This window comes from Oryzifoliimicrobium ureilyticum (genome assembly GCF_037199735.1).
GTDB classification, from domain to species: Bacteria; Pseudomonadota; Alphaproteobacteria; order Rhizobiales; family Rhizobiaceae; genus Rhizobium; species Rhizobium ureilyticus.
On sequence record NZ_JBBBVQ010000001.1, the window covers coordinates 625,208 to 676,771 of the forward strand.

The 51,564-nt window shown below is 55.4% G+C and carries 48 protein-coding genes and 1 tRNA gene (1 of these 49 running past the window's edge); 28 read left to right on the forward strand and 21 right to left on the reverse strand.

Going from position 1 to position 51,564, the window contains the following annotated elements:
* Positions 1-1,870, forward strand: the 3' portion of a protein-coding gene (locus VQ830_RS02985) for a sodium-translocating pyrophosphatase (RefSeq protein WP_337266553.1). It extends 266 nt beyond the left edge of the window; 1,870 of the gene's 2,136 nt are visible here — the last part of the coding sequence; its start codon lies beyond the left edge, outside the window; it ends in the stop codon at positions 1,868-1,870.
* A 143-nt stretch (positions 1,871-2,013) separates the two neighbouring features.
* Here VQ830_RS02985 and VQ830_RS02990 read toward each other — a convergent pair whose 3' ends face one another.
* Positions 2,014-2,544, reverse strand: coding sequence for an outer membrane protein assembly factor BamE (locus VQ830_RS02990; protein ID WP_337266554.1), 531 nt, complete (start codon positions 2,542-2,544; stop codon positions 2,014-2,016).
* Positions 2,545-2,791: 247 nt separating this feature from the next.
* On the opposite strand from VQ830_RS02990, the gene VQ830_RS02995 reads away from it, so the two are divergent.
* The 8 genes from VQ830_RS02995 (at position 2,792) to bcsA (ending at position 10,734) form a co-directional block, all read left to right on the forward strand.
* Positions 2,792-3,325: a ubiquinol-cytochrome C chaperone family protein gene (locus VQ830_RS02995; RefSeq protein ID WP_337266555.1), complete on the forward strand. Its 534-nt coding sequence runs from the start codon at positions 2,792-2,794 to the stop codon at positions 3,323-3,325.
* 10 nt (positions 3,326-3,335) lie between these two features.
* Positions 3,336-3,887 carry a YceD family protein gene (locus VQ830_RS03000; protein WP_337266556.1) on the forward strand — a complete coding sequence of 184 codons (552 nt, stop codon included), beginning with the start codon at positions 3,336-3,338 and terminating at the stop codon, positions 3,885-3,887.
* 203 nt (positions 3,888-4,090) lie between these two features.
* Positions 4,091-5,137, forward strand: a complete 1,047-nt coding sequence (plsX, locus tag VQ830_RS03005) for a phosphate acyltransferase PlsX (RefSeq protein ID WP_337266557.1) — start codon at positions 4,091-4,093, stop codon at positions 5,135-5,137.
* Positions 5,138-5,158: 21 nt separating this feature from the next.
* Positions 5,159-6,130: a beta-ketoacyl-ACP synthase III gene (locus VQ830_RS03010; protein WP_337266558.1), complete on the forward strand. Its 972-nt coding sequence runs from the start codon at positions 5,159-5,161 to the stop codon at positions 6,128-6,130.
* Between the two features lie 109 nt (positions 6,131-6,239).
* Positions 6,240-6,578: an integration host factor subunit alpha gene (locus VQ830_RS03015; RefSeq protein ID WP_337266559.1), complete on the forward strand. Its 339-nt coding sequence runs from the start codon at positions 6,240-6,242 to the stop codon at positions 6,576-6,578.
* A gap of 137 nt (positions 6,579-6,715) precedes the next feature.
* A complete protein-coding gene (locus VQ830_RS03020; protein ID WP_337266560.1) occupies positions 6,716-7,261 on the forward strand; it encodes a MerR family transcriptional regulator in 546 nt (181 codons plus the stop codon).
* 227 nt (positions 7,262-7,488) lie between these two features.
* The gene (gene bcsN / locus VQ830_RS03025) at positions 7,489-8,502 is read left to right on the forward strand and encodes a cellulose biosynthesis protein BcsN (protein ID WP_438617152.1); all 1,014 of its coding nucleotides are present in this window, start codon (positions 7,489-7,491) and stop codon (positions 8,500-8,502) included.
* Between the two features lie 45 nt (positions 8,503-8,547).
* Complete coding sequence (bcsA, locus tag VQ830_RS03030; protein ID WP_337266561.1) at positions 8,548-10,734, forward strand: UDP-forming cellulose synthase catalytic subunit; 2,187 nt, start codon at positions 8,548-8,550, stop codon at positions 10,732-10,734.
* Between the two features lie 114 nt (positions 10,735-10,848).
* Here bcsA and VQ830_RS03035 read toward each other — a convergent pair whose 3' ends face one another.
* Complete coding sequence (locus VQ830_RS03035; protein WP_337266639.1) at positions 10,849-11,025, reverse strand: hypothetical protein; 177 nt, start codon at positions 11,023-11,025, stop codon at positions 10,849-10,851.
* A gap of 20 nt (positions 11,026-11,045) precedes the next feature.
* Between VQ830_RS03035 and VQ830_RS03040 the strand changes: the two genes are divergently transcribed.
* The 3 genes from VQ830_RS03040 to VQ830_RS03050 are packed head-to-tail and all read left to right on the forward strand — an operon-like array spanning position 11,046 to position 16,695.
* Entirely contained in the window at positions 11,046-13,316 is a 2,271-nt protein-coding gene (locus VQ830_RS03040; RefSeq protein WP_337266634.1) for a cellulose biosynthesis cyclic di-GMP-binding regulatory protein BcsB, read from the forward strand.
* Positions 13,313-14,362, forward strand: coding sequence for a family 8 glycosyl hydrolase (locus tag VQ830_RS03045; RefSeq protein WP_337266562.1), 1,050 nt, complete (start codon positions 13,313-13,315; stop codon positions 14,360-14,362). Before VQ830_RS03040 ends, VQ830_RS03045 begins: the two co-directional genes overlap by 4 nt.
* The gene (locus tag VQ830_RS03050) at positions 14,359-16,695 is read left to right on the forward strand and encodes a tetratricopeptide repeat protein (RefSeq protein WP_337266635.1); all 2,337 of its coding nucleotides are present in this window, start codon (positions 14,359-14,361) and stop codon (positions 16,693-16,695) included. The genes VQ830_RS03045 and VQ830_RS03050 overlap by 4 nt, the downstream gene beginning before the upstream one ends.
* Positions 16,696-16,731: 36 nt before the next feature.
* Here VQ830_RS03050 and VQ830_RS03055 read toward each other — a convergent pair whose 3' ends face one another.
* Positions 16,732-18,768 (reverse strand): oxidoreductase, encoded by a 2,037-nt coding sequence (locus tag VQ830_RS03055; RefSeq protein ID WP_337266563.1) that lies wholly within the window; start codon positions 18,766-18,768, stop codon positions 16,732-16,734.
* A 142-nt stretch (positions 18,769-18,910) separates the two neighbouring features.
* Here VQ830_RS03055 and VQ830_RS03060 point away from each other — a divergent pair, with 142 nt between their 5' ends.
* From VQ830_RS03060 to VQ830_RS03080, 5 genes are all read left to right on the forward strand, one after another.
* Positions 18,911-19,540, forward strand: a complete 630-nt coding sequence (locus VQ830_RS03060; RefSeq protein WP_337266564.1) for a TetR/AcrR family transcriptional regulator — start codon at positions 18,911-18,913, stop codon at positions 19,538-19,540.
* 9 nt (positions 19,541-19,549) lie between these two features.
* Positions 19,550-20,347 carry a pyrroline-5-carboxylate reductase family protein gene (locus VQ830_RS03065; RefSeq protein WP_337266565.1) on the forward strand — a complete coding sequence of 266 codons (798 nt, stop codon included), beginning with the start codon at positions 19,550-19,552 and terminating at the stop codon, positions 20,345-20,347.
* Positions 20,348-20,415: 68 nt separating this feature from the next.
* On the forward strand, positions 20,416-21,417 hold the full coding sequence (locus VQ830_RS03070; protein ID WP_337266566.1) for an ABC transporter substrate-binding protein: 1,002 nt from the start codon (positions 20,416-20,418) through the stop codon (positions 21,415-21,417).
* A gap of 83 nt (positions 21,418-21,500) precedes the next feature.
* Positions 21,501-22,388, forward strand: a complete 888-nt coding sequence (locus tag VQ830_RS03075) for an ABC transporter permease (protein WP_337266567.1) — start codon at positions 21,501-21,503, stop codon at positions 22,386-22,388.
* Entirely contained in the window at positions 22,381-23,460 is a 1,080-nt protein-coding gene (locus VQ830_RS03080) for a quaternary amine ABC transporter ATP-binding protein (RefSeq protein WP_337266568.1), read from the forward strand. Before VQ830_RS03075 ends, VQ830_RS03080 begins: the two co-directional genes overlap by 8 nt.
* Positions 23,461-23,736: 276 nt before the next feature.
* On the opposite strand, the gene VQ830_RS03085 is transcribed toward VQ830_RS03080, so the two are convergent.
* A complete protein-coding gene (locus VQ830_RS03085) occupies positions 23,737-23,868 on the reverse strand; it encodes a hypothetical protein (RefSeq protein WP_337266569.1) in 132 nt (43 codons plus the stop codon).
* A 237-nt stretch (positions 23,869-24,105) separates the two neighbouring features.
* On the opposite strand from VQ830_RS03085, the gene VQ830_RS03090 reads away from it, so the two are divergent.
* A tRNA-Pro gene (locus VQ830_RS03090) sits at positions 24,106-24,182 on the forward strand.
* A gap of 315 nt (positions 24,183-24,497) precedes the next feature.
* On the forward strand, positions 24,498-24,725 hold the full coding sequence (locus VQ830_RS03095) for a hypothetical protein (protein ID WP_337266570.1): 228 nt from the start codon (positions 24,498-24,500) through the stop codon (positions 24,723-24,725).
* A 50-nt stretch (positions 24,726-24,775) separates the two neighbouring features.
* On the opposite strand, the gene VQ830_RS03100 is transcribed toward VQ830_RS03095, so the two are convergent.
* The 7 genes from VQ830_RS03100 to VQ830_RS03130 all read right to left on the reverse strand — a co-directional run bounded on the left by VQ830_RS03100 (position 24,776) and on the right by VQ830_RS03130 (position 30,443).
* The gene (locus VQ830_RS03100; protein WP_438617144.1) at positions 24,776-25,048 is read right to left on the reverse strand and encodes a DUF982 domain-containing protein; all 273 of its coding nucleotides are present in this window, start codon (positions 25,046-25,048) and stop codon (positions 24,776-24,778) included.
* 123 nt (positions 25,049-25,171) lie between these two features.
* Positions 25,172-25,318 carry a hypothetical protein gene (locus VQ830_RS03105; protein ID WP_337266572.1) on the reverse strand — a complete coding sequence of 49 codons (147 nt, stop codon included), beginning with the start codon at positions 25,316-25,318 and terminating at the stop codon, positions 25,172-25,174.
* Between the two features lie 215 nt (positions 25,319-25,533).
* The gene (locus VQ830_RS03110; RefSeq protein ID WP_337266573.1) at positions 25,534-25,830 is read right to left on the reverse strand and encodes a helix-turn-helix domain-containing protein; all 297 of its coding nucleotides are present in this window, start codon (positions 25,828-25,830) and stop codon (positions 25,534-25,536) included.
* A 40-nt stretch (positions 25,831-25,870) separates the two neighbouring features.
* A complete protein-coding gene (locus VQ830_RS03115) occupies positions 25,871-27,091 on the reverse strand; it encodes an O-antigen ligase family protein (protein WP_337266574.1) in 1,221 nt (406 codons plus the stop codon).
* Positions 27,088-28,644 (reverse strand): undecaprenyl-phosphate glucose phosphotransferase, encoded by a 1,557-nt coding sequence (locus VQ830_RS03120; RefSeq protein ID WP_337266575.1) that lies wholly within the window; start codon positions 28,642-28,644, stop codon positions 27,088-27,090. The genes VQ830_RS03115 and VQ830_RS03120 overlap by 4 nt, the downstream gene beginning before the upstream one ends.
* Before the next feature lie 53 nt (positions 28,645-28,697).
* Positions 28,698-29,861 (reverse strand): glycosyltransferase family 4 protein, encoded by a 1,164-nt coding sequence (locus VQ830_RS03125; protein WP_337266576.1) that lies wholly within the window; start codon positions 29,859-29,861, stop codon positions 28,698-28,700.
* A 6-nt stretch (positions 29,862-29,867) separates the two neighbouring features.
* Positions 29,868-30,443, reverse strand: coding sequence for a polysaccharide biosynthesis/export family protein (locus VQ830_RS03130; RefSeq protein ID WP_337266577.1), 576 nt, complete (start codon positions 30,441-30,443; stop codon positions 29,868-29,870).
* A 189-nt stretch (positions 30,444-30,632) separates the two neighbouring features.
* Between VQ830_RS03130 and VQ830_RS03135 the strand changes: the two genes are divergently transcribed.
* Positions 30,633-32,921: an exopolysaccharide transport family protein gene (locus VQ830_RS03135; RefSeq protein WP_337266578.1), complete on the forward strand. Its 2,289-nt coding sequence runs from the start codon at positions 30,633-30,635 to the stop codon at positions 32,919-32,921.
* Here VQ830_RS03135 and VQ830_RS03140 read toward each other — a convergent pair.
* Positions 32,918-34,066: a GNAT family N-acetyltransferase gene (locus VQ830_RS03140; protein ID WP_337266579.1), complete on the reverse strand. Its 1,149-nt coding sequence runs from the start codon at positions 34,064-34,066 to the stop codon at positions 32,918-32,920. The genes VQ830_RS03135 and VQ830_RS03140 overlap by 4 nt on opposite strands.
* Positions 34,067-34,227: 161 nt before the next feature.
* Positions 34,228-34,440: a DUF2842 domain-containing protein gene (locus tag VQ830_RS03145; RefSeq protein WP_337266580.1), complete on the reverse strand. Its 213-nt coding sequence runs from the start codon at positions 34,438-34,440 to the stop codon at positions 34,228-34,230.
* Positions 34,441-34,549: 109 nt separating this feature from the next.
* Between VQ830_RS03145 and VQ830_RS03150 the strand changes: the two genes are divergently transcribed.
* Positions 34,550-35,647 carry a COX15/CtaA family protein gene (locus VQ830_RS03150; RefSeq protein ID WP_337266581.1) on the forward strand — a complete coding sequence of 366 codons (1,098 nt, stop codon included), beginning with the start codon at positions 34,550-34,552 and terminating at the stop codon, positions 35,645-35,647.
* Positions 35,648-35,844: 197 nt separating this feature from the next.
* On the opposite strand, the gene argC is transcribed toward VQ830_RS03150, so the two are convergent.
* The 5 genes from argC to VQ830_RS03175 all read right to left on the reverse strand — a co-directional run bounded on the left by argC (position 35,845) and on the right by VQ830_RS03175 (position 39,647).
* Complete coding sequence (gene argC / locus VQ830_RS03155; protein ID WP_337266582.1) at positions 35,845-36,771, reverse strand: N-acetyl-gamma-glutamyl-phosphate reductase; 927 nt, start codon at positions 36,769-36,771, stop codon at positions 35,845-35,847.
* Between the two features lie 69 nt (positions 36,772-36,840).
* Positions 36,841-37,794, reverse strand: coding sequence for an agmatinase (speB, locus tag VQ830_RS03160; protein WP_337266583.1), 954 nt, complete (start codon positions 37,792-37,794; stop codon positions 36,841-36,843).
* A gap of 133 nt (positions 37,795-37,927) precedes the next feature.
* Positions 37,928-38,398 (reverse strand): 30S ribosomal protein S9, encoded by a 471-nt coding sequence (gene rpsI, locus VQ830_RS03165; RefSeq protein WP_337266584.1) that lies wholly within the window; start codon positions 38,396-38,398, stop codon positions 37,928-37,930.
* 2 nt (positions 38,399-38,400) lie between these two features.
* Positions 38,401-38,865, reverse strand: coding sequence for a 50S ribosomal protein L13 (gene rplM, locus VQ830_RS03170; protein ID WP_337266585.1), 465 nt, complete (start codon positions 38,863-38,865; stop codon positions 38,401-38,403).
* 455 nt (positions 38,866-39,320) lie between these two features.
* Complete coding sequence (locus VQ830_RS03175) at positions 39,321-39,647, reverse strand: hypothetical protein (protein ID WP_337266586.1); 327 nt, start codon at positions 39,645-39,647, stop codon at positions 39,321-39,323.
* Between the two features lie 208 nt (positions 39,648-39,855).
* On the opposite strand from VQ830_RS03175, the gene VQ830_RS03180 reads away from it, so the two are divergent.
* The 3 genes from VQ830_RS03180 (at position 39,856) to VQ830_RS03190 (ending at position 42,141) form a co-directional block, all read left to right on the forward strand.
* Positions 39,856-40,287 (forward strand): CoA-binding protein, encoded by a 432-nt coding sequence (locus tag VQ830_RS03180; RefSeq protein WP_337266587.1) that lies wholly within the window; start codon positions 39,856-39,858, stop codon positions 40,285-40,287.
* 156 nt (positions 40,288-40,443) lie between these two features.
* Positions 40,444-41,727, forward strand: coding sequence for an O-acetylhomoserine aminocarboxypropyltransferase (locus tag VQ830_RS03185; protein ID WP_337266588.1), 1,284 nt, complete (start codon positions 40,444-40,446; stop codon positions 41,725-41,727).
* A gap of 102 nt (positions 41,728-41,829) precedes the next feature.
* Positions 41,830-42,141 (forward strand): cupin domain-containing protein, encoded by a 312-nt coding sequence (locus tag VQ830_RS03190; protein WP_337266636.1) that lies wholly within the window; start codon positions 41,830-41,832, stop codon positions 42,139-42,141.
* Here the strand turns inward: VQ830_RS03190 and VQ830_RS03195 are convergent.
* Positions 42,136-43,395, reverse strand: coding sequence for a cytochrome P450 (locus tag VQ830_RS03195; RefSeq protein ID WP_337266589.1), 1,260 nt, complete (start codon positions 43,393-43,395; stop codon positions 42,136-42,138). The genes VQ830_RS03190 and VQ830_RS03195 overlap by 6 nt on opposite strands.
* Before the next feature lie 75 nt (positions 43,396-43,470).
* Positions 43,471-44,721, reverse strand: coding sequence for a GGDEF domain-containing protein (locus VQ830_RS03200; protein ID WP_337266590.1), 1,251 nt, complete (start codon positions 44,719-44,721; stop codon positions 43,471-43,473).
* 280 nt (positions 44,722-45,001) lie between these two features.
* On the opposite strand from VQ830_RS03200, the gene VQ830_RS03205 reads away from it, so the two are divergent.
* From VQ830_RS03205 to hupB, 4 genes are all read left to right on the forward strand, one after another.
* Positions 45,002-45,631, forward strand: a complete 630-nt coding sequence (locus tag VQ830_RS03205) for an ATP-dependent Clp protease proteolytic subunit (RefSeq protein WP_337266591.1) — start codon at positions 45,002-45,004, stop codon at positions 45,629-45,631.
* A gap of 283 nt (positions 45,632-45,914) precedes the next feature.
* Positions 45,915-47,192, forward strand: a complete 1,278-nt coding sequence (gene clpX / locus VQ830_RS03210) for an ATP-dependent Clp protease ATP-binding subunit ClpX (RefSeq protein ID WP_337266592.1) — start codon at positions 45,915-45,917, stop codon at positions 47,190-47,192.
* A gap of 426 nt (positions 47,193-47,618) precedes the next feature.
* On the forward strand, positions 47,619-50,036 hold the full coding sequence (gene lon / locus VQ830_RS03215; RefSeq protein WP_337266593.1) for an endopeptidase La: 2,418 nt from the start codon (positions 47,619-47,621) through the stop codon (positions 50,034-50,036).
* Positions 50,037-50,372: 336 nt separating this feature from the next.
* Complete coding sequence (gene hupB, locus VQ830_RS03220; protein WP_337266594.1) at positions 50,373-50,648, forward strand: DNA-binding protein HupB; 276 nt, start codon at positions 50,373-50,375, stop codon at positions 50,646-50,648.
* Positions 50,649-50,828: 180 nt separating this feature from the next.
* On the opposite strand, the gene VQ830_RS03225 is transcribed toward hupB, so the two are convergent.
* On the reverse strand, positions 50,829-51,434 hold the full coding sequence (locus VQ830_RS03225) for a class I SAM-dependent methyltransferase (RefSeq protein WP_337266595.1): 606 nt from the start codon (positions 51,432-51,434) through the stop codon (positions 50,829-50,831).
* Positions 51,435-51,564 lie beyond the last annotated feature (130 nt).

Genomic DNA, 51,564 nt, shown 5'->3' on the forward strand with positions numbered 1-51,564 from the left:
AGCCGGTTTTATCGGAATGCATGTTTCCGTGCGCGCCAATGTGCGCACTGCGCAAGCCGCTTCGCTCAGTTTGTCGGCGGGTCTGTCCATCGCCTTCCGTTCCGGCGCGATCACCGGCCTCCTTGTGGCCGGGCTCGCCCTCCTTGGGGTCTCGATCTATTACTACGTCCTGACAGCTGTTCTCGGCCATGACCCCGGGTCTCGAGAAGTCATCGATGCGCTCGTTTCGCTCGGATTTGGGGCATCTTTGATTTCGATTTTCGCGCGTCTTGGCGGCGGTATCTTCACCAAAGGTGCCGACGTTGGTGGCGATCTGGTCGGCAAGGTTGAAGCCGGCATACCCGAGGATGATCCGCGCAACCCAGCCACGATCGCTGACAACGTCGGAGACAATGTCGGCGATTGCGCCGGAATGGCTGCCGACCTGTTCGAGACCTATGCGGTTTCGGTGGTTGCGACGATGGTTCTTGCCGCAATCTTTTTTGCCGGCACGCCGCTTTTGGCTAGCGCAATGATTTATCCGCTCGCGATCTGCGGCGCCTGCATCATCACGTCGATTGTCGGCACCTTTTTCGTGAGACTTGCAACCAATGGCTCCATCATGGGAGCTCTTTACAAGGGCTTAATCGCCACAGGCGTTCTATCTGTTGGGGGACTTGCCATTGCCACGTCGGCGACGATCGGATGGGGAACACTTCAGGGGGCTGACGGCTTGTCAATGACAGGTAGCGGCCTTTTCGCTTGCGGCCTGGTCGGTCTTCTGGTCACGGCGCTGATCGTGGTCATCACCGAATACTACACAGGTACTAACAAGCGGCCGGTCAATTCCATTGCGCAGGCTTCAGTTACGGGACACGGCACCAACGTCATTCAGGGCCTTGCCATCTCGCTTGAATCGACAGCGCTGCCAGCCATCGTCATCGTTGCCGGCATCTTGGCCACGTATCAACTTGGAGGCCTGTTCGGTACCGGCATCGCTGTGACGGCAATGTTGGGTCTTGCCGGCATGATCGTGGCCCTCGATGCCTTTGGTCCGGTCACCGATAATGCCGGTGGTATCGCCGAAATGGCTGGCTTGCCGCCAGAAGTACGCCACTCGACAGATGCGCTTGATGCCGTTGGCAACACCACGAAGGCCGTAACGAAGGGCTATGCGATCGGTTCGGCTGGACTGGGCGCGCTGGTTCTTTTTGCTGCATATTCCAACGACCTTCGCTACTTCGCTGCACATGGTGATCTCTACCCGTATTTTGCCAATATAGGTACGATCTCCTTCGAACTCTCCAATCCCTATGTCGTCGCCGGACTGATTTTCGGGGGACTTATCCCTTATCTTTTCGGTGGGATAGCGATGACTGCTGTCGGTCGCGCGGCGAGTGCGATCGTGGAGGAAGTGCGTCGTCAGTTCCGCGAAAAACCTGGCATCATGCAAGGCCGTGATCGTCCGGACTACGGAAAGGCTGTTGATATCCTGACCAAGGCAGCCATTCGCGAGATGATCGTGCCGTCGCTTCTTCCCGTTCTGGCGCCGCTTGTCGTTTACTTTGGCACGCTCGTCATTTCCGGTTCGAAAGCTTCGGCCTTTGCCGCACTGGGAGCCTCACTCCTTGGCGTCATCATCAACGGCTTGTTCGTGGCGATTTCCATGACATCCGGTGGCGGCGCTTGGGACAATGCCAAGAAAAGCTTTGAAGACGGCTTTGTCGATAAGGATGGCGTCCGCCACGTCAAAGGATCTGATGCCCATAAGGCGTCCGTAACGGGCGATACGGTTGGCGATCCCTACAAGGACACCGCAGGCCCGGCGGTCAATCCTGCCATCAAGATCACGAATATTGTTGCGCTGCTGCTTCTGGCTGTCTTAGCTTGATGCCATCGTAAAAGACAAAACCCACCACTTTGGAAGCGGCGGGTTTGTTACAATCAGAAAAGGCGGCGCTTTCGAGCGCCGCCTTTTGAATTTGATGCGGGCCAATGCTTCGATTGGTCCTCTCGATTGCCGTGCGCTCCCGTTCAGCGCAAGCTGCCCGGGTTCTGTGGGGACGCCTGCGTACCGCCGCCGAACAGCCCCTTGGCGGCGTTCGCCGCGCTGCCACCAGACAACAACTGCTGCAGGAACGTAAGATCCTTACCGCCCGTCGGCGTGACGCGTGTAATCGTGTCGAAGACTTTGCCGTCTTTAAGCGTATAGTTTGCGCGCCGCTCGACAATGCCGTCCTTGTTGAAGTAGATCGCCAGGATGCTCTGATCGACCACCTTCAATTTCTGGAACGCATAGGAGCGTTCGCGGCGCTGCGAGATGTAATAGAAGACCTCGTTTTCGAATGTTGCCGTCGTGGATGGCGTGCCCAGCGAAAGCAGGACTTGTTCACGGCTCGAACCCTCAGGAACGAGGTTGAGGGATTGCTCGTCGACGACATAGCCGCCGTTCAAAACGGTGCCGGTCTGGCAGCCGGTCAAGCCGGCCGTGGCGATCATAACGGCGAGTGCTGCATTACCAAACAACTTCGCGTCAGACTTGAAATACCGTTTCGTCAACGACATCTTCTCCCTCGAGATATAAATTGCAGGCATCGGCCGCCCATGCTGATCGCTGATGCCGAAGGTTTGTGGCCTTTCCGGGGTCGTGGCCATGGGAACTGTGAGAAAAGTCTCCAGCTGGCCGTCGTCCCACGAAAGCAGCCACCTTCGGCATTGCAATTCGCGTCTGCTTCGGTAAACCAGCTTTTCGTGACATGCAACAAGGCCTCGGCCGCTTGGCGGCAAGAATAAAGGGTTTCCGGAATAAACCATGGTCTTTGGCCTTTTCCGTAAGAAAAACAGCAATGAGAGAATTGTCGAACAGCAATATGCGAAGCTGACCTCGACCGCTCGCACTCCGGTGTTCTACCTGGACATGAATGTTCCGGATACGGTAATGGGCCGGTTCGAAATGCTGTCGCTGGTTATGATTCTCTATTTCCGGCGGACCCGTTTTTCCGATGCGCGAGGCAAAGAGATTGCTCAGGCGATTGTCGATGCTTTTTTTCAGGACATCGACCATTCCATTCGAGAACTCGGCGTCGGCGATAGCAGCGTTCCAAAGCGGATGAAGAAACTCGCAAAGATGTTTTACGGCCGGCTTGAGTCTTATGCTCAAGCGATGGACGGGGCAGATGCCGTCGCGCTCGAGGCTGCCTTGCGACGCAACATTCATCCCACGGATCTTGCGTCGCATGAGATGACTGCTTTGGCTGCTTGGGCTTTAGAGGTTGATGGGGTACTTCGCACTGTGAGGGAAGATGATATTGTCGCCGGAACGATCGAACTTCCGGTGCGACACTAGGAATTGCAATATGAGCAAGCTTGATGAAATTCCCTTTTCCTACCCCGTAAAGGTCGGACACATTTCCGCCAATCCGGTTTCTGTTCGACTTGCCGCGGACGAAAACGAATTGAAGGCAATCGCGCAGGCTTGGGACGTTCTGGCCGTCCAGGCTCTGGAAGCTGATCTTGTCATCAATCGCTGGAAGCGCGACGGCGTGCGCGTCAAGGGGCGTGTTACGGCGCGTCTGACGCAGGCCTGCGTGGTGACGCTGGAGCCAGTCGATGAGGCCATCGACGAGCAATTCGAACAGATTTTCGTCCCCGATAATTCAAAGCTGGCGCGCCGTCCTGCCAATGATGACGGCGAATTGTTGCTCGATCCGGACGGCCCGGATCTTCCCGAGACCTTTTCCGGCGACACCATTGACGTTGGTGACGTGGTGACGGAATTTGCAGCCTTGGCAATCGACCCTTATCCGCGCAAGCAGGGGGTTGCCTTTGAGGACCATGTCGAGGATGACGGGAGCAACGATAAGCGCCCGTCGCCGTTCGCCACGCTTAAGGACTGGAAAAAAGACTAAGCTGTGCGATGAGGTATCAATATAAATAATGAGGTTGTGCCCCATCCGAAACACGCTATTTTGGCCGCCGATTTTGCCCGTCAAGAAACTACTAATTCTGCGCGCGCCAGACGAGGCGCAGGGGCCGCGCTGCAATTGACACAGACAGAGAATATACTTTTCTGCAGAAAAGCCGGTAAGGCGGAAAAAAGGACTAGGGACGCGTGATCAGAATTTCACTTGACCTGATGGGGGGCGACTTCGGCCCCGACGTTGTCGTGCCGGGGGCGGCAAAGGCGCTTGAAAGGCATCCTGATATTTCCTTCGTCTTTTACGGGCTGAAAGAGCAGTGCGAGCCGATCATAAGCCGCTTTCCGAAGCTTCAGGAAAAGTCGTCCTTCCGCGACTGCGAGCTTGCTGTCAGGATGGATGAGAAGCCAAGTCAGGCTTTGCGTCGCGGTCGTTATGTCTCGACCATGTGGCGCACGATCGAGGCGGTTAAGACGGGGGAAGCCGATGTTGCTGTCTCAGCGGGCAATACCGGTGCCCTGATGGCGATGGCAAAGTTCTGTTTGCGTACAATGGCGCATATCGAGCGCCCCGCGATCGCAGCGATCTGGCCGACCTTGAAGGGTGAGAGCATCGTTCTTGACGTTGGTGCGACGATTGGCGCTGATGCGCAGCAGTTGATGGACTTTGCATTGATGGGCGGCGCAATGGCGCGCGCTCTCTTCGCAGTAGAGCGTCCATCCATTGGTCTGCTCAATGTTGGCGTGGAAGAGGTCAAGGGGCAGGAAGAGGTTAAGGAAGCAGGGCGTCTTCTGCGGGAAGCCGATCTGGACTCACTGACCTACTTCGGTTTCGTCGAGGGTGACGATCTGGGCAAAGGCACCGTGGATGTCGTGGTGACGGAGGGCTTTTCCGGCAATATCGCGCTCAAGGCTGCCGAAGGAACGGCCAAGCAAATTGGGGAATATCTCCGTTCGGCCATGTCTCGAACCCTTTTAGCGAAGATCGGATATATCTTGGCCAAGAGCGCGTTCGACATGCTGAGGGAAAAGCTCGATCCGAGCAAAGTGAACGGCGGCGTGTTCCTCGGTCTGAATGGCATTGTGATCAAAAGTCATGGCGGTGCGAATGCGGAAGGTATCGCTGCTGCTATTGAAGTCGGTTACGACATGGCCAAGAATGGCCTCAATCAAAAGATAGACAGCGATTTAAAGAAGTATCATGCTAAGCGTCTGCCCCCGATCGGGCCTGAAGCAGCATGATTGTCGGTTAGGACCTGCATAATGATCCGATCAGTGGTTCGCGGCTTTGGCGCTGCATTACCCAAACGCGTCGTCACAAACCGCGAAATGGAAGACATCGTCGATACGTCTGACGACTGGATCGTGCAGCGGACGGGCATACGTCAGCGTTATATTGCCGGCGAGGGGGAAACAACGTCATCGCTGGGTGACGCCGCAGCCAGGGCAGCGCTAGACAATGCAGGTCTTACGGTAGCCGATATCGACTTGATTATCTGCGCGACTTCAACACCAGACAATACGTTTCCGGCCACCGCAGTTAAAATCCAGAACATGCTTGGCATGAGCCATGGCTTCGCTTTTGACGTGCAGGCTGTGTGCACTGGCTTTGTCTATGCTGTCACGACAGCGGATGCCTACATCCGAGGCGGCTTGGCAAAGCGGGTTCTCGTCATTGGCGCGGAAACTTTCTCGCGCATTCTCGACTGGAACGATCGGACGACGTGCGTACTCTTCGGTGATGGCGCAGGCGCTTTGATCTTGGAAGGTGTTGAAAGCAAGGGAACGACCGACGATCGTGGCATTCTGGCCGCCAGCTTGCGTTCGGACGGGGCGCATCGCGACAAGCTTTACGTAGACGGGGGGCCTTCATCAACCGGCACGGTTGGAAAGCTTCGGATGGAGGGGCGCGAGGTTTTCAAACATGCGGTTGGGATGATTACCGATGTTATTCAGGCGGTCTTCGATTCGACCGGCACGACTCCTGATCAACTCGACTGGCTCGTCCCTCATCAAGCGAATCGGCGGATAATCGATGCCTCGGCCAAGAAGCTCGACATACCACCTGAAAAAGTCGTCATCACTGTAGATCTTCACGGCAATACGTCAGCCGCTTCGATCCCGCTGGCGATCGCCACGGCAGCCTCTGACGGGCGGATCAAGGAGGGAGACCTCGTGATGCTCGAAGCCATGGGCGGCGGTTTTACATGGGGCGCCGTTTTGCTGCGCTGGTAGCTCGGCGAAAGCAAAAAAACACTCGCGAACAAGAGCTTGACCGTTGAAGCCAAGCGAAATAGTCTCAGCACGCTTTCAGACACACCTTGTAGAAAACGGGCGGAGCACGATGGCCGGAAAAACAGTGACGCGGGCGGATCTGGCTGAATCGGTTTTCCGAAAAGTTGGTCTTTCCCGCACGGAATCAGCTGAGCTTGTCGAAACAGTCATCGACGAGATTTGCAACGCTATCGTGCGTGGTGAAACCGTGAAGCTGTCTTCCTTTGCAACTTTCCAGGTACGTGACAAGAACGAGCGGATCGGACGCAACCCTAAGACGGGTGAGGAAGTACCGATCTCTCCGCGCCGCGTGATGACATTCAAAGCTTCGAATGTACTTAAAACGCGCATTTTGAAAGCACATAACACGCGTAAGGCGAAGCAGAAGCCAGCAAACCCGATGGCGTAGCTGCAGCACCTTTGCCTCGCATTGGTCTTGCCCATCATTTTGTGGGCCTTTCACACGAACCACTTGAATTCAGAAGCTTAAACCGTTGAGATAACAACGAGTCGGCTGCAGGCGATGCGGCCACACTGTGGAGTTGTGTGTTGGATAAGAGCCCGGACGCTTTTCGAACGATCAGTGAAGTTGCTGAAGACCTTGATCTCCCCCAGCACGTCCTTCGGTTCTGGGAGACGCGTTTTCCGCAGATCAAGCCGATGAAGCGTGGCGGCGGACGGCGGTATTATCGCCCCGACGATGTCGATCTTTTGAAAGGCATCCGCCATCTGCTCTATGACCATGGCTATACGATCCGTGGTGTGCAGAAGCTATTGAAGACCAATGGCAACAAGTTCGTGATTTCGATCGGCCAAGGCGATCTGGCAAGCGTTCAAGCGCTTGCGTCAAGCGGTTCCAAAGACAACGAGCCTGCAGGCGAGCCGCGTTTGGCTTTGTCTGAAGAAGATCAGGTTGTCGGGCGTGCTAAGCCGCCGATGACGCGGCGTTTTTTCAACTTTGTCAGCGGTGAAGACGATCAACTCGAGGTCTCAATCGGAAAGTCCAACGTCGGCAAGGAAGATCGCGCTCTGCTTCAAGAGGCACTTTATGATCTTCTTGAGTGCAAGAGGCTTCTCGACCAGGTCCGATAGACCATTCGAGTTCGGTTTCCTGAAGTCAAATACGAGCCATTTCTGACTGAATACACTTTTCGCGTGAATTTTTGGGAGCGACCACGGAATAATTGTTTCGTGTCTCATCTTCGCACGTTCCTTCTCTGAATCCGGCATGTTAAGGCCGATATGCAGCCGAGTGTTTGATTCGCTTGGCTGTGCGGAAGAGGGGACATCGAGGTCAGGGCGTGACTCGTATTTTTTCGATACAGACAATGTATCCGATCGTCTGCGTCGCGGTGGCGACGCTGCTTTGCGGGTGTACGTCAACGGGAGGTGTCAGTCAGCCTTCCGGGCCTGAGACCGTGGCGTCTGAAAGGGCTCTTGCCCTGCCGCCCCCAGGTGGACCGGCGATCGTGGGTGTTGTGGAAACAAAACACAGCAACGGCGTAGAGCAGAACATTTCGCTTTTCACCTCCTCGTCCGTGTCCGGACAGAATTTCCTGAAAATCCAGTTTTTTGGCGCGCCTGGAGGAAGTGCAGGGTCAGGCGCTGCGCAATATCGGCAAATCAACGAAGTAGGCGTGATACGCGAAGCCTTCCGCGCTGTGCCGGGCGTTCGAATGGCGCGGGTAGGAACTGTTTTGCAAAACAGCTACGGGCCTTTTGCTTATGCATCGGGACGCAGTGCAACGGGCGACACCTGTATTTACGCTTGGCAGCAGCTTCGAGGAAATCGTTCGGCTGAAACAACGGCACGATATCTCGGCATGATCCAGGTCCGTCTGCGGCTTTGCGATGCGCATGCATCGGAGCGGCAGCTTCTCGGTGTGTTTTATGGGTATACCATAACAGGAACCTTGGTCGGTGAGATCTGGAACCCGCTTGGTCCCGCGCCAGGCGCTGCCACCAGTCTCGGACAAAGTGGCGCTCCCATCTATCCGGACGAGGGTGGTTATCGAGCTTATAAGATGCCGATCGGCTATGAGCCGCCACCGGTGATGCGCAGCGCCCCGCCTTCTGGATCGGTGAGGCGTTCGCCTGTTCGCGCCGCTGCGCCACAGCCGGCTGCATTGCCTGCGCCAATCGGCCCGAGGGTTCCCTTGCCCAACCTTGATGCTGGCTCGAGCTCTGCAGCGCCCGCGCCTCAAGCCACTCCCGCGGTTCCTCCAGCGAAAAACATGCAAAGCGCAGCCCCAGCCCCAGCCCCAGCCCCCGTCACCGTTCCTTCGCCATTTTGCCAGGGGGGCGGTGCTCAAGGGACAGCTTGCGCAAAATAACCTATTGTCAGTTCAGGGCAGCGTTGAAGATACGAAGGAATGCCGATGAAGAGAATAAGAAGCGTCTTGATCTGGGCAATCGTCACGCTATGCATCATCGCGCTGATTACTCTTCCGGTTAATTTGCAAAGTCAGCTTGTGACCAGCGCCTCCGTCGTCGTTCTGATGGCGCTGATCAAGTTTTTCAAGCGCGAGGGAAGCTGGCGTTTGATCGCACTTGCATTCGGTACGTCGATCGTCCTGCGCTACGTCTACTGGCGAACCGCCAACACGCTTCCGCCGCTGAACCAACCCGAAAACTTCATTCCCGGCCTGCTTCTTTATCTCGCCGAAATGTACAACGTGGCGATGCTGGCGCTCAGCCTGTTCATCGTCGCTATGCCGTTGCCGCCGCGCCCCTCGCGCGCCACCCGGCTCGAGGTGTTCCCACATGTGGACGTTTTTGTTCCGTCCTATAATGAGGATGCCGAACTGCTCGCCAATACACTGGCGGCTGCCAAGGCCATGGACTATCCAGTCGACAAGTTGCATGTCTGGCTGCTCGATGATGGCGGTACCACCCAAAAGCGCAATTCAACAAAACTGCTTGAGGCGCAGACGGCGATCGCTCGGCACGCCGAACTCAAACGCCTGTGCGAAGAGCTCGACGTCAACTATCTGACGCGAGATCGCAACGAGCATGCGAAGGCAGGCAACCTCAACAATGGCATGCGACATTCGAGTGGCGAACTCATCGCGGTCTTCGATGCCGATCACGCGCCAGCGCGTGATTTTCTGCTCGAAACCGTCGGATACTTCGAGGACGATCCAAAGCTTTTCCTCGTTCAAACGCCTCACTTCTTCATCAATCCCGATCCCCTTGAGCGCAACCTTCAAACATTCGATCGCATGCCGAGCGAAAACGAAATGTTTTACGGGATTATCCAGCGCGGCCTGGATAAGTGGAATGCCTCGTTCTTCTGTGGTTCGGCCGCGGTTTTGAGCCGCAGAGCGCTTCAAAGCCAAAACGGATTTAGCGGCGTCAGCATCACCGAGGATTGCGAAACGGCGCTTGCTTTGCACAGTACCGGCTGGAACAGCATCTATGTCGACAAGCCACTGATCGCCGGCTTGCAGCCTGCTACCTTTGCAAGCTTTATCGGTCAGCGGAGCCGCTGGGCGCAAGGCATGATGCAGATCTTGCGTTTTCGCTTTCCGCTCTTCCGGCGTGGATTATCCATGCCTCAACGTCTTTGCTACATGTCATCGACGCTGTTCTGGCTGTTCCCGTTTCCTCGCGTCATTTTCCTTTTTGCGCCGCTCTTCTACCTGTTTTTCGATCTCGAAATCTTTACAGCGTCGGGCGGTGAGTTCCTCGCCTACACGTTGGCCTACATGATGGTCAATCTGATGATGCAGAACTACCTCTACGGGTCGTTCCGCTGGCCGTGGATTTCAGAGCTTTATGAATATGTACAAACCGTGCATCTGTTGCCGGCGGTGATTTCGGTCATTCTCAATCCGCGAAAGCCGACATTTAAAGTAACGGCAAAGGACGAGTCGATCGCAACAAGCCGTCTGTCTGAAATCAGTCGGCCATTCTTCGTGATCTTCGCGGTGCAGATCGCGGCGCTTATCGTCACGATTTATCGGATCTATGCCGAACCCTATAAAGCCGATGTAACGCTGGTGGTCGGCGCGTGGAACCTGATCAATCTCATTATGGCAGGCTGCGCTCTCGGCGTCGTATCGGAAAGAGGAGAGCGAGCTTCGTCTCGCCGCGTTCGCGTCAACAGGCGTTGCGAGTTTGGAATCAACGGCAGCTGGTATGCCGCTTCCATCGAAGACGTTTCGGTTCGCGGGGCGCGCCTGCATGTTTTCAGCAAAGGCATCGATCAGCTAGTAGCGGGAATGGAAGGCGAAATTCGCTTCAGGCCCTATAGCGGCGCGGAGCTGGAAAGCCTTCCGCTCACGGTGCGAAACGCCGAGATCGAAGGCGATCTGACGATGGTCGGATGCCAATATAGGCCCAAGAATGCGGCAGATCACCGCCTGATTGCAGATCTTATCTTCGCAAATTCGGCTCAGTGGACGCAGTTTCAAGAAGGGCGTCGGCGAAATCCGGGTATCATCAGAGGCACGATTTGGTTTATCGGCCTTTCTCTGTTTCAGACCAGCCGCGGCCTTGTTTATTTCTTCCGCGACATCAAGGGCGAGCCAGAAGGCGAGGCGTCCAAAGCGAGCAGAATATGAGACAAGTCTTTGCTTTTGCCTTTTTCTTGTTAGGTGCGCCAGTCTTCGCACAAAACATGCCTTTTGACATGTCGAACGAAAAGCCGGCGGATCAAACAGCACAACCTGGGCCAGTCATTCCACCTCTTGCTTTGCCGCAGGCCGCTCCTCAAGCGGCCGTGCCCACAGCGCCGCCGAAGCCAGTCGCGCCGGTCCAGCCACAATCGCCTGCCGCGCCTCCACCGACGCAAGCGCCTCAAAATGCGGCTCCGAAGACGGCGCAAGCGCCCAGCGCCCCGAAGGAAAATGCATCGGAGCCTGTAAAGAGATACATCGTGCCTTCAAGCAAACTGGAGCTTGCGGGCGAGTTCGATCGTCGACAATGGACCATTTATCTGACGCCGGAAGAGGCGCGTTCGCAAGCAGTCTTGAACTTCGCATATCAAAATGCCATCGTGGTTGCGCCAGAGGCCTCGCAGATTACCGTCTTCATCAACAACCGGCAGATCGCACAGCAGCGCGTATCATCGCCTGATGGCATAACGCCCGTTCATTTCGACCTGCCACGCGGGCTGCTGCAGTCGGGTGTCAATCTGATCGCTTTCGAGGTCAATCAGCGACATCGAACGGATTGCACGATCCAGTCGACCTATGATCTTTGGACGACCATCGATCCCTCCCAAACATTCCTCAGTTTCTCAAATGCCAATGCGGCGCGTTGGTCGAGCACGGACGCTATTAAGGCTATCGGTGTCGATACGACCGGTGCGACTGGCTTTTCCTTTCTGGTGCCGGCGCTTGAGCAGCCCGCGACCGTCAAACCCCTGCTGCGTCTAAGCCAGGGACTGTCGCTTCTCAGCGGAATGCCGAACGAAAACTTCTCGTTCGGCTCATCCTCCCTTCCATCCGCCGCTCCCGGCAGAATGGTCATTCTCGTGGGCACGGTGGACGAAGTGCAGCCTTTTCTGCCGAACATACCAGCAGGAGCGCGCAGCGGCAGCTTCGCTTCCTTTGTCAGTGACCCCAAGGGGAACGGGGCGATCCTTCTGATCAGTGGCCCGACATGGGACGCTGTCAGCGCCGCAATCGAAGGCATTGTCGGTCCGGCAGACCGGCCTTTGGATAACCGGCGAACAGTTCTTTCCACGCAGCGTTGGTCGGCGCCAGATGTACCGCTGATCTTCTCGGCAAACAGAGTGTCCTTAGCCGAGCTCGGCGTGACAACAAGAGAGTTTGCGGGTCGTCGCTTCCGCACGAACTTCAACATCGCCGTTCCCGCTGATTTTTATGCCAACAGCTATGGCGAGATGACCATCCTGCTGGACGCCGCCTATACTGAAAAGGTGCAGCCGGGCAGCCACATTGATGTTTATGTCAACGGCAACATCGCCTCCACGGTGCCTATCACCTCCAATGATGGCGGTATCCTTCGACATTTGCCAATTCGCGTCACGATGCGGCACATAAAGCCCGGCCTCAACGTGATGTCGATGGAAGCAGTGCTTCTCACCGCAGAAGACAAGGTTTGCGCTCCAGGCGCCACCGCTTTGCCGCAGCCGCGCTTTGTCTTGTTCGATACCACCGAATTGGCTGTTCCCGATTTTGCCCGGATAGCGCAGCGGCCTAACCTCGCTGCATTTGCGGGTACGGGTTATCCGTACGGACAAGCCAGGACGCCTGTGTCGATATACTTCGAGCGCGTCGATCCTGATGTTCTATCGGCGGCAGCGACGATGTTCGCAGAAATGGCATCTGCTTCCGGGCGCTTGGTTCCCGTGGATATCGTCAGTTCTCCGGCAGCCATCGGCGATCGCAACGCGATATTCCTGGGCTCGATTGCGCAAATACCGGCGACTGTTCTGTCTCAACTCAACATTTCACCAGCGGCTCAGGCGTCCTGGCGACCCGCAGCGGTCGCCGATGCACAATCGAATACGGCAGCGACCTTTGAAGAATGGCGCTCGAAAGTCAGCGCTGGAATCTGGCAAGGGCAAGTAACCGCCTTCGAAGACTGGTTACGAAGAAATTTCGATATCTCCTTGGGATCTCTGCATTTTCTTCCGTCGAAGGAGGAGGTTGTCANAGCGACCTTTGAAGAATGGCGCTCGAAAGTCAGCGCTGGAATCTGGCAAGGGCAAGTAACCGCCTTCGAAGACTGGTTACGAAGAAATTTCGATATCTCCTTGGGATCTCTGCATTTTCTTCCGTCGAAGGAGGAGGTTGTCACGCCTTCGAATGCGGCAAGTTTCATGTTGGCGCAGGGATCGAGCCCGGCTGGTACCGGCACCTGGACGCTCGTGACCGCGCCCGCTCTGCCAAGCCTTCGAGAAGGTGTACAAAGGCTCACTACGGAGCAAAATTGGAATGAGGTTGCCGGGCGTGTCGTAACCTACGCAGAAAAAACCGGAAAAATAGAGACCAGGCCGGTAGCAACATTCGATTTCGTTCCGACTGTTCCGTGGTCCATCACGAATTATCGGCTGATTTTGGCAAACTGGCTGTCCGCAAACATCCTGACCTATGCTCTTTTGTTCGTAATTTTCTCTGTTTTAACGGGAATTGCAGCTTCCATTATGCTCTCCAACCTTGGACGGCGTAAATGAGGATTTGGTCCTGTTTCGGCCTGCTGTTTGCGGCAATCACTCTGATATGCCTGCCTCAGACGGCGGGTGCTGCCGGCTCGGTCGATCCGCAATTTTGGGCGGCGTATAAAGAGAAATTTCTCGATCCGAGCGGGCGAATTATCGATAACGGCAACGGAAACATCAGCCACAGCGAAGGGCAGGGCTATGGCTTGTTGCTCGCTTATCTTGCCGATAGCCCGTCTGACTTCGAGCAAATCTGGTATTTCACCAGGACGGAATTGTTGTTGAGAGATGATGGTCTTGCGGTATGGAAGTGGGACCCGTCTGAAACACCCCATGTGAAAGACTCGAACAATGCCACCGATGGCGATCTCTTGATTGCCTATGCGCTCGCGCTCGCGGGTTCTAGCTGGAGCCGGAATGACTATCTGGCAGTCGCGCAGAAAATGGCGAAGTCGATCCTGTCAGAAACCGTTGTGACCGTCGGCGGGCGCACGCTGCTTCTTCCCGGCACACAGGGTTTTACATCCTCCGACCGGAAGGATGGACCCGTCGTGAACTTGTCTTATTGGATCTATGAGGCTCTTCCTGTCATGAAGGCGCTTGCGCCCTCTGACTCGTGGGACAAGCTGGCAGCCGATGGGTTGGATCTTACCGACGATGCCCAGTTCGGGCCACGCAAGCTCCCGCCGGAGTGGCTGAGCGTCGTGCGCGTACCGGCACCGGCAACGGGCTTCGACGTCGAGTTTGGCTACAACGCCATTCGCATCCCGCTTTACCTCATTCGGGGTGGCGTGACCGATGCTGCACTCCTTGAGCGCCTTAGGACTGCAATGATTGCCGGCGACGGCACACCGGCAATCTTCGATTTGATGAGTGGCAAAGTCAAAGAGCCATTGCCTGATCCAGGTTATCAGATCGTCGGCGATCTTCTCGCTTGTGTACTTCACAAGACGAAACTGTCAGATTCGGTACGCCGATTCGCGCCAGCATACTACTATCCGTCAACACTTCAGCTTTTGGGGCTGTCTTACGCAATGGAGAGACATCCAGAGTGTCTGTGAAGCCAACCCTTGTCGCGGTCGCCGCAGCCGCTGTTGTAGCCTTGCTCATCACCGGGCTTAAGGATCGGTCCGCCTTGCGATCGAGACTTGGCCTCGGAGAAGAGCCAGCCCAGGTCATGATGATGGGACGGCTGCAGGAGCCGAACGGCCAGTCCGTCTCATCGGGGGATCAGATGGACACTATGGCGGCGAAGGTGCGAGAGGCAACGCAGGCACCTGCGCCGACCGACGTGCAGGGGACCGAGGCACAAAAGACCGAGGCAACAAAAAGCGCGGCTCCCAAGAGCGAAACGCCGCCACCCGTCGAGCAGCAACAAAGCCAGCAGCAACAGGCTCAGGCAACGCAACAACCCGCTCAGCAGCCGGTTCCGTCAAGCCAACAAGAGGTCGATGAGAGCGCGCTCCGTTACTTTGCAAGTAAAGGCGACAAGGCACGCCTTCAGGCCGAAATCTCAAGGTTGCAAGCGCTTTATCCGAATTGGGTGCCGCCTGCCGATCCCCTTGCCGTACCACAAAACGGAGATCCGCAGCTGGAGGCGATGTGGCGCCTTTATGCAGACGGACGTTATGCCGAGCTTCGCAAGGCTATCGCAGACCGCCGAACGGCCGATCCTGCTTGGGCTCCACCTGCCGATCTTTTGGAACGTCTCGATATTGCCGAGGCGCGACAAAGGTTGGTCAATGCCTCCGATCTGAAGCAGTATGAGACGGTTATCGGCATCGGTGCCTCAGCGCCAAGCCTCCTTACTTGCGCGGATCTGGATGTCCTATGGCGCGTCGCCGAGGCGTTTGCCAAAACCGAACGCGAAGAGCGCGCTGCCGACGCCTATTCATACATCCTGAAAAATTGCTCCGACCCCCAACAAAGGTTGGCGACCATCCAGAAGGCTGCGGGGCTCACATCCTACTCGACGATGCAGCGTCTTCTTGCCTTCGAAAAGAAGGATGCCAATGGGAAAGGCGAGTTTGGGTCCCTTCGGGACGATCTCGCAAGACGTTTTGTCGCTGAAGCCAATGAGGATACAAAGCTTCAGATTTCACAAGATTACGTTCAGCGGCTCGAGACGGTTGCACGAGCGCAGGGCCAGGCTTCGGACGCGCTTCTTCTTGGCTGGTACAACTACCGTCGCCAAGACACCGCCGCAGCGGAAGAATGGTTCAGGGCGGCCCGTGCGAAGCAGGATTCTGCGTTCGCTTCTCAAGGCCTTTCGCTGGTCTTGATTGAAGAGAAGAAACCTCAGGAAGCCGAAGACGTCATGTATAAATGGCGGGAGGATTCCGACGAGGCAATGGCCACTTACCTTGCGGCCGTCGCAAATCTGCTTGCGCAGCAGCCCCCCGCCGACTTGAAAGAGGATGTACTGGCTCGGATGGCAGCCGAAACGGTTCGGCAGAAAAATGTGGCGGCTGCTCAGCAGTTCGGCTGGTATTCGCGCATCCTCAATCAGCCACAGACAGCCGCGCACTGGTTCGAAGCTGCGCTTTCCTGGAAGGCCGACGACGAGCCTTCTGCCTATGGTTTAGCCTTGACGCGCAGCCAGCTCAACGATCAACGCGGATTGGCAGAGCTGCAGCGCGCCTGGGCCGGGCGGTCGGCGAGAATAGAGACCTTGGGCGAGACCGTAAGACCAAATCCGAATGGTCAGCCACAGCCGAATCTTGCGCCATCAGCGGGGCTTCGAAATGTTGCGCCACAGGTAGCAGCTTCTACCTTAGAAGCTCCCCGCCAGCCGTCTGCGCAGCAGTCCAACGCAACGTATGCGAGCGAGATGCGGAGCATGGCAGTTCAAAGAGGCGGCAGACAGGACACTGCAGGATGCACTGCCACAGTGGACGTTTCGACACTGTCGCCATCGGCAGCGCTTTCGAGAGGTTGGTGCCTGATGAACCTCAACCGTCCTATGGAAGCCGTTGCCGCATTTGAAGCCGCGCTTTCAAGCCAGAGCAGGCAGGACCGTGAAGATGCTGCCTACGGGCAGAGCCTGGCGTATCTGCGGGCAGGTTTGTCGAATAACGCCGCCGTGGCAGCGACCAAAGCGCCACAGCGGCGTGAGCGTGCGATGGAGTTGCAGGTTGCGATCCTCTCGGACCGGGCGGTTACCGCGTTCCGGGCAAAACGCTATCGCGAAGCACTTGTTTATCTTGATCAGAGGGCTCAGCTGAAGCAGGAGACGACCGATCTCTTGGTGCTGCGTGGCTATTCCTATTATAATTTGAAGATGTATGACGACGCGTTGCGTGTTTTCGAAACGGCCGCTGCGACAGGAAACAAGGATGCCAATCGCGGCATAGCCGACATTCGGGCAGCTCTTTATCCGGACAAGACAAACTAGCCGATCTGGCTCGAAGCGAGCCAGATCGAAGAGCGTTCAAATATCCTTGGCAATACGAAGGCCGTCATAAATGGCGGCATGCGTGTTGCGGGCGGCGATGGCGTCGCCGATGCGAAACAGCTGAAATTGTCCCTGGGGGTTGCGCACGACGGTTTGAGGTTCGCCGGCCAAAAGCTGATCATAGGACGTTTCACCGAGATTTTTCGAGAGTGGCTTGAGCTCAAAGTAAAGTTCATCCAGCGGGATTGTCCCATGGTTCACGACGATCTGGTCGACGATCCGCTCCTTCTCGACAGCCCCGTAATCGCTGCCGACTTTTGCAACCAGCTGGTTACCGCGCCTTTCCGCAGATTGCAGCCGAAAGGTCACCGTGAACGTAACATCGAGCTTTTGCAATGAGCGCATATACGGCACGAGGTTCATTGCCATGACCTCCGGCGCAAATGACCGATCGGGCGTCATAATCTCAACCTTGGCGCCGGCTTTGGCCAGGACTTCTGCCGCCTGAAGGCCTGCATGATCGCCGGCGTCGTCGAAAACGAGCACGTTCGATCCCGGTTTGACATCGCCGGAAATGATGTCCCAGGAGGAAACCATCAGATCATTGCCTTGAGTGAGGACGTTAGTGTGTGGAAGGCCACCAGTCGCGATGATCACGACGTCCGGGTCTAATGCAATGATCGTTTCCTGCTCTGCCCAAGTGTTGAAATGGAACGTGACGCCGTTTTTCTCGCACTGGCTCATGCGCCAGTCTATGATGCTGATCATTTCGCGGCGCCTCTTGCTTTGCGCCGTCAGCCTGATCTGCCCGCCAGGATTGTTTGCAGCTTCGAACACAGTGACCTCGTGACCGCGCTCTGCACAAACCCGCGCTGCTTCAAGACCGGCTGGTCCGGCTCCCACGATAACGATTTTCTTCTTTTGAGGGGACTTCGCAATGACATGCGGCATCGTCTCCTCACGGCCTGTGGCTGCGTTATGGATACAGAAGGCCATGCCCCCTTGATAAATGCGGTCGAGGCAATAATTCGCGCCAACGCATGGCCTGATATCATCCTCGCGCTTTTCAATGATCTTCCGCACGATATGGGGGTCGGTCATGTGGGCACGGGTCATACCGACCATGTCGACTTTCCCGGATGCAATTGCGTAGCGTGCGGTTGCAACGTCGGGAATTTTCGCGGCATGGAAGGTCGGGAAGTTTGTCGCTGAGCGGATCTCGCCGGCAAAATCGAGATGCGGCGAGTTCGCCATTCCCTGGATTGGAATGACGTCGGTGAGACCTGGATCGGTGTCGATGTGCCCGCGGATGACGTTGAGGTAATCAATGAGGCCGCTGTTCTTGAGCCTCCTTGAGACCTCAAATCCTTCTTCGCGGTCGGTGCCGCCGGGCAGACATTCATCTGCAGTATAGCGGATGCCAACGATAAAGTCGTTTCCGACGCGTTCGCGAATGGCGGTGAGAACGTTGAAGCAAAAACGCATTCGGTTGTCGAGGGAGCCGCCGTAGGCGCCGTCGAGTTCGTTCGTAGCCGGCGATATGAACTGGTCAAGAAGATGCCCATAGGCTTCAAGCTCGATCCCATCCATGCCGCCGGCCTTCATGCGCTCCGCAGCGTCGGCAAAATCCTTGATGATCCGCTCGATATCCCAATCTTCGACTTTCTTGGGAAACGCTCGATGTGCCGCTTCGCGCTGATGCGAGGGTGAAACCACAGGAAGCCAGTCACCCTTATCCCATCGAGTACGTCGACCGAGGTGGGTCAGCTGTATCATGATCGCAGAACCATGCTCGTGCACGGCGTCGGTCATTTCCCGGATCCAAGGTACGATTTCATCCTTGTAGGCGAGCAGGTTATTGAAAACTGGCGGACTGTCCTTGGACACCGCCGCGGATCCGGCCGTCATCGTAAGGGCCACACCACCTTTCGCACGTTCCACCGTATAGGCACGATAACGTTGCTTGGGCATTCCATCTTCCGGGTAGGCTGGCTCATGCGACGTTACGATGATGCGATTGCGAAGGGTGAGATGCTTGAGTTGAAAGGGCTGAAGAAGAGGATCGTTCGACATGTGCCGGCTCCGAAACGAGAATTATCGGCACGGTAAAAGGAAATGTACATCTGTGTCAATCTAACAAACACAAACGTCATTTTATTTGACATGAATGTACATAATTATTGAACTGATGTTTCGCTTTTGCTAGCACTACCTCATGGATCAAACATTGCACGACAGCGGATGGCGCGGTTCGCAGGAGGGATGGCTGGAAGCAGCCTATGAATCCCTGCTTGAGTCCGGCGTGGACGCTGTGAAGATCTTGCCCCTTGCTAAGAAGCTCAATCTCTCCAGAACAAGTTTCTATTGGTTCTTTAAGGATCGTGAGGAGTTGCTTGCGGCGCTCCTATGTCGCTGGCGGGACAAAAATACCGGAGGGATAGTCAAACAGGCCACGGCTTACGCCGAAACGCTTGTCGAGGCGATGCTGAACGTCTTTGACTGCTGGCTGGACCAAAACCTTTTCGACAGCAAGTTCGAGTTCGCTGTCAGAAGTTGGGCGCTTCAGTCTGAAGAAATTCTGGAGGAGGTTCGTAAGGCTGATCAAACTCGCATGGACGCTATTGCTGCCATGTTTCGACGCTTCCAAGTCTGTGAAACCTCTGCAGATGTGAGAGCTCGAACCACCTACCTCGTGCAAATTGGTTATATATCGATGCAGTCCACCGAGACGCTCGATGTGCGTATGAAGCGCATACCCGACTACATCGCCATCTACACAGGTGAAACACCGCAGCAGCGTGAGTTGGATCGTTTTTTTGCCCGACATGGCTATAGGCCGGGCTAGGGGGAGTTGATGGTCGACGGCGTCTTGCGGATAGGCGTGATTGGTGGAGCCGGCTGGCTCGGTAAAGCTCTGACAAGCGCCGTGATTTCTGCAGGCGTAGTGTCACCGACCCATGTAAGCTTATCCTATCGTCGACAGAGAGCGGACGGCTTTGATGGTTGCTTTTGGACGCAGGATAATCAGGAGCTTGCAGACAGATCAGATGTCATACTCCTTTCGGTTCGTCCGCAGGATTGGCACGCGATCAAAGTGGATATGAAGGGGAAGCTTGTCATTTCGGTTATGGCGGGCATTTCGCTCGACACGCTCTCGAAGCAGCACAAAACGGATCGTGTCGTCCGTGCGCTCCCCAATGCGGCCGCGGAAATCGGCCTGTCTTACACGCCGTGGATTGCCTCGCACGCCGTGAATAAAGCCGATCGCTTCGTTGTTCGCTCCATTTTCAAAGCCTGCGGACACGAGGACGAAGTCGAAAGCGATCGGCAGATCGACTATCTGACCGGGCTCAGCGGCTCCGGTCCGGCCTTTCCAGCGCTTCTTGCATCGGCGATGATGCAGCATGCCAAAGCCTTCGGGCTAAGCGATGAGGTTGCGCGCCGCGCAGTCGTCAACCTACTCAAGGGAACGGGCCGGCTTTTCGAAAGGCATGATTATAGTCCTGACGAGGTCGTTAAAACCTTTGTCGATTATGACGGGACGACGGCCGCGGGCATCATTACAATGCGTGACGCATATTTTCACGATGCCGTCGCGAGCGGTCTCACTGCCGCATTCGAGAAATCGGTAAGAATGGGAGATGCTTCCTGACAACCGGGGAGGGCGGGCCTGCGGCATCCCGCTCGTTGATCGCAGCCGCTAAAAAGAGGGAAACGAAAATGAAAATGCTTCTTGCAACAACGTGTCTAGCTGCAGGACTAATGGGAGTGATGTCATCTGCGAACGCGGCATCTTGCGGTTCCGTCACCATCGCAAGCATGAACTGGCAAAGCGCTGAAGTTTTATCGAACCTCGACAAGATCATTCTCAACGAGGGCTATGGTTGCGACGCTGAAATCACCATTGGGGATACCGTCCCCACGATCACGTCCATGGCTGAAAAGGGCAAGCCGGATATCGCCCCAGAAGCCTGGATCGACCTTCTGCCAGACGTGGTGAAGAAGGGAACGGATGAGGGCCGCATCATAAAGGTCGGTTCGCCGCTGCCCGATGGCGGCGTTCAGGGCTGGTGGATCCCGAAATATGTCGCCGATGCTCACCCCGACATCAAGACGATCCCGGACATGTTCAAGCATCCTGAGCTGTTCCCGAACCCAGAGGATAGCTCGAAAGGGGCGGTCTATAACGGCCCACAAGGCTGGGGCGGTACTGTTGTAACCGCCCAACTTTTCAAAGCCTTTGGTGGTGAAAAAGCCGGATTTACTCTCGTCGACACGGGCTCATCGGCCGGCCTCGATGGGTCGATTGCCAAGGCGAACGAGCGCAAGGCGCCTTGGGTTGGATACTATTGGGCACCGACAGCGCTGCTTGGCAAATATCAGATGGTAAAACTGGATGAAGGCGTTGCGGCCAACCCGACTGAATGGAAGCGCTGCATTACGGTCGCCGACTGTTCCGATCCGAAGCCAGCTGCCTGGCCAAAGGATACGATCGTTACGCTCGTTGCTAAACCTTTCTCCGAAAAGGCCGGTCCCGAGGTAATGGCTTATCTTCAAAAACGCTCCTGGAGCAACGACACAGTCAACAAGCTGATGGCTTGGATGACAGACAACCAGGCCAGCGGCGAAGATGGAGCGAAGCACTTCCTAAAGGAAAATAAGGATCTGTGGTCCAAGTGGGTCTCTGAAGACGCTGCAAAGAAGATCGAAGCTTCGCTTTGATTGCTCAAGGCGACGCGTTGCTACGCGTCGCCCCTCATGAACAATAAAGGCTTGTGACGGCTCTTTCAGCGAAGGGGAACCGCATGGAGTGGTTTTATAAATTCCCGCATTTGAGTGACGACAATCTCAGAAACCTTAAGAAAGCGATCGATGACGGCTTTCGGGGTTTCACACGCGGATATGGAGACGCCATCGAGGGCCTGTTCTCTCCGCTACAGCAGTTTCTCATTGCCGTTGACCGGTTCATGACCCAGACGCCATGGCCTATCATCACGATCATTATCCTCGCGATCGCCTGGTTTGCCAGCCGGAGCATGAAGATCGTCCTCAGCTGCCTCGTGACGCTGCTCCTGATCGGGTTCTTCGATATGTGGACCGACACGATGAGCACCATTGCGATGATATTTGTGAGCACTGTTTTATCGATCGCGATCGGCCTGCCCACGGGAATTCTTATGGCGCGCTCGGACAGAGTTCAGCGCATCATTCATCCGATCCTCGACGTGATGCAGACGATGCCGAGCTTTGTCTATCTGATACCCGTTGTCATGCTGCTGGGCATCGGCCGGGTACCTGGCCTTATCGCAGTCGTCATCTATGCAATCCCGCCGATGATCCGATTGACCGATCTAGGCATACGCCTGGTGGATAAGGATGTTTTGGAGGCAGCCGATGCCTTCGGTGTTTCCAGATCGCAAAAGCTCTTCAAGGTTCAGTTGCCGCTCGCCTTGCCGACGATCATGGCCGGGATAAATCAGACGATCATGATGGCGCTGGCAATGGTTGTCGTCGCGTCGATGATTGGCGTTCAAGGTCTTGGGCAGCCTGTTTTGAAAGCCATCGCAAACCAGTACTTCACGCTAGGTATTTTCAACGGACTTGCCATCGTAGGCATCGCCATCATCTTTGACAGAGTCAGCCAGGCCTATGGCAAGCGGCTCCAGAAGCACCGGGAGGTCGTGCATGGCTGAGGCTCGGTTTGGTGGTATCAAGATCCGTCACCTCTACAAGATATTCGGTTCGCAAGCGGCCGCGCATGTCGATGCGGTCAAAAAGGGAATGTCGAAAACCGAGCTCAATCGGCTGCATGGGCATGTTCTCGGATTACGGGACATCAACATCGAAATTCCCTCCGGCTGCATTCAGGTCATCATGGGTCTTTCTGGATCAGGAAAGTCCACCTTGATCCGCCACATCAATCGCCTGATTGATCCGACGGCGGGCGAGGTTCTTGTCGACGGCGTGGACGTCGTGAAGATGAGCGAGATCGAACTTCGTGATTTCCGCCGGCATCAAACGGCAATGGTATTTCAGAAATTCGCGCTACTGCCCCACCGTAACGTTCTCGATAACACCATGTTCGGGCTCGAAGTCCAAGGTGTGGAAAAGACCAAGGCGAGAGATATTGCTATGCGCTGGATCGAGCGCGTCGGTTTGAAAGGATTTGATGAGAAATACCCCAATCAACTCTCCGGTGGCATGCAGCAACGGGTAGGTCTTGCACGGGCGCTGTCCAACGACGCTCCGGTTCTTCTTATGGACGAGGCTTACTCGGCTCTCGATCCTCTTATCCGTACCGATATGCAGACGGTACTGCTCGATATCCAGAGCGAGATCAAAAAGACCATCGTCTTCATCACCCATGATCTGGATGAGGCATTAAGACTTGGGGATCAGATCGCAATTCTGCGGGATGGCGAAGTCATTCAGCAGGGAACTAGTCAGGATATCGTGCTGCGACCGGCGGATGACTACGTGGCCAACTTTGTGAAGGAAGTCAATCGTGGAAGGGTAGTTCAGGTCGAAGCGGTTATGCAGCCACTCACCACTGGGTACGCTTCAAGCGGCTTAACCATTGCGGCGAGTTCAACGGTTGAAGAGGCTGTTCGCCAGCTGTCGAAGGCCGAAGATAGCGAGGTTACCGTTGTTTCGCCAAGTGGTCAGCCCGTCGGGGTCGTGACATTTCGCCAACTTGCTTGTTCGATGGTCAACTCAGATTCCGAAGATGGGAAGCCGTCTCCAAACCTCGTGGCTGCGCTCTGAGAAAGAGCAGTCAACGAGGCGTATGGGGCTGTCCGTCCTAAAGCAAATTCACGTGCGCACGTCATTACGATGCATTCCATCTTAGGAAAGATGAAATTAATGACAAGACGTTGCTATTCGAGCGATCAGTGAAGGTGCGAAAGTCTCTTGAGGGCAACCGGGGAGGGCAGACATCTTGAAAAAGCTGCTAAACAAAAACTCCGGCTGACATTCTTCGCATGAAATCCATGCGCGTACGTGCAGTTTGGCAAATGTCCAATGCTGCTCGATGCCGACTTATTGCGCTGGTACCACGGCAACTCGTTCGAGTTGGGCGGTCTGCTGCATTGGTTGCGGCACAGCGGCGATTGCAAACATTGCGCAGACGTAAACAGCAAACACAGAGGCTGCGACGGTTGTTTTGATCATCTCATATCTCCATCGTTGCCAATCACTTTATCACCAACCTTCGGTCTTCGCAACGAAGATGAACGCCAGATGAACGATCCTTCATCACATAGACGCGATGAGGGACATCTCTCGTGAAGGTGAAAAAGCGTAGCAATCGAGACCAGATTTTGTTTTTAAAGCTTTGAAAGAAATTGATCTGAAGGGGCTTGCATCGTGAGAGCTGAGAGACTACTGAGAGCTCGCTACGAAGCAGGTCGGGGCGTAGCGCAGCCCGGTAGCGCACTTGACTGGGGGTCAAGGGGTCGCTGGTTCGAGTCCAGTCGCCCCGACCATTTATTTCATGAGTTGTGTCAGTATTAGGTACGCATTTGCGTTGATTGCGTCGCTCTGCCCGGATTCTTTCATTTCGACAGGTAATTCGAGCGGACAAAGAGGTGAATTAGGCAATTATTTCTGGGGGGATTTCGTCAAACAGGTGTGGTGCATGCGCTCGCCGTTGACGATGTCAGCCATTGCATCTTAGTCATAGTGCACATACGCACGATGTGACCGTTTAGATTCTGCGATGTCTGCACCAAGGCAGAAGCATGAAACTTCTTCGTCCTCATCAACGTACATACAAGTGAGCTGAACGAGGATAAGCATTCATGGATATGGCGGATGACGATCGGATTGCAACATGCAAGGACGCTCTTGGTCAGAGCTTCAGGTCGTTTTTTCATCAAAGCATTGCCAGCGGCTGGTCTGAAGAAGAAGTCGCATTGGCGCTGGTAGAATTGGCAGAAGCGCAGGTTGCGCGACTTATGACAAACGCAATGCTGGATGCTGAAGCCCAGATGCAGTTGATCTCCCCCGGCAGTCGATTGAAAATGTGACCCCGCTGGCAAGCGACGTTTTAAGATCGCTTGCCTTAGCATGGCTGTCCTCAGACCAGTAGATCGGCATGGCGCGCCGCTGAAATGAATGACTTCGACGCAATGCTAGGGCACCGAAGTCCGTCCACTGCATCTTTGCAATGTTGAACTGCAATGCGGTATCTGCTGCAATGAGTTCCAGGCCACCTGCCAAGATACTCGACCGCATCCCAGGCACTTTCGATAATCACGGTCGCATCTGAGGATTTTACCCTCACCGGCGACGGGAAAGGCTTGTAAGTCAAGTTATGATCCAGATGTTGGGCATCGTCCGACATCGGCATCGATTTCGGAAGCGGAATGCATCGGTTTGTTAAAATGGGAGCCGTATGTTCATCCGTCCCGATGGACGGCCCATCGGTTCTTGAAAAACAATATCCTTGGGAAAAGGATGTTCGCGAACGGCTTTACTTCTGTTCGATTGAAACGCCGTTTTCGCCAATATTCATTTCGACGCCCTTAGGCTTCGTTTGTTCATGATAAATATACGCGCCCAGCCCGATTACGACGACAAGAAGGGCACCAATAACAAAATACAAACCGTTACTTTTCACGCGAATTTCCTAAGTGAGGTAAGAACGGGCGAGAAACGCGTGGGTCTGTGCATGGTTCCCTTAGTGCGTAAAAATAAATTATATTGATTGCTCGATGGTGTTTCTCTTCATCGTCAAAATACAAAGCCAAAAATGGCTTTGCTGCAGACTTTCATTCAGCAAGGTGTTTCTGCGTTTTGTGTCTCACCTGCGCAGCTCGATCTTGGGCTGCCCGCTCAATCATCATTAGTCGCATCGAGATTTTCAGGTCTGATACCATCAGAAGACCCGAGCTTCTGTTTCATAAAGACGCCTGGACCGCCAAATGAGGCCTCTGCTACCTCAAAAAAACCGACGCCAGCTTGTTCGAGTGCGTGTCGCACCGACTCAAAGGCTGCTGAAGCGGTTCTTGGCTGATCTTCTTTTTCGATCATCAACAGGTCTTGGGCAGAAAGCCCTGTCGTGGCGGCCAAGTCTTCAATGCTCAAGCCTGCCATGGCTCTCGCTGCACGAATTTGAAATGCTTTTATCATGGAAACTCAAATAGAGCTGACCTGAGTGATCTCAAGCCCTCTAAGGGCGCCACTTCTGCTCCAGTGCGATGCATCCCCATAAGATGCCGAAGAGAATATAGACATGCCGCCAATGGTCCAAGTCGATCACATTGCCGATCCCCGCATGTCCCAGAAGCGTGATCCATGCAATCGCCAGAAATGGCTGCCAGGGCCGCTCGCGCAATAGATACGAAAAGCCCAGCCATAGGGTGACCAGAAGGAGTGTTACGTAACTCACAAAGCCGAGCCATCCGTAGGTCGTCAGCGATTTCAGCCAGATGTTGTGCTCGTCTTCCGGAAACATCGTGCCGAAAACCAGAGGGCCGATCCCCAAAGGGCGTTCCATCATCATCTGGAAGCCGATCCGATGCCGTTCGAACCTGCCGAGATGTTCCCCGTCATATTGCTGAACGAGCTGCGCACGTGTTGAGAAGAGGTCGGCGACTTTTGGTATTTGCAGTGCGATCAGCAATGCTGCCATCATCATGCCCACGGCCAGCAAGGAGAGCGTCAGGACCCGCAGACGAAACCGCGTGCTGCGCTGTTTCAGAAGCATTACGAGGATCAGCGAGATGACGCTGAAGGCGTAAAGGCCCCAGGCCGCGCGCGAGAATGACAGGAACACGCCAAGCGTGAGAATAAGCAATGCCAAAATCTTCAGCGGCATGCCCAAGACCCGCCCGCCAAGGATGCCCTGAATCAAATAGAGGGCAGGGGGGATGAGAAAGGGTCCGAAGACATTCGGGTCCTGGAAGGCGCCCTTGGCGCGATCGTAAAGCGTGAAGACTTCCGAGCCCGGGAACGCATGGAAATATCCCAAGATGCCGAGAGAGGCGGTAATGACGGCAGCAACCGTCCAAGCCTTGAAGATGAGAGGCAAACGGGCGCTGCTCTCCTCAATGATCGCTGCATAGAAAACCGAGGTCAGGGCCAGAAAGGTCGAGACGGCGATATACATCGGCCCTGTCGCCAGATCACGCATCTGCGTGAGGGACAACATGCCGCCAATGTTGAATAGCAAGAAAAGCGCAAGCAATGGCAAAGTGGCGCGCGAAATCCGCAGGCCCAGAAGAAACCATATGCCGATCAGGCCCGCCATATAAAGTTCATAGGGCGCAGGCTCGTCAATCACGAAGCCCGACAAGAAGACCCCGAAGGCAACGAGGCAGGAGCCGATAATCCTCAGCGTGGCGCGCTGAGGATGTAAGACCACCTCGTGTTCTGAGGGAATAGCGCTCAATAGGCGTTTTCCGTGTTCAGCAGCCGAATGGGTGTCAGCACGAGAATTTTCAGATCGAACCAGAGCGACCAGTTCTCGATGTAATGCAGATCATAGGCCGTTCGGAGGCGAATTTTCTCTTCGGTATCGACCTCGCCACGCCAACCATTGATCTGGGCCCAGCCTGTCACGCCAGGCTTGACGCGGTGGCGCGCAAAATAGCCTTCGACGATATCAGCCCAGGGACGGTCCTTTGTTTGAGCGAGAACAGCATGCGGGCGCGGCCCAACAAGCGAAAGGTCGCCCTTCAGAACGTTGAACAGTTGGGGCAACTCGTCGATCGAGGTTTTGCGGATAAAGCGACCGACGCGGGTCACCCGCGGATCGCCTTTTGTGACGACGACTTTGGCGTTTTGGTCTGTCATGTTCGTGTACATCGACCGAAATTTGAAGACCTTGATGACTTCATTGTTGAAGCCATGCCGTTTCTGCATGAAGAAAACAGGGCCTTCGGAGGTGGCCTTGATGGCAATCGCCGTGGCGACCATCACGGGCCAAAGAAAGCAGAGTGCCAACGAGGCGATCACGATGTCGAAGCCTCGTTTTGCCACCGAGTCCCAATCGCGGATTGGCTTGTTGAAAATATCCAACATGGGCACGATGCCGATATGCGAATAGGTCCGGGGTCGGAAGCGAAGCCGATTGGCATGTGCAGCGAGGCGGATATCGACCGGCAGGACCCACAATTTTTTAAGGAGTTGCAGGATGCGCTCTTCGGCGCTCATCGGCAACGCGATGATCAGCATATCCAAGCGCGTGATACGCGCGAACTCGACGAGTTCCGAGACCTTGCCGAGTTTAGGATAACCCGCCACCATCACGGGAGAGCGCCCTTCGCCGCGATCGTCGAAGATGCCGCAGATGCGGATGTCGTTGTCGGGCTGAGCCTCAAGCGCGCGTATCAGTTCACGTGCTGGTTCGCCGCCGCCGACAATGATGGCGCGTCGTTCCATGATGCCATTGCGGGCCCAACGGCGGATGCTGAATGCGATCAGAAACCGCAGGATCGCAAAAAGAATGCCGCCGGCCAGTAGCCAAGCGCCGCAAAAGCCAAGCACGGCTTTGTCGATGCCAGCCACCACGAAAAGGCCACAGGAGCAAAGGGTGAACGCTATAACGTAAGCCGTCAAAAAGCGCGGCAGCAGTCTGACCCGGGCGCGCAGCGCGGGAATGGAATAGGCATCTGCAGTTTGTAGGGCGAGAAGCATCACGATCGCATAACTGACAGACGTCAGCACTGCGCCTTCAAGGGAGGTGCCGCCAGGAAACGGCGAATAGGTGACGAGCAGGAAGAAGCCTAGGATAGCCTGCAGCAGAAATTCAAAAAGACGCAAGAGGCCAATCACCAGTGCCGGAGAATAGGCCTCGCCTCCCAGTTGGTGCGCAATTTGGCGTGCATAGTCGTTCAGCGATCCTGCCTCGGAAGGGCCGCTGCCCGTGGTGTCGGGAGCTGGAGAAACATGGCTTCCTCCATCCTCGACGCTGAACTGGTTTGGGTGTTCTACCTTGTTCATACGCTCGCCGCCTGTTTCAGACAGCGCCTAGCACGAAAGCTACTAAGAAAGCTTTACGTATCGGGGAAGCGGTGGGGTTGCAGGCGCTCGACAAGCTCGCTGTAAGCCGTCATGACCTGCTGCGCCATGTGAGACGCACTGAAGGCCAATTCAATCGCACCACGCGCCGGCATGACAGTGTGGTGCCAATTGGGCGTGGTCAGCGCTTCAGCCATCACACGCGCAAGATCGTCGGAATTACCAGGCTCCACAAGCGCCGCGCTCGTTTTGCCGAGTGCTTCCGGAATGCCCCCGACTCGGCAGGCAACGATGGTCTTTCCTGCCGCCAGCCCCTCCAGAACGATGTAGGGCATTGCTTCGGCGCGTGACGGCACCACGAGAATCTGTGACATGGTGAAGGCCTCCTTCACGCGCATTGCCGGCAACATGCTGATGCGCCGGTTGAGCCCGCTTTCCACGATCATCGCGAGATACTTATCCCTATCGGGACCATCGCCGATCACGAGGGCCGAGAGCGGTCGACCGAGAATTCGCTCCGTCTTGGCGAAGGCTTCGATGAAGACATCCGGCCCCTTAAGGTCACGCAACATCCCCACATACATGAAATCGACGCTATCGAGACGGGGCGGGATGATTTCGAAGTCTCGTTCATTAATGCCGTTATAGATCAGCCGCGTCGCGATCCGAGGCTTTCCGATCTTCTTGTTGTAGGTGATTTCCTCGTATTCGCAGATGAAGAGAAGAGTATCTGTCAGCCGCTCCTGAAAGCGTTCGGCCCGCAGTACAAGTTGACCACTAAGCGACGAGCGCGAATAGTGCAGACTTCCCCCATGAGCGGTGTAAAGCCGGGCGACGCGATTTCCGCCGATCCTGAGCGCCGTTCCCGCAAGGCGCGCGATGACGCCGCCCTTGGCGCCATGCCCGTGAAGGACATCCGGCTTCAAAGCTTTGATTTGCCGGAATGTGTTTCTCAAGACCCGCGCATCGCTCAGGCTGATGGAGCGCTGAATAGGAATACGGATAAGCCCCAGGGAGAGATATGGCTTGATATCTTCGAAGAGCAGATCTTCGTGTTCGCCGCCGGTTGAGCTATCACAGATAATACCGATCTCATGACCGGCTTTGCTGTGCTCTTCCACCAAATCGCGGACGTGACGGAAGATGCCTCCTACGGGTGAACGAAAGCAATGGAGGATCCTCAGCGGCTTTTTTGTCATGACGGGTTAAAAGAGACGCTCCCGTACGTAGATCGTGTCACCCGCGATGATCGCAGAGGAAATATTGACGCGTCCCGTCAGGACCTCTCCGTTGATTTTGCGCGTGACATCCACCGTCGACTGGTTGGCGCGCGGCGTGAACCCGCCGGCGACCGCAATGGCATTTTGAACCGTCATTCCTGGAACGTAAGCATATTGCCCCGGCTGGCCGACCTCTCCCATGATGAAGACGGACCGGTATCGATCGATATCGATCGTCACGTCCGGATCGCGCAGGTAACCTTGCCGAAGCTTTTGAGCAATCTGGCCGGACAGTTGCTGAAGAGTGCGGCCTCGTGCCGCCACCTGACCGACAAGCGGAAAGGCGATATAGCCTGCCTGATCGACGGTGTAGGTATTGCTCATCGACGGCTGATCGAAAACCGTGATGCGGAGCCTGTCGCCGCTATCAAGGTGATAAGGCTGCAGTGCGGCCTCGTTGAAGGCAGGTGGCGCAGGCTTATAGGTATTGCAGCCGGAAGTAATGAAGGCCACAACGGCAAGAGCCAGAGCTATAAAAGTGTTCTTCGCGGAAAAATGCATAGCAATCGGCTCGTAGCGAACGATTCTGTTGATCCGTTATCGTTCCGTTAGGGTTAACGAGTAGTAAAGAGAGGAGCGATTAGCCGCTCTAGACGCGTTTTAAAGGCTACAGTGCCCATTGGTGGCCCATTAACACTCAAGTTACCATGATCCTTTACGGTGAAGACTTGGCTTGTGTTGGAGTGCTGTATGTCGAGCTCAGCGGCAAATCAGGATGTAGATATCGACCTTGGCGTTTTGGCGCGTGCCATTTGGCGTCGCCGCTTTCGCATCGTAATCCTGACCGCGACGGTAGCCTGTGCGGCATTCGTTGCAGCAAAGATGGTCACGCCGCAGTATAAAAGCGAGACGCGCATTCTCATCGAGCAGCGGGCGCCCGCCTTTGCGAGCACGCAGACTGAAGGGGCGATCAGCAATCCTCTGCTCGATGAGCTCAATATCGCCAGCCAGGTTCAGTTGCTGCAATCGGCCGACCTGATCAAAAGCGTCATTGCCAGCCAGAAGCTTTATGAGCGCCCTGAATTCGATAAGGCCGCCAATGGCTCAGCCTTCTCCAACCTTCTGATTGCCTTGCACCTGAAGAAGAACCCACTGGAGGTTCCCCCTGAGGAGCGGCTCATCGATGTCTTTAACGAGAAACTTCAAGTCTATCAGGTGCCGGGATCGCGTGTCATCGGCATCACATTTTCATCGCGTGATCCGCAGCTCGCCGCTACCATCCCGAATGCCATGGCCAAGGCATATTTGGCGCTCCAAAGCGGTGCAAAGCTTGATTCCAACTCCGAAGCCACGCGCTGGCTGGAACCGGAAATCGAAAAGCTTCGGCAGAAAGTCGAAGAGGCCGAACAAAAGGTCGCATCCTATCGCAGCGAACACGGCCTTTTGCCCACCAACAGCGGAACAACCTTTCCAGCCCAGCAGCTCAATGACATCTCGGCCGAATTAACGCGTGTCAGGGGCGAGCGCGCGAATGCGGAGGCGAGGGCCAATGCTGTACGCACCGCAATCTCATCTGGCGAAGCGTCCGATACTTTACCGGACATTATTGGCTCCCCGACAATCCAGCGCCTGAAGGCGACGGAGTCCGCTCTCCAGTCGCAGATCTCCGATCTGCAGACGGTACTTCTTCAAAATCATCCGAGATTGAGGGGCTTGAGAGCGCAACTGACGGATATCCGCAGCCAGATCCGCAGTGAGACACAAAACGTGCTGGCGAGCATCGAAAACGAAAAAACCGTCGCTGACATGCGCCTGCGTCAGCTTGAGCAGCAGGTCGCCTCGTTAAAATCGACAAGCGCTGCAGCTGGCGAGGCAGAAGTGGGCCTTGCATCGTTGGAGCGTGAGGCGACGGCACAGCGCTCGCTCCTGGAAACCTATCTTTCCCGGTATCGGGAAGCGACATCGCGCGTCGACAAGAATTCTGCACCGGCCGATGCTCGAATTGTGTCTGCCGCCGTCCAGCCTGTCGATCCTTATTTTCCCAAAACTGGCGTGATTGTTGTGGTCGCGGCTGTCGCAACCTTCGTCTTGACGATAATCGGCCTGATCCTGACCGAGCTTTTCAGCGGCCGAGCGTTGCGTCCGGTAGGGGCACCAACCATCACCGTGATAGAAGAAGAAAGCCTTCCGGCGATTGCAAAGATCGAGCCGGAAAGCAAAAAAGCTCGATATTTCGGGTTACGTAAGAGAAAGCCTCTCAGAGATCCAATCGAACGTCGGCCTCTCGTCAAGACCGACGACGAGGTCGTCCTCTCGACAGAACAGAACGAAACTGCAAAGCCAGACGAGGTCCGTGTCGTAGAGCCAGCCGCCGACCGGATTTCGGCTGAGGTCGCAACCCCAATTATAGCGGAGCCTTTGCCCAAGAGCCTCGATGCTGATGACAACGAGTTCTCCGTCATCTCGGTCGCCGATTATCTTATTCGAGTGCGGGCAGCACTGGTCGTTTCGATTTCCCCGACGGGCGACGATGGCTCGGCCGCGGCCGTGTCGCTGGCGAGGGCTTTAGCGGATGCCGGAAAGCGCGTCGTCCTTCTTGATCTTACCACATCGGGCTGTCCGACAGGTCTCATGATGGCTGAGCCCAATGCGGCGGGCGTGACCGATCTTCTGGCCGGGGCTGTCGCCTTCGGCGATACGATCCACATTGATCGCCTGTCGGAAGTTCATATCGTGCCTCAGGGTAAAGGTGATCTGCATCTTGCGATGCGAGGAGCCGACAGGCTTTCGATCCTTATCGATGCACTGGTCTCCGCCTATGAGACGGTGGTCGTGGAATGCGGCGCGGCTGATGTTGCCAGCGTGGCGCGGCTGACGGGAAGCAAAGATATCGAGATCGTTCTGTCGATGCCGCATATGGTCGAGCAGACCTTTGTCGACACGATGGTTGCCTTCGAGGCTGCCGGCTACCAGCGCATTCTTCTGATGTCCGGCGGAGACGACGGCCGTGGTCACCTCGCTATACGCGATGCCGCCTAGCCGGGCAGGGCGCGTCTTAAACGCTGCGCCCATCGATAGGCGCGGTCATTCGATTTGATGACCCTCTTTGCGAGAGACTGGCTTCGATGGAGAGCAGCTCCGATATGGCCAGCCTTGCTGATAGGCAGAACGGCATCATAGTGCTTGGTCTCGCACGGTGCCCAGGAGCGCTTGTAGTTTTGGTCACCGATTCCAAAGTCGAAGAGCACTGTCGATCCGTCGTGAAAACCGGCAATCATTTGCCAGAATAGGAATTCTCCGGGACTGGCATCGCGGGCCGGACCATCATCGATAGAACTGAATTCGCAAAGAACATGATCGCCTTTGCGCGCAATCCCTGCAATGGCGGCTATTTGGTTTTCATGTGCGCCCTTCAGTCGGAGCGCATGCATCTCGAAACGGAAACCTGTGCTTCGACCAGCAGACCGGTCAAGAATGGCATGAAAGAACTGCTTTACCTCAGGGCCGGAAAACACGTTCTTGAAGCCGAGCGCCTCAAGCCGCTTCGATTTTTGTTCGAAGAAGAGATCGAGGAGGCGGTGTTGTTCGCCAAGGTCGGCGTTGGACTTCAGGTATTCGAAGCCGCCGAGCTCTCCGAGGCGTTTCGATTGAATACGAAACTTCCGGCGGCGGGTCTTGGCATTCAATTGCGACAGCGTTTCATCCAAACTACCCTTTAGGGGCAGTTGGTAAGCGCTGTTCTGGTTGCGCGTCAAAGGCAGCAAAGCAAGCGGGTTGCGTCGGCCGCGCCAAGTCAGCGGCAGGTTTTCGAGAAGGAGGAAATCAGCACAGTCCTTGAGCGCTTCTTTCAGTGCTTTCTTCAGCTCAACCGCCGCTTGGTCCAGGTTCTGAGCGGCCCAATCCGCAAAATCTGCCGCGAAGAGGCCGGTGCTAATGTTGCCATGTGGCGCAGCAATGAAACGCGCCACTTTTCCACCGAAGACCTCAATAATCTCGAGTGGGAGGACGAAGGCGGTTTTGCCTTGGAACTTGCCTTGGACGATCGCGACGCGAGAATCGCAGGCTTCGATCCAAGCCGCGCACCAATCGTAGCTATGGTAAAGCGAGTTGAAATGATCCTCTTCGAGGGCGCGCCAATCCGTTTCAATATCTGCGATGCTGCCAGACAGGTTTAGCTCAAGCATGGCGTTGGAAATAGCCTTGCATCACGCAAGACGGATGCGCGTGCTTCGGCCTGCAACGATACGAGATTGTTTCACTACCGAGCATCGGGTCTGCCGCCCCGCCGCAGCGTTTTTCGACCCGTCCTTTATTCATGGTCTCAGTGCTCAAATTTGCTTGCATTTTACTGGGACTTTTTTGGCCCTTGCATCCATTTGATGAGGAACATTGCTGGAATGATCCAAAGCATGCCCGTCAGCGCAAAATAAAGCAGATGGCCCCACCAGGGGGTATCCCCCAAGCGTGCCACGGCAATCGTATTCGCGATCAGGGCATAACTTGCGACCAGAAAGACGATAATGATTGTTCCGATAAATTTTCGAAGACGGACAGGCATGATGAAATCTCCTCCGATCGGATCGACCGCGACCGCATGCCGCAAACATCCATGTCTTGTTTTGCCGCAAGCAGTGATGCAAATCAATCTTAGGAAGTTAGGAGCAGATATGGCCGTCATAGATCGTCGCGACCAAGACGCGGTTCTCCATAGCGGGAAGCCGATACACAACAATCGCCGAGCCCTGCGCATATGGCTTTCTGTGGTTATTGTGGTGTTGTTCGGCTTGTTTCTCGTTGGGGGAGCGACTCGCCTGACCGGATCAGGCCTTTCGATCACGGAATGGAAGCCAATCCACGGCGTCGTTCCGCCGATTGGCGAAGCGCAATGGCAAGAGGAATTCGATCTGTATAAGCGCATTCCTCAGTATCAGGTCGTGAACAGCGACATGACTTTGAGTGAATTCAAGTCGATCTACTGGTGGGAATGGGCACATCGGTTTCTGGCGCGTTCGATCGGAGTGGTGTTTGCGCTTCCGCTTCTGTGGTTCTGGTTGACGGGCCGGATCGAGAAAAGGCTGCGCTGGCCTCTCGTCGGCGTGCTCGCTCTTGGGGGGCTCCAAGGATTTATTGGCTGGTGGATGGTGTCATCAGGCCTGTCGAAGCTCACCAGCGTCTCGCAATATAGGCTTGCCACGCATCTAACGATGGCGTGCACGATATTCTGCGCCTGCATTTGGATCATGCGCGGACTGACTCCGCACCGCAATGACAGGCCGCCGACCGACGGCTCCAAATGGGCATCTGGATTGATCGCATTGCTCGCCCTTTTTCAGATTTATCTCGGCGCGCTGGTCGCGGGCCTCCATGCCGGCTTGTCATATAACACTTGGCCGTTGATGGATGGTGCCTTGATTCCGTCTGACCTCTTCATACAGAACCCGCTTTGGATCAACCTGTTCGAAAATCCGAAGACAGTACAGTTCGTGCATCGCTGCGGGGCTTATCTGCTCTTTTCCGCAACGCTCGTGCATATGCTCGTGTCACTTCGCCTTGCTCCGGGAAGCACACATGCGCGAGGGGCGGTGATCCTTTTCGGTCTTGTCACCATACAAGCGATGCTCGGTATCACAACGCTGGTCCTTCAGGTGCCGCTACATTGGGCTCTGGCGCATCAGGCCGGTGCACTGGTTGTACTGGGTTACGCGATGGTGCACTTCCACGGCTTCTTCGGCGAATATGCACTGCCCCAACAACAGGTGCGTTAGGGAATGATAGACTTACCGGGGTTTGCATTTGCCCTGGAAGCCCATTGCTATAGGGGACTACGCTGCAGATATCCGCATGAGATTCTCTGAAACTCTTCTTTTAAAATCGATGTGAGAAGATAGTGCGCGATCTTCTTGCTGGTGTTTTAGCCAAGCGGCAGCGATTGGCTCGGACGATTGTCCGAGCCGGACGCGACTCAAGCCCCGATCATGAGATCGAGGTTTTGCACGGCAGCGCCTGATGCGCCTTTGCCAAGATTGTCATAGACGGCGATGAGGACAGCTTGTGCTGTATCGTCATTGGAGAAGACATGAAGGCGCATGCGATTGGTATTGTTATAAAGCTCTGGATTAAGCTCGGGCGAACGTTCCATCATGACAAAGGGCGCAACCTCAACAACGCCCCCCTCGATGGCCGCATAATGATCGGCTATAGCGGCGTGCAGTTCGATCCCCTTTGGCACCCTTGGTAGGCTGCCCAGTTGCAAAGGCACAGTGACGATCATGCCCTGGGCAAAATTCCCAACCACCGGCTGGAAAATCGGCGTGCGCTCCAGCTTTGCGTAATGCCGCATCTCAGGAAGATGCTTATGCTTGAACGTGAGACCGTAAGGCATGTACTCGCAAGCATCTTCGCCTTTGGCGACATAGTCTTCGATCATGCTGCGACCCCCGCCGGAATAGCCGGAAATGCCGTTGACGCTGACGGGAAAGTCAGCCGGTAACAAGCCTGCTTCGATCAGGGGGCGCAGCGTTGCGATTGCGCCTTGCGGCCAGCAGCCGGGATTGGCCACACGCTTGGCACTTGCGATGATGCTTGCCTGGTCGCGACTCATTTCGGCAAAACCATAAGCCCAGCCTTCCGCCACCCGGTATGCCGTTGATGCGTCGATCACGCGAGTCGTATCATTTTGAATGAGATTGACGCTTTCCTTGGCAGCCTCGTCCGGCAGACACAAGATAGCGACATCTGCCGCATTCAGGAGTTCGGCGCGGACTGAGGTATCTTTGCGGCTTTCGCTTGGAATGGAGAGCAACTCAAGATCACGTCGATCGGCAAGACGCTCGCGGATCTGAAGACCCGTCGTTCCCGCTTCGCCGTCAATGAAGATCTTTACTGCCATCTCTATTCGCCTTTTCAATAAGTTACCGTCAGAACCGGAATCAGTTTCGCATGGAATTGATTCAGTTTCTCAACACTGATGCCCTTTCCGCACTTGGTAGAGGCCGAGCATATACATGGCGACCGTAGCACCGGCAATGGCGGTGATATCGGCATGGTCGTAAGCAGGAGCGACTTCGACCACGTCAGCGCCCTTGATGTCGAGGTTTCCGAGATTTTGTAGCACCGAAAGGATTTTGGCACTGGATGGGCCGCCCGCGACCGGCGTTCCAGTGCCGGGAGCGAATGCTGGATCGAGACAATCGATATCGAAGGTGAGATAAACCGGGTGTCCGCTAACCTGAGCCTCGATAGTCTTGGCAAGTTCTTTCGCAGAGGCCGCTTCCACGTCATATCCATAGAGGATGCGGATGCCGCAATCCTCCGGCGCATGGGTGCGGATGCCGATCTGTATGGAGTGCTCTGTATCAATGAGACCCTCCCGTGCGGCTCTGGCGACGAAAGACCCATGGTCGATACGCCGTCCGTCATCGAACCAGGTATCCTGGTGAGCATCGAAGTGAACCAGCGCGAGCGGCCCGTATTTGGCAACATGCGCCTTCAACAGCGGCCATGTGACGAAGTGATCTCCGCCGAGCGACAACAGAAACGCGTCACTGGCCAGGATGTCAGCTGCCTGACGCTCGATGGCTGCGGGTGTCTCCTGGTGATTTCCGTAGTCCAGAAGGCAGTCTCCGTAGTCGATGACCGAGAGATTTGCGAAAAGGTCACGGCCGAAGGGGTATTGAGGATCATTGTCGAAGATGGCCGACGCACGACGGATCGCCTGCGGCCCGAAGCGCGCGCCCGGCCTATTCGACGTGGCGGCATCGAACGGAATTCCCCAGACAACAGCCTCGGCTTCGCTGAGATCTTTCGTAAAGCGGCGGCGCATGAAAGAAAGCGCGCCGGCGAAAGTCGGATCTGTAGCGGAAGAGCGCAACTCCGTTCCGGTAAAGGCGTGGTCGATCGTCTTTTTCGTCAAGGCATTCTCCCGTTCGGACTTTTCAGGAGTGTATAGGCGGGCCGGTAAAATGAACAACTATGCCTATGGGCTATCTGCAAAAGCAAAAAGCGGAGCCGAGGCCCCGCTTTTCGTAAGTCCATAGTTCCTGCGATTAACGCTTGGAGAACTGGAAGGACCGGCGGGCCTTTGCCTTGCCGTACTTCTTACGTTCAACAACACGCGAGTCGCGGGTCAGGAAGCCACCCTTCTTCAAGGTCGTGCGCAGGCCCGGCTCGAAATAGGTGAGGGCCTTTGCAAGGCCATGGCGAACGGCGCCGGCCTGGCCGGAGAGGCCGCCACCAGCAACAGTTGCGATGATGTCAAACTGGCCATCACGTGCTGCAGCAACGATCGGCTGACGCAGAATCATCTGCAGAACCGGACGTGCGAAATAGGCAGTGAAGTCCTTGCCGTTGACAATAATCTTGCCAGAGCCCGCTTTGACCCAAACGCGAGCAACAGCGTCCTTACGCTTGCCAGTCGCATAGGCGCGGCCGAGCTGGTCAACCTTGCGGACATGGACCGGCTTGGCAGCCGCTTCGGAAGCGGTTCCGAGATCCTTCAGAGAGGAAAGATCGGCCATGATCAGGCGCTCCTTACGTTCTTCTTGTTCAGCGTAGCAACGTCGAGGACGGCTGGCTGTTGTGCTTCATGGGGATGGTTCGGGCCAGCGTAAACACGCAGGTTCTTCATCTGGCGACGACCAAGAGGACCACGCGGGATCATGCGTTCAACAGCCTTCTCAAGAACGCGCTCCGGAAAGCGGCCCTCCATGATCTGACGTGCTGTACGTTCCTTGATGCCGCCTGCATAACCGGTGTGCCAGTAGTAAACCTTGTCGGAATACTTCTTGCCGGTGAAAACGACTTTATCAGCGTTGATCACGATGACATTGTCGCCATCATCAACGTGAGGGGTGTAGGTTGCCTTGTGCTTGCCACGCAGGCGCATTGCAATGATGGAGGCGAGACGTCCAACGACGAGCCCTTCGGCGTCGATAACGACCCACTTCTTCTCCACCTCAAGAGGCTTCTGAGAGAAGGTTGCCATAACGGTTCTCTTTCTTCTGATCCCCTGACCTAGACCAGGGGCGTTTCTTGTTGCTTGTTTGATCGCGCACACGGCGCTGGCGGTTGGCGCGAAAGCGAAACCGTTGGCTGCGGTCTATAGACAGGACACCCTCTCAGGTCAAGGCAGTGCGAAATCTGATGCTGAAATAAAAACGAGATAATTCAACGACTTAAAATTGTGGTATTATAATACCATAACAAACTGAAGGGTGCGATCTATTTTTCCGGCTCCGGAGGCAGCTCATGGCAGCTTAAGTGCTTCCGTTTTAGCAACAGCTGCATAGCAGATCTTTGGGCGCACGCGACGCGCAAAAGCGCATCCAAAAGATGCATTAGGGGTCTGTCATTGACTATTAGTTGCGGCTAAAACCACAGCGAACATCTCGGGATCAGAGATAGAACGGTGATTCCATGCGCGGCAAAGACCTTAGCCGATCAAAGATTGTTGAGCGGCACGATCGGATCGCTGTCGATATCGTCCAAGCGCTGACAATTCAGGACAGGGCAGCGGGGATCATCCTTGGTAGGAATTGCCGTCCAGCCTGCATATTCGTTGGCTTCGCAAAATCGGCTGTTGCGAACATAGCGGCCGTAAATCGGGAGGCCGCGAGGCGAGTTATAGCCAAAAATTACCGCGCCTTCCTCATGGATTGCTGCCCGCGCCCGATCGCAGGATATTGTCTTAGGATTGTAGCGGGAAATTGCCAAAACGGGCGTTGCGGCGGCAATCAAAATAATTGCGGCTGTGGCGGTGGTTCTCATGAAAGGCTCCTCCATATGGCTGAGAAGACATGTAGGCACGATATGTCTCCGGACCACATTGTAAGGAGCTGTTTTTGCTGAAGCGTCGCAAGAGTTTCGTCAGTATGGTTTTGTTTACGACCCGCCATTCATCTGTGTCGCAGGCAGGACCGATTACCCGATTGCAACAAGCCAAGATAATAATGAGTTCTCAAGGGGAAGGTTTGATATGAGCGGTCACGACAGCTATTCAGATGAAAAGATCGCCGCCATTTTGCGCAGTGTTAAGCATATCGCTCTCGTAGGCGCATCTCCGAAGCCGGAGAGGCCAAGCTTCCGCGTAATGCAATTTCTTTTGTCTAAAGGCTATGATGTCGTGCCGGTCAACCCTGGCATGGAGGGCAAAAAAATCCATGGCAGACAGGTCTTCGCGCGGCTCGCGGAGGTTGAAGGTCCTATCGATATGGTCGATGTGTTTCGCGCGTCGGAATATTTGCCTGGTGTTGTGGATGAAGTGCTGCAGCTGGACCCACGCCCCAAAGTCATCTGGACGCAGCTGGGCGTGCGTGACGACGCTGCTGCAGCCAAAGCGGAAGCTGAAGGGCTCGACATCATTATGGACCGCTGCCCTGCTATCGAATATCCGCGGCTGATTGGCTGAGCAGGACATCTACTTTACCGGTCGCGCGACTATTTCGCGGCTCTTAAAAAGTCAGAACGAATTTTGTCCAAAAGCGGCATGACGCGCAATGGAACCCTGTTCATTCCAGCGATCCTGGCGCTATGCTCTGAATGAGCTATCAACGGGGAGGATGAAATGACCAACAACGATCCTGGCTTCAGCACGCTTGCCATTCACGCCGGAGCCCAACCAGATCCAACAACGGGCGCGAGGGCAACGCCGATCTATCAGACCACGGCCTATGTCTTCGACAGTTCTGATCATGCCGCTTCGCTTTTCGGACTTGAGGCTTTCGGCAACATCTATACGCGGATCATGAACCCGACGCAGGCTGTGCTCGAGGAACGTGTTGCAGCGCTGGAAGGTGGAACTGCGGCGCTGGCGGTGGCGTCCGGGCATGCTGCGCAGATGATCACCTTTCATACTATCATGCGCTCAGGCCAGAGCTTTGTTGCTGCTCGTCAGCTCTATGGCGGCTCGATCAATCAGTTCGGGCATGCCTTTGACAATTTTGGATGGCAGGTGCGGTGGGCGAACGCGGCGGAGCCGGAAAGCTTCGAAGCTGCAATCGATGACAATACTCAAGCCGTTTTCATTGAAAGCCTCGCCAACCCCGGCGGGACTTTCGTTGATATCGCTGCTATTGCTGAGATTGCTCACAAACATGGGCTGCCGCTCATTGTCGACAACACGATGGCGTCCCCTTATCTCGTCCGTCCGATCGAGCATGGGGCAGACATCGTCTTGCATTCGCTCACCAAATTCCTGGGCGGACATGGTAACTCGATGGGCGGGATTATCGTCGATGGCGGCACATTCGATTGGTCGGCCTCCGGTCGTTATCCGATGTTATCAGCGCCGCGGCCCGAATATAATGGTGTGGTTCTCCACTCGACGTTCGGAAACTTCTCCTTCGCGATTGCGGCGCGCGTCCTTGGTCTGCGCGATCTCGGACCGGCCATTTCCCCTTTTAACGCCTTTCTCATTCTTACCGGCATTGAGACGCTACCACTGAGGATGCAGCGCCACAGCGATAATGCGCTAACGGTCGCGCGGTGGCTCAAGGCGCACAGCAAGATCGAATGGGTGAAATATGCTGGACTTGAAGCCGATCCAAATCATGACCTGCAGGTAAAGTATGCCCCGCAAGGAGCCGGCGCCGTGTTCACCTTTGGAGTGAAGGGCGGTTATGAAGCAGGAAAAGCTCTGGTGGAAGGCCTGAAACTCTTTTCGCATCTGGCCAACATTGGTGACACCAGGTCTCTCGTGATCCATCCCGCTTCGACGACGCACAGACAATTGTCGGACGAGCAGAAGACTGCCGCTGGGGCTGGCCCGGATGTCGTGCGCGTTTCCATCGGGATCGAGGATGTCAAGGATATCATCGCCGATCTGGAGCAGTCGCTGGCTCGCATATGATATACTGCGTCTTGCAATTTCGGCAGATGCTGCGACTGCAAGACGACCCTAACCTCCAAGGATACACCTGTGGCAAACCATGTTTCATTTGATTGGGTTACGATGGATCCGGAGCTCGGAGCACCGACGCCAGATCGCATTCTCGAAGGCGATCCTGTCTTCAGGACTTGGAACCTGGAAGAGACCGATAGCGGCGTCTATGCGGGGATCTGGGAGGCGACGCCTGGCAAATGGCGTGTCTCTTATGATGAGTGGGAGTATTTCAGCATCTTGTCCGGATATTCTGTTCTGACGGAGGACGGCGGAGAACCGCTGCATTTGCGGGCAGGGGATCGACTGATCGTTCGCCCCGGCTTTGCCGGCACCTGGGAGGTCGTCGAGACAACCCGAAAGGACTACGTAATCCGACTATAGGGACGAAGTCTTCCAGACAAGGTCGAGCCTTTCCAGGCCATGAAAATGATAGACATCTTTGACCTTCGGTGCTTGCGCCAGAGCGAGGCGCGGAAGCCTTTCAAATAAGATCGGGAGTACCGTGTTCAGTTCGAGGCGCGCCAGCGGGGCGCCGATACAAAAATGAATTCCGGCGCCGAAGGACAGGTTCGGGGCTTCTGCACGCTCAGGATTGAAGATCAATGGATCCGAGTATTTCTTTGGATCTAGATTGGCGGCGGCGAGGATGACGCTGATTTTGTCTCCACGCTTCAACGGTACGCGATCGATCTCCAGGTTTTCCAAAACCCAGCGCTGAAAAATATGAACGGGCGCGCAAATTCTTAACGTCTCTTCGACAGTCCTTTCCGTCGAATTTGCATTCGCAAAGAGCTTGGCGGGTTCATAGCCGCTTTCGAGAATGACGCGGACCGAATTGCCAATCTGATGGACCGTCGCTTCGTGACCCGCGTTTAAAAGGACGATGGTTGTCGATACCAGTTCGTCATCCGTCAGAAACTGTCCTTTATGCTCAGTATGGATCATGTGACTGAGGAGATCGTTCTGCGGTGCCTCTCGTCGCTGCCGAATGATCCCACGAACGTAATCGGCAAATTCGCGTGCCGCTTTGTCGGCGGCATCCTCGTCAGCGCGCGTGCGCTTGAACATATACATGCCCACATAGTCGTGAGACCAGGACAGCAGCTGCGGCGCTATCTCTTCTGGTATGCCGATCATGCGCGCAATCATGGTCACAGGGATTATATCGGAAAAAGCGGAAAGCAGCTCGACGGATCCTTTGGTTTCGAAGCCGTCGATCAATTGATGCGCCAGCGCTTCGATGTCAGGGCGCATTTGTTCGATCTGGCGCGACACGAAGGATCGATTGATCAGTGTGCGCAGGCGCGTATGTTCCGGCGGTTCAATTTCCAGAAGAGAATGGCGTTCCGCCAGGTCGAAATTGACCAGACGCTGCTGCGGGTCCGGTAGATTCAGCTCTGTTCTGTCAGCAATATGCAGGATTTGGCGGCCGAGCCGTCGATCACGCAAGATTCCGTTGACGATATCGTAGCCCGTGAAAAACCACTGCCGCTGCTCCTCCCAGTAAAAGGTAGGAGACTGTGCATGAATGGCTGCATAGGCGACGTTGGGATTGGCGTAGAAGTCTGGGTTGCGCGCATCAAGGCGAACGCGCCGCAGAACCGGATCGATGTCAAGGAAGTATGCTGTGCTCATATCTGCTGCTTAGCGCATTCGCACTGCAAGGCAAAGCAGACTTCAATCAGCCTTCTGAAAGCTCTGTGACCCCGCTCAGCCGGCACGCGCCAGCATCTCGATCCTGCGCAAAGCTTCGATTTGATCGTCCACAGTCGGGACAAGATCGCCGGACTGTTCAGACATATGTTCCGGCACCCGCGCTGTCTCTTCTTTGCCGAAGACAACGGTCCGATTTCGGCCCGCCGCCTTCGCGGCATAAAGTGCTTTGTCCGCAGAGGACATCATTTTCTGCAGGTTCGCCTCAGCCGGCTCAGCAATCGAAACGCCAATGCTCACGGTAGCCGGAACGATGGCATCGCCGGTGCTGATCGGCATATAGCAAAACTCGCTGCGGATCGTTTCAGCGAGGGCTTCTGCATCATACTGGTCGCTGACGGCAGCAAAGGCTGCAAATTCTTCCCCACCCATTCTGCCGAAGAGGTTGCCGGCAACATGTCGACGGGCGATGCGGGCGAATTGAGCAAGAACTGCATCCCCGGCCTGATGTCCAAGTTTGTCATTAATCTGCTTGAAGCGATCGAGATCGAAGAGAAGGACAGCAACCTGTTTCTTTTCGTCGAGTGATTTTTGTAGGAAACGATCGAAGACGCCAAGCAAACCGCGACGGTTCAATGCGCCTGTCAAGGTGTCTGTGATGGTCAGACGGTAGAGTTGTTTCTGGCCGCGTTCGATCACGAGCTGGCAGGCAAATGCGAAAGCGAAAATCAAAAGAAGGTAGTTCCCGACCATCGCGATCAGGCCGTAATCCGTCGCATTGGCCCTGTCTTGGTCGAATAAAGCCAGGGATAACGCTGTGCCAAATGATAACACAGCTTGGAGAACGAACACGGCCGAAAGCTTAACGCCGGTCCCTTCGCGCCCGCCTTCCACCATGCCGGCAGCCATGGCAAGCCCTGCCGCGCCCGTTGCATAAGCGAGGTTGTAAAGAATGATGCGGGATGCGAGGTCGTTATAAATCCAAGGAAGGAAGATGCCGCTGAGCCAGATCGCCGGGGACAACAGCGCCCACCACGCGATTTTCCGTTTATCGAGTGCGGCAAAGCCCGCAATGCAGGCCGTCTGGCCGGCCAGGGCGATAGCATTGCCCAGTTCATTCGGCATAAACTGAGGAATAAAGGCCGCCAAAGCGAGCATCCCGAATCCAAGAGCGTTCAACAGAAAACCCAGGCCCCAGTAGAAATAGCTCTTGCTCTGCCGGTCTTGCCGCCATGCCATGAATAGGACGAGCGACAAGGTCGTTGCTTCTGAGCACCACACGGCGATCGCTGTTTGAAAATTGAACACGGGATACACACCTTCCTGTTTGATCCCATGATGATCGAAAAATCTCGCTGCTTTCTTAAGTAAGCCGCCAAGGACGGCGTGCTCCACCGCGATTTGATTTTAACCTTTCCGGAATGTGAACGTGCAGCGCGATCAGGCGGCAAAGCGCAGTGACACACGCGGTTCTTAACGTTATCCATAGGCGTGTCTTGAAGTGAAGGGCTTCCACACTCTATGTAGGGAGTGACGCATTCTCTTTGATTCCGGCTACTGCCGTGAAAGACGCTCGCAAAGGACGCACATGAAAAATCCAGTTGATACCGCTTTGGCTCTCGTGCCCATGGTCGTTGAACAGACCAACCGCGGTGAACGCTCCTACGACATTTACTCCCGTCTCCTCAAGGAGAGGATCATCTTTATGACGGGTCCTGTCGAAGATCATATGGCAACGCTCGTTTGCGCCCAGCTTCTCTTCCTGGAAGCGGAAAATCCGAAAAAGGAAATCGCTCTTTACATCAATTCGCCGGGCGGCGTTGTCACGTCCGGGATGGCGATCTACGACACGATGCAGTTTATCAAGCCAGCCGTATCGACGCTTTGCATCGGTCAGGCTGCGTCGATGGGTTCTCTCCTTCTGGCGGCAGGGCACAAGGATATGCGCTTTGCAACGCCGAATGCGCGCATCATGGTGCATCAGCCGTCAGGCGGTTTCCAGGGGCAGGCTTCGGACATTGAGCGCCACGCGCGCGACATTCTTAAGATGAAGCGCCGCTTGAACGAGGTCTATGTCAAGCACACAGGCCGGACCTATGAAGAGGTTGAAAAAACCCTTGATCGCGACCATTTTATGGATGCGAGCGAGGCGCGCGACTGGGGCGTCATCGATAAGGTGCTTACGTCCCGTGCTGAAATTGAAGGCGATTCGGCTTGATGATGCCTCGCCATGATGTTTTACTGCCACAGTTCTATCCCATTTTTGGTTGAACAGTGCCATTGATTCATCCGTGAATGAGCCGAGATTGAGTATTAATGCTATGTTGAAGTTTCATGACATAGCATTCGGCATAGAAGGGGTTTTCGCTGCCGCCGGCACCTTGAGTTGAGGATCCGGTTCGTAACCCCTAGCTTTTCCGGTCGAAGCTCAAATCGGTCGGTGGGCGATTGTTTGACCGCAGTTTCAGTTTTGGAACGCGGTGTGCTGGAAGGAAAGTGATATGAGCAAGGTCAGCGGCAGCAACGGCGGTGATTCCAAGAACACTCTGTATTGTTCGTTCTGCGGAAAAAGCCAGCATGAAGTCCGGAAGCTAATCGCCGGACCGACGGTGTTCATCTGCGATGAATGCGTCGAATTGTGCATGGATATCATCCGTGAAGAGAACAAGTCTTCCATGGTGAAGTCGCGCGATGGGGTTCCCACGCCGCAGGACATCATCAAGGTGCTTGACGAATACGTGATTGGCCAGCGCCAGGCGAAGAAAATTCTCTCGGTGGCTGTCCACAACCACTACAAGCGGCTCGCGCATGCCTCGAAGAACGGCGATGTCGAGCTGGCAAAGTCCAACATCATGCTCGTCGGCCCGACGGGTTGCGGCAAAACCTATCTCGCACAAACACTAGCACGCATCATTGACGTGCCGTTCACCATGGCTGATGCAACGACACTGACCGAGGCAGGTTACGTCGGTGAGGACGTCGAAAACATCATCTTGAAGCTGCTTCAGGCGGCCGACTACAACGTTGAGCGCGCTCAGCGCGGTATCGTCTACATCGACGAAGTCGACAAGATTTCCCGCAAATCCGATAACCCTTCCATCACGCGTGACGTGTCGGGTGAAGGCGTTCAGCAGGCGCTCCTGAAGATCATGGAAGGCACGGTAGCGTCCGTTCCGCCGCAGGGTGGCCGTAAGCATCCTCAGCAGGAATTCCTGCAGGTTGATACGACCAATATCCTCTTCATTTGCGGTGGCGCATTCGCCGGGCTTGATAAGATCATCTCTGCTCGCGGCGAGAAGACGTCCATCGGATTTGGAGCAACCGTGAAGGCGCCTGACGATCGCCGCGTCGGTGAGGTTTTGCGCGAGTTGGAGCCGGAAGATCTCGTAAAGTTCGGCCTTATCCCGGAATTCATCGGCCGTCTGCCAGTTTTGGCGACGCTGGAAGATCTGGATGAGGATGCGCTGATCCAGATCCTGTCGGAGCCGAAGAACGCATTGGTCAAGCAGTATCAGCGCCTTTTCGAGATGGAAGATGTCGAACTGACCTTCCACGAGGATGCGCTCCGCGAAATCGCCCGTCGTGCGATCATCCGCAAGACAGGCGCGCGCGGCCTGCGATCCATCATGGAAAAGATCTTGCTCGACACGATGTTCGAGTTGCCGGCACTGGAGGGTGTCCGCGAGGTCGTGATTTCGGAAGAAGTCGTCAAGGGCTCAGCTCGCCCGCTGTACATCTATGCCGACCGGCAGGATGAAAAGGCAAACGCTTCTGCCTAATGGGGCGAGGCGTAACGACGGGAAAAAATATGCTTCGGCGGGATGGCTGAGGCAGACGACATTAAAGAGGGGCTTGCGATGCAGGCCCCTTTTTATTTGGATAAGTAGCCAGCGTGCGATCTTGTGCAAGGCTGGCCCGGCAAATTTGCTATAGTTGCTTTTCATAAGTTTCTAGCGAAGATTACGTGATTCCTTCTGGATCCGTGTGTAGTGCATTGAAAATGATGGGCTAGGGGAGGAATGCCGGCAGAGAGCCGGTCAGTATTGCGTTCGTCATGCAACTGTCGCAATCGGGGGAGGGCTGCGTGGTTGCGGGTTGAAAATGATAATCGGAGCCTCCACTTGTGTACCAAGTGAGAGTGATGGTCGCCTCTTTGGGACCGCACCGAGAGAGCCCGGAAACGGGACGATGGAAAGGAATGAAACATGACGAAGAAAACGTCAGTTGCAAGCAGCACCGCGTATCCTGTTCTGCCTTTGCGCGACATCGTGGTCTTCCCCCACATGATCGTGCCGCTATTCGTTGGGCGGGAAAAGTCGATCCGTGCGCTTGAAGAGGTGATGGGATCTGAAAAGCAGATCATGCTCGTGACGCAAATCAATGCGAGCGACGATGACCCTGATCCTTCCGCTATTCACAAGGTTGGCACGGTGGCGAACGTGCTGCAGCTGTTGAAGCTCCCCGATGGGACCGTAAAGGTGCTTGTCGAAGGTCGAGCTCGCGCGGAAATCGACGGTTATACCGATCGGGAAGATTTCTATGAAGCTTTGGGCCACATCCTTCAGGAGCCCGATGATGATGCAGTCGAGCTTGAAGCTCTGTCGCGCTCGGTCGTTTCCGAATTCGAAAGCTACGTCAAGCTCAACAAGAAGATATCTCCGGAAGTCGTTGGTGCCGCTAGCCAAATCGAGGATTATTCAAAGCTCGCTGACACGGTTGCTTCCCATTTGTCAATCAAGATCAGTGAAAAGCAGGAGATGCTCGAAACCACGAGCGTTAAGGGCCGCCTGGAAAAGGCGCTGGGCTTTATGGAAGGTGAGATCTCTGTCCTTCAGGTTGAAAAGCGCATCCGCTCGCGCGTCAAGCGCCAGATGGAAAAGACCCAGCGCGAGTACTATCTGAACGAGCAGATGAAAGCGATCCAGAAGGAACTCGGTGACGGCGAAGAAGGCCGTGACGAGATGGCAGAACTCGAGGAGCGCATCTCCAAGACCAAGCTCTCCAAGGAAGCGCGTGAGAAGGCCGATGCCGAGCTGAAGAAGCTTCGTCAGATGAGCCCGATGTCCGCCGAAGCCACGGTCGTGCGCAATTATCTCGACTGGCTGTTGGGTATTCCGTGGGGCAAAAAGTCGAAGATCAAGACCGATCTTGCCAATGCTGAGAAGATCCTCGAATCGGATCACTTCGGTCTTGATAAGGTGAAGGAACGGATTGTCGAATATCTCGCCGTTCAGGCTCGCGCGACGAAGATCAAAGGCCCAATCTTGTGCCTCGTAGGCCCTCCCGGTGTGGGTAAAACGTCGCTCGCGCAGTCGATCGCAAAGGCGACAGGGCGGGAGTATGTTCGCATGGCGCTCGGCGGGGTTCGCGATGAAGCCGAAATTCGGGGACATCGTCGTACCTATATCGGCTCGATGCCTGGTAAGGTCATCCAGTCGATGAAAAAGGCCAAGAAGTCCAACCCGCTCTTCCTTCTCGACGAGATCGATAAGATGGGAATGGACTTCCGCGGTGATCCTTCGTCGGCTCTTCTCGAAGTGCTCGATCCTGCTCAGAACTCGACCTTCATGGATCACTATCTTGAGGTTGAGTATGATCTGTCGGACGTGATGTTCATCACGACGGCCAATACGTTGAATATCCCGGCTCCTTTGATGGACCGCATGGAAATCATCCGTATTGCCGGCTACACCGAGGACGAAAAGCGTGAGATCGCCAAGCGGCACCTGCTGCCGAAGGCGATCAAAGAGCACGCGCTGCAGCCTCACGAGTTCTCGGTCACCGATGAAGCGCTGATGGTGGTGATCCAGCAGTACACACGTGAAGCCGGTGTTCGTAACTTCGAACGTGAGTTGATGAAGCTTGCTCGTAAGGCGGTGACAGAGATCATCAAGGGCAAGACCAAGGCGGTCCATGTGACAGCCGAAAACATCAACGACTATCTGGGCGTGCCGCGCTTCCGCCATGGCGAAGCAGAGCGCGAGGATCAGGTCGGCGTTGTTACCGGACTGGCTTGGACAGAGGTCGGTGGTGAGCTTCTGACAATCGAAGGCGTCATGATGCCAGGTAAAGGTCGCATGACTGTTACCGGCAACCTGAAGGATGTGATGAAGGAATCGATCTCGGCAGCGGCCTCCTATGTCCGCTCCCGCGCGGTTGATTTCGGCATCGAGCCGCCGCGTTTCGATAAGAGCGATATCCACGTGCACGTTCCGGAAGGTGCGACCCCTAAAGATGGTCCATCGGCTGGTGTGGCGATGGCAACCGCGATCGTGTCGATCATGACCGGCATTCCCGTCTCAAAGGATGTCGCGATGACCGGAGAGATCACGTTGCGCGGCCGGGTTCTTCCGATAGGAGGCTTGAAGGAAAAGCTTCTTGCTGCCTTGCGCGGTGGGATCAAGAAGGTTCTGATCCCAGAAGAAAATGCCAAGGATCTGGCAGAGATTCCGGACAACGTGAAGAACAACATGGAGATCATTCCCGTGTCGCGCATGGGGGAAGTGATCAAGCATGCACTTGTTCGGCGCCCGGAGCCGATTGAGTGGGACGGAACTGTTGAGACGCCCGTGATTGCCGGCGTCGACGGTATGGACGACACCTCGGCCTCCGTCGCCCATTAACAGCAAAAGCGCCTGGATGGCCTCATCCGGGCGCTTTTTTTAGCTTTGATCGTGACAAGCACGGTGTTTGAGAGCGTGCTGTGAGTCTCGGTGAAGGCCGCCTCTCCCATGCCTGATCGTGCAATAGTTTGCATGGTTCAGGCTTGGAAATCAGGATTGCGATAAAATAGCATCACAGGCTGGCGGAAAACGCCGGCCTTTTTTGTGAAAACCGCTGGGATACGCTTGATTTTCCATGATTCACAGGGCTTTTGGGTCTCGGCGGGCCTGATGAATTTGCATTGAGCGCCTAGCTTATCGCTGAATTGTTTCGAACCAAATGAAAGGGGTGGAAACATGAATAAGAATGAACTCGTGGCCGCTGTTGCCGATAAGGCTGGATTGACGAAGGCAGACGCCGCTTCTGCAGTCGATGCCGTTTTCGAAGTCGTTCAGAACGAGCTGAAGGGGAAGGGCGATGTTCGCCTCGCCGGTTTCGGCAGCTTCACCGTTTCTCATCGCGCAGCAAGCAAGGGCCGCAATCCTTCGACGGGTGCGGAAGTTGATATTCCTGCACGCAACGTGCCTAAGTTCACGCCCGGCAAGGGCCTGAAGGATGCCGTCAACAGCTAATCCTAGCTGTCTGGAGTGAGCGTGCAGGTTGCGCCATAAGGCGCGATCTTTGCCTGAAACTCCGACATGTCGCGGTCGGCGGCTAGCGTCTAGCTCGTTGATCGCGATAGAACGTTTCTTGCTCACGACATCAAGGGGTCCGGCGTCAGCCGGCCCCTTTTTCGTTTGTAGCGAATGGCGCTATAGCCGCTTAAGACAGAATGAGAAATGCGCGTGCGACTCGACAGTGAGAAACTCAAACTGCCAACCATAGTCCTTGCAGAACTTCGTAACGGCTTCCACGACGCCATAGACAATCGGCTTAACGGTATTGCCGGTGCAAAAGTCATGGCCGGCAATCCGGCCGGTGCGATTGACCTTGCTATCGCACAGCACGAGTTCCTGCCAGGTCAATTCAAACGAATGATCGGTATCGATATAGACCCAGTCGATCGAGGCACTCTCGAACTCCGAAAGTTTCTCTAAGGACGTTCCCTGCCGAAGCTCGAGCCTGCCTTCTTGGATTTCGCGGGCGAAGGACGATTCGATCTCAGCCAAACCCGAGCTGTAACGGTCCATGCTCCAGGGATCGATCAGGTAGAGCTTGCGTGGCTGATTCTTCTCCAGAATTTCGCGCGAATATTCTCCAAATGCAGCACCGACTTCCACCGCCACGCCCCCATGCGGAATGCGATAAAGAAGCTCTCCTCGGTCTGGCAGCAGTCGCGCGTGTTCGAGATGATAGGCACCGAGCGTCGTTCGAGGCATTGCCGCTCTTTGAGCTTGTCGTTCTTCGCGCGTTTTCATAATGCTTGTCTCCAATGAAAGAACTCAAGGGGCAGAACACCACCATTTGGCGGCTTTTCCTTGGGTTCGGTTATGTTTTGACCGGCAATCGCGCCGATCGGCAAAGTTCTTCTTTCCGCCGGACAGATTG

Bases quoted from the DNA above. Each gene is read 5' to 3' on its own strand.
- VQ830_RS02990 (WP_337266554.1), bottom strand. From the start codon at position 2,544: ATGTCGTTGACGAAACGGTATTTCAAGTCTGACGCGAAGTTGTTTGGT.
- VQ830_RS02995 (WP_337266555.1), top strand. From the start codon at position 2,792: ATGGTCTTTGGCCTTTTCCGTAAGAAAAACAGCAATGAGAGAATTGTC.
- VQ830_RS03000 (WP_337266556.1), top strand. From the start codon at position 3,336: ATGAGCAAGCTTGATGAAATTCCCTTTTCCTACCCCGTAAAGGTCGGA.
- VQ830_RS03010 (WP_337266558.1), top strand. From the start codon at position 5,159: ATGATCCGATCAGTGGTTCGCGGCTTTGGCGCTGCATTACCCAAACGC.
- VQ830_RS03015 (WP_337266559.1), top strand. From the start codon at position 6,240: ATGGCCGGAAAAACAGTGACGCGGGCGGATCTGGCTGAATCGGTTTTC.
- bcsA (WP_337266561.1), top strand. From the start codon at position 8,548: ATGAAGAGAATAAGAAGCGTCTTGATCTGGGCAATCGTCACGCTATGC.
- VQ830_RS03035 (WP_337266639.1), bottom strand. From the start codon at position 11,025: ATGCATTTTCCTTCGGGGCGCTGGGCGCTTGCGCCGTCTTCGGAGCCG.
- VQ830_RS03045 (WP_337266562.1), top strand. From the start codon at position 13,313: ATGAGGATTTGGTCCTGTTTCGGCCTGCTGTTTGCGGCAATCACTCTG.
- VQ830_RS03055 (WP_337266563.1), bottom strand. From the start codon at position 18,768: ATGTCGAACGATCCTCTTCTTCAGCCCTTTCAACTCAAGCATCTCACC.
- VQ830_RS03060 (WP_337266564.1), top strand. From the start codon at position 18,911: ATGGATCAAACATTGCACGACAGCGGATGGCGCGGTTCGCAGGAGGGA.
- VQ830_RS03065 (WP_337266565.1), top strand. From the start codon at position 19,550: ATGGTCGACGGCGTCTTGCGGATAGGCGTGATTGGTGGAGCCGGCTGG.
- VQ830_RS03070 (WP_337266566.1), top strand. From the start codon at position 20,416: ATGAAAATGCTTCTTGCAACAACGTGTCTAGCTGCAGGACTAATGGGA.
- VQ830_RS03075 (WP_337266567.1), top strand. From the start codon at position 21,501: ATGGAGTGGTTTTATAAATTCCCGCATTTGAGTGACGACAATCTCAGA.
- VQ830_RS03080 (WP_337266568.1), top strand. From the start codon at position 22,381: ATGGCTGAGGCTCGGTTTGGTGGTATCAAGATCCGTCACCTCTACAAG.
- VQ830_RS03085 (WP_337266569.1), bottom strand. From the start codon at position 23,868: ATGATCAAAACAACCGTCGCAGCCTCTGTGTTTGCTGTTTACGTCTGC.
- VQ830_RS03095 (WP_337266570.1), top strand. From the start codon at position 24,498: ATGGATATGGCGGATGACGATCGGATTGCAACATGCAAGGACGCTCTT.
- VQ830_RS03100 (WP_438617144.1), bottom strand. From the start codon at position 25,048: ATGCCGATGTCGGACGATGCCCAACATCTGGATCATAACTTGACTTAC.
- VQ830_RS03110 (WP_337266573.1), bottom strand. From the start codon at position 25,830: ATGATAAAAGCATTTCAAATTCGTGCAGCGAGAGCCATGGCAGGCTTG.
- VQ830_RS03120 (WP_337266575.1), bottom strand. From the start codon at position 28,644: ATGAACAAGGTAGAACACCCAAACCAGTTCAGCGTCGAGGATGGAGGA.
- VQ830_RS03125 (WP_337266576.1), bottom strand. From the start codon at position 29,861: ATGACAAAAAAGCCGCTGAGGATCCTCCATTGCTTTCGTTCACCCGTA.
- VQ830_RS03130 (WP_337266577.1), bottom strand. From the start codon at position 30,443: ATGCATTTTTCCGCGAAGAACACTTTTATAGCTCTGGCTCTTGCCGTT.
- VQ830_RS03135 (WP_337266578.1), top strand. From the start codon at position 30,633: ATGTCGAGCTCAGCGGCAAATCAGGATGTAGATATCGACCTTGGCGTT.
- VQ830_RS03140 (WP_337266579.1), bottom strand. From the start codon at position 34,066: ATGCTTGAGCTAAACCTGTCTGGCAGCATCGCAGATATTGAAACGGAT.
- VQ830_RS03145 (WP_337266580.1), bottom strand. From the start codon at position 34,440: ATGCCTGTCCGTCTTCGAAAATTTATCGGAACAATCATTATCGTCTTT.
- VQ830_RS03150 (WP_337266581.1), top strand. From the start codon at position 34,550: ATGGCCGTCATAGATCGTCGCGACCAAGACGCGGTTCTCCATAGCGGG.
- argC (WP_337266582.1), bottom strand. From the start codon at position 36,771: ATGGCAGTAAAGATCTTCATTGACGGCGAAGCGGGAACGACGGGTCTT.
- rpsI (WP_337266584.1), bottom strand. From the start codon at position 38,398: ATGGCCGATCTTTCCTCTCTGAAGGATCTCGGAACCGCTTCCGAAGCG.
- rplM (WP_337266585.1), bottom strand. From the start codon at position 38,865: ATGGCAACCTTCTCTCAGAAGCCTCTTGAGGTGGAGAAGAAGTGGGTC.
- VQ830_RS03175 (WP_337266586.1), bottom strand. From the start codon at position 39,647: ATGAGAACCACCGCCACAGCCGCAATTATTTTGATTGCCGCCGCAACG.
- VQ830_RS03180 (WP_337266587.1), top strand. From the start codon at position 39,856: ATGAGCGGTCACGACAGCTATTCAGATGAAAAGATCGCCGCCATTTTG.
- VQ830_RS03185 (WP_337266588.1), top strand. From the start codon at position 40,444: ATGACCAACAACGATCCTGGCTTCAGCACGCTTGCCATTCACGCCGGA.
- VQ830_RS03190 (WP_337266636.1), top strand. From the start codon at position 41,830: ATGGATCCGGAGCTCGGAGCACCGACGCCAGATCGCATTCTCGAAGGC.
- VQ830_RS03195 (WP_337266589.1), bottom strand. From the start codon at position 43,395: ATGAGCACAGCATACTTCCTTGACATCGATCCGGTTCTGCGGCGCGTT.
- VQ830_RS03205 (WP_337266591.1), top strand. From the start codon at position 45,002: ATGAAAAATCCAGTTGATACCGCTTTGGCTCTCGTGCCCATGGTCGTT.
- clpX (WP_337266592.1), top strand. From the start codon at position 45,915: ATGAGCAAGGTCAGCGGCAGCAACGGCGGTGATTCCAAGAACACTCTG.
- lon (WP_337266593.1), top strand. From the start codon at position 47,619: ATGACGAAGAAAACGTCAGTTGCAAGCAGCACCGCGTATCCTGTTCTG.
- hupB (WP_337266594.1), top strand. From the start codon at position 50,373: ATGAATAAGAATGAACTCGTGGCCGCTGTTGCCGATAAGGCTGGATTG.
- VQ830_RS03225 (WP_337266595.1), bottom strand. From the start codon at position 51,434: ATGAAAACGCGCGAAGAACGACAAGCTCAAAGAGCGGCAATGCCTCGA.